Source organism: Butyricimonas synergistica DSM 23225 (assembly GCF_000379665.1).
Lineage (GTDB): Bacteria > Bacteroidota > Bacteroidia > Bacteroidales > Marinifilaceae > Butyricimonas > Butyricimonas synergistica.
Window position 1 is genome coordinate 865,071 of the sequence record NZ_KB903359.1, and the last position, 57,671, is coordinate 922,741.

Annotated in this window: 42 protein-coding genes (2 of these 42 cut by a window edge); 14 read left to right on the forward strand and 28 right to left on the reverse strand. The window is 44.9% G+C overall.

Translation table 11 applies throughout. From position 1 onward, the window contains the following. The 8 genes from A3CY_RS21850 to A3CY_RS0103900 form a co-directional block, all read right to left on the reverse strand. Window positions 1-312: the beginning of a thioredoxin family protein gene (locus A3CY_RS21850; RefSeq protein ID WP_081619423.1), read on the reverse strand. It extends 1,059 nt beyond the left edge of the window; 312 of the gene's 1,371 nt are visible here — the first part of the coding sequence; it begins with the start codon at window positions 310-312; its stop codon lies beyond the left edge, outside the window. A gap of 166 nt (window positions 313-478) precedes the next feature. Continuing rightward, a complete protein-coding gene (locus A3CY_RS0103870) occupies window positions 479-1,210 on the reverse strand; it encodes a hypothetical protein (RefSeq protein WP_026207274.1) in 732 nt (243 codons plus the stop codon). A gap of 111 nt (window positions 1,211-1,321) precedes the next feature. Then, the gene (locus tag A3CY_RS0103875; protein ID WP_026207275.1) at window positions 1,322-2,836 is read right to left on the reverse strand and encodes a PKD-like family lipoprotein; all 1,515 of its coding nucleotides are present in this window, start codon (window positions 2,834-2,836) and stop codon (window positions 1,322-1,324) included. Window positions 2,837-2,844: 8 nt separating this feature from the next. Then, window positions 2,845-3,675: a DUF4843 domain-containing protein gene (locus A3CY_RS0103880; protein ID WP_018336590.1), complete on the reverse strand. Its 831-nt coding sequence runs from the start codon at window positions 3,673-3,675 to the stop codon at window positions 2,845-2,847. Between the two features lie 11 nt (window positions 3,676-3,686). Next, complete coding sequence (locus tag A3CY_RS0103885) at window positions 3,687-5,114, reverse strand: RagB/SusD family nutrient uptake outer membrane protein (protein WP_018336591.1); 1,428 nt, start codon at window positions 5,112-5,114, stop codon at window positions 3,687-3,689. Between the two features lie 11 nt (window positions 5,115-5,125). After that, window positions 5,126-8,461: a SusC/RagA family TonB-linked outer membrane protein gene (locus A3CY_RS0103890; RefSeq protein WP_240388117.1), complete on the reverse strand. Its 3,336-nt coding sequence runs from the start codon at window positions 8,459-8,461 to the stop codon at window positions 5,126-5,128. 171 nt (window positions 8,462-8,632) lie between these two features. Continuing rightward, window positions 8,633-9,790 carry a FecR family protein gene (locus tag A3CY_RS0103895; protein WP_018336593.1) on the reverse strand — a complete coding sequence of 386 codons (1,158 nt, stop codon included), beginning with the start codon at window positions 9,788-9,790 and terminating at the stop codon, window positions 8,633-8,635. A gap of 84 nt (window positions 9,791-9,874) precedes the next feature. Beyond that, complete coding sequence (locus A3CY_RS0103900; RefSeq protein WP_018336594.1) at window positions 9,875-10,438, reverse strand: RNA polymerase sigma-70 factor; 564 nt, start codon at window positions 10,436-10,438, stop codon at window positions 9,875-9,877. A 319-nt stretch (window positions 10,439-10,757) separates the two neighbouring features. On the opposite strand from A3CY_RS0103900, the gene queC reads away from it, so the two are divergent. The 3 genes from queC to A3CY_RS0103915 are packed head-to-tail and all read left to right on the forward strand — an operon-like array spanning window position 10,758 to window position 12,822. Further along, window positions 10,758-11,435: a 7-cyano-7-deazaguanine synthase QueC gene (gene queC, locus A3CY_RS0103905; protein WP_018336595.1), complete on the forward strand. Its 678-nt coding sequence runs from the start codon at window positions 10,758-10,760 to the stop codon at window positions 11,433-11,435. A gap of 32 nt (window positions 11,436-11,467) precedes the next feature. Further along, window positions 11,468-12,007, forward strand: coding sequence for a 6-pyruvoyl trahydropterin synthase family protein (locus A3CY_RS0103910; RefSeq protein ID WP_018336596.1), 540 nt, complete (start codon window positions 11,468-11,470; stop codon window positions 12,005-12,007). Then, window positions 11,968-12,822 (forward strand): 7-carboxy-7-deazaguanine synthase QueE, encoded by an 855-nt coding sequence (locus A3CY_RS0103915; protein ID WP_240388118.1) that lies wholly within the window; start codon window positions 11,968-11,970, stop codon window positions 12,820-12,822. The genes A3CY_RS0103910 and A3CY_RS0103915 overlap by 40 nt, the downstream gene beginning before the upstream one ends. Window positions 12,823-13,094: 272 nt before the next feature. Here A3CY_RS0103915 and A3CY_RS21855 read toward each other — a convergent pair whose 3' ends face one another. The 13 genes from A3CY_RS21855 to A3CY_RS20180 form a co-directional block, all read right to left on the reverse strand. After that, a complete protein-coding gene (locus tag A3CY_RS21855; RefSeq protein ID WP_018336598.1) occupies window positions 13,095-13,598 on the reverse strand; it encodes a glycine cleavage system protein H in 504 nt (167 codons plus the stop codon). A 104-nt stretch (window positions 13,599-13,702) separates the two neighbouring features. Then, window positions 13,703-15,115, reverse strand: coding sequence for a hypothetical protein (locus A3CY_RS0103925; protein WP_018336599.1), 1,413 nt, complete (start codon window positions 15,113-15,115; stop codon window positions 13,703-13,705). Between the two features lie 28 nt (window positions 15,116-15,143). Beyond that, window positions 15,144-15,932 carry a DUF4843 domain-containing protein gene (locus A3CY_RS0103930; protein WP_018336600.1) on the reverse strand — a complete coding sequence of 263 codons (789 nt, stop codon included), beginning with the start codon at window positions 15,930-15,932 and terminating at the stop codon, window positions 15,144-15,146. A 12-nt stretch (window positions 15,933-15,944) separates the two neighbouring features. Then, a complete protein-coding gene (locus tag A3CY_RS0103935; RefSeq protein ID WP_018336601.1) occupies window positions 15,945-17,384 on the reverse strand; it encodes a RagB/SusD family nutrient uptake outer membrane protein in 1,440 nt (479 codons plus the stop codon). Between the two features lie 11 nt (window positions 17,385-17,395). Next, on the reverse strand, window positions 17,396-20,452 hold the full coding sequence (locus A3CY_RS0103940) for a SusC/RagA family TonB-linked outer membrane protein (RefSeq protein ID WP_018336602.1): 3,057 nt from the start codon (window positions 20,450-20,452) through the stop codon (window positions 17,396-17,398). A gap of 485 nt (window positions 20,453-20,937) precedes the next feature. Beyond that, the gene (locus A3CY_RS0103945; protein ID WP_018336603.1) at window positions 20,938-21,477 is read right to left on the reverse strand and encodes an RNA polymerase sigma factor; all 540 of its coding nucleotides are present in this window, start codon (window positions 21,475-21,477) and stop codon (window positions 20,938-20,940) included. Between the two features lie 348 nt (window positions 21,478-21,825). Next, window positions 21,826-23,250: a hypothetical protein gene (locus A3CY_RS0103950; RefSeq protein ID WP_018336604.1), complete on the reverse strand. Its 1,425-nt coding sequence runs from the start codon at window positions 23,248-23,250 to the stop codon at window positions 21,826-21,828. A gap of 25 nt (window positions 23,251-23,275) precedes the next feature. Further along, window positions 23,276-24,058: a DUF4843 domain-containing protein gene (locus A3CY_RS0103955; RefSeq protein WP_018336605.1), complete on the reverse strand. Its 783-nt coding sequence runs from the start codon at window positions 24,056-24,058 to the stop codon at window positions 23,276-23,278. An 18-nt stretch (window positions 24,059-24,076) separates the two neighbouring features. Further along, a complete protein-coding gene (locus A3CY_RS0103960) occupies window positions 24,077-25,531 on the reverse strand; it encodes a RagB/SusD family nutrient uptake outer membrane protein (RefSeq protein ID WP_018336606.1) in 1,455 nt (484 codons plus the stop codon). A gap of 22 nt (window positions 25,532-25,553) precedes the next feature. After that, entirely contained in the window at window positions 25,554-28,883 is a 3,330-nt protein-coding gene (locus tag A3CY_RS0103965; RefSeq protein ID WP_148375470.1) for a SusC/RagA family TonB-linked outer membrane protein, read from the reverse strand. A 51-nt stretch (window positions 28,884-28,934) separates the two neighbouring features. Beyond that, window positions 28,935-31,601, reverse strand: a complete 2,667-nt coding sequence (locus A3CY_RS0103970; protein ID WP_040371256.1) for a zinc-dependent metalloprotease — start codon at window positions 31,599-31,601, stop codon at window positions 28,935-28,937. A 41-nt stretch (window positions 31,602-31,642) separates the two neighbouring features. Continuing rightward, window positions 31,643-32,812, reverse strand: coding sequence for a FecR family protein (locus A3CY_RS0103975; protein WP_155828173.1), 1,170 nt, complete (start codon window positions 32,810-32,812; stop codon window positions 31,643-31,645). A 56-nt stretch (window positions 32,813-32,868) separates the two neighbouring features. Further along, window positions 32,869-34,773 carry a RecQ family ATP-dependent DNA helicase gene (locus tag A3CY_RS20180; protein ID WP_040371447.1) on the reverse strand — a complete coding sequence of 635 codons (1,905 nt, stop codon included), beginning with the start codon at window positions 34,771-34,773 and terminating at the stop codon, window positions 32,869-32,871. Between the two features lie 104 nt (window positions 34,774-34,877). Here A3CY_RS20180 and A3CY_RS0103985 point away from each other — a divergent pair, with 104 nt between their 5' ends. The 5 genes from A3CY_RS0103985 to lepB all read left to right on the forward strand — a co-directional run bounded on the left by A3CY_RS0103985 (window position 34,878) and on the right by lepB (window position 41,540). Beyond that, window positions 34,878-35,720: a peptidylprolyl isomerase gene (locus A3CY_RS0103985; RefSeq protein WP_231932395.1), complete on the forward strand. Its 843-nt coding sequence runs from the start codon at window positions 34,878-34,880 to the stop codon at window positions 35,718-35,720. Between the two features lie 112 nt (window positions 35,721-35,832). Further along, window positions 35,833-37,170 carry a peptidylprolyl isomerase gene (locus tag A3CY_RS0103990; protein WP_018336612.1) on the forward strand — a complete coding sequence of 446 codons (1,338 nt, stop codon included), beginning with the start codon at window positions 35,833-35,835 and terminating at the stop codon, window positions 37,168-37,170. A gap of 27 nt (window positions 37,171-37,197) precedes the next feature. Further along, a complete protein-coding gene (locus A3CY_RS0103995) occupies window positions 37,198-38,778 on the forward strand; it encodes an OstA-like protein (RefSeq protein ID WP_018336613.1) in 1,581 nt (526 codons plus the stop codon). A 124-nt stretch (window positions 38,779-38,902) separates the two neighbouring features. After that, window positions 38,903-40,669, forward strand: a complete 1,767-nt coding sequence (locus A3CY_RS0104000; RefSeq protein ID WP_051082674.1) for an O-antigen ligase family protein — start codon at window positions 38,903-38,905, stop codon at window positions 40,667-40,669. A 13-nt stretch (window positions 40,670-40,682) separates the two neighbouring features. Beyond that, the gene (gene lepB / locus A3CY_RS0104005; protein ID WP_018336615.1) at window positions 40,683-41,540 is read left to right on the forward strand and encodes a signal peptidase I; all 858 of its coding nucleotides are present in this window, start codon (window positions 40,683-40,685) and stop codon (window positions 41,538-41,540) included. A 32-nt stretch (window positions 41,541-41,572) separates the two neighbouring features. Here lepB and uvrA read toward each other — a convergent pair whose 3' ends face one another. The 5 genes from uvrA to A3CY_RS20185 form a co-directional block, all read right to left on the reverse strand. Continuing rightward, window positions 41,573-44,419: an excinuclease ABC subunit UvrA gene (gene uvrA, locus A3CY_RS0104010; RefSeq protein ID WP_018336616.1), complete on the reverse strand. Its 2,847-nt coding sequence runs from the start codon at window positions 44,417-44,419 to the stop codon at window positions 41,573-41,575. 653 nt (window positions 44,420-45,072) lie between these two features. Further along, entirely contained in the window at window positions 45,073-45,225 is a 153-nt protein-coding gene (locus tag A3CY_RS22400; protein ID WP_018336619.1) for a DUF4295 domain-containing protein, read from the reverse strand. Between the two features lie 7 nt (window positions 45,226-45,232). Beyond that, complete coding sequence (rpmG, locus tag A3CY_RS0104025; protein ID WP_018336620.1) at window positions 45,233-45,421, reverse strand: 50S ribosomal protein L33; 189 nt, start codon at window positions 45,419-45,421, stop codon at window positions 45,233-45,235. Between the two features lie 11 nt (window positions 45,422-45,432). Next, window positions 45,433-45,675, reverse strand: coding sequence for a 50S ribosomal protein L28 (gene rpmB / locus A3CY_RS0104030; RefSeq protein WP_018336621.1), 243 nt, complete (start codon window positions 45,673-45,675; stop codon window positions 45,433-45,435). Between the two features lie 99 nt (window positions 45,676-45,774). Continuing rightward, window positions 45,775-47,031, reverse strand: a complete 1,257-nt coding sequence (locus A3CY_RS20185) for an FMN-binding protein (protein ID WP_018336622.1) — start codon at window positions 47,029-47,031, stop codon at window positions 45,775-45,777. A gap of 150 nt (window positions 47,032-47,181) precedes the next feature. Between A3CY_RS20185 and A3CY_RS0104040 the strand changes: the two genes are divergently transcribed. Then, the gene (locus A3CY_RS0104040) at window positions 47,182-49,290 is read left to right on the forward strand and encodes a M3 family metallopeptidase (RefSeq protein ID WP_018336623.1); all 2,109 of its coding nucleotides are present in this window, start codon (window positions 47,182-47,184) and stop codon (window positions 49,288-49,290) included. A gap of 104 nt (window positions 49,291-49,394) precedes the next feature. Here A3CY_RS0104040 and A3CY_RS0104045 read toward each other — a convergent pair whose 3' ends face one another. Continuing rightward, window positions 49,395-50,684 (reverse strand): DUF2851 family protein, encoded by a 1,290-nt coding sequence (locus tag A3CY_RS0104045; RefSeq protein WP_018336624.1) that lies wholly within the window; start codon window positions 50,682-50,684, stop codon window positions 49,395-49,397. 209 nt (window positions 50,685-50,893) lie between these two features. Between A3CY_RS0104045 and A3CY_RS0104050 the strand changes: the two genes are divergently transcribed. The 5 genes from A3CY_RS0104050 to A3CY_RS0104070 all read left to right on the forward strand — a co-directional run bounded on the left by A3CY_RS0104050 (window position 50,894) and on the right by A3CY_RS0104070 (window position 55,868). Then, window positions 50,894-51,781: a coiled-coil domain-containing protein gene (locus tag A3CY_RS0104050; RefSeq protein ID WP_018336625.1), complete on the forward strand. Its 888-nt coding sequence runs from the start codon at window positions 50,894-50,896 to the stop codon at window positions 51,779-51,781. 17 nt (window positions 51,782-51,798) lie between these two features. Beyond that, the gene (locus A3CY_RS0104055; protein WP_018336626.1) at window positions 51,799-53,469 is read left to right on the forward strand and encodes a formate--tetrahydrofolate ligase; all 1,671 of its coding nucleotides are present in this window, start codon (window positions 51,799-51,801) and stop codon (window positions 53,467-53,469) included. A gap of 16 nt (window positions 53,470-53,485) precedes the next feature. Beyond that, window positions 53,486-54,187, forward strand: a complete 702-nt coding sequence (locus A3CY_RS0104060) for a carbohydrate-binding family 9-like protein (RefSeq protein ID WP_148375465.1) — start codon at window positions 53,486-53,488, stop codon at window positions 54,185-54,187. A gap of 6 nt (window positions 54,188-54,193) precedes the next feature. Beyond that, entirely contained in the window at window positions 54,194-55,384 is a 1,191-nt protein-coding gene (locus tag A3CY_RS0104065; protein WP_018336628.1) for a metallophosphoesterase, read from the forward strand. A 103-nt stretch (window positions 55,385-55,487) separates the two neighbouring features. After that, window positions 55,488-55,868: a fibronectin type III domain-containing protein gene (locus tag A3CY_RS0104070; protein WP_018336629.1), complete on the forward strand. Its 381-nt coding sequence runs from the start codon at window positions 55,488-55,490 to the stop codon at window positions 55,866-55,868. An 80-nt stretch (window positions 55,869-55,948) separates the two neighbouring features. Here the strand turns inward: A3CY_RS0104070 and A3CY_RS0104075 are convergent, their stop codons facing one another. Next, window positions 55,949-57,671 carry the 3' portion of a golvesin C-terminal-like domain-containing protein gene (locus A3CY_RS0104075; RefSeq protein ID WP_018336630.1) on the reverse strand. It continues 1,526 nt past the right edge of the window, so the window shows 1,723 of its 3,249 coding nt (coding positions 1,527-3,249); its start codon lies off the right edge, out of view; it ends in the stop codon at window positions 55,949-55,951.

A 57,671-nucleotide genomic window follows, 5' to 3' on the forward strand; every position in this document is an offset into this window, starting at 1 on the left:
GAAGGTCGGGAAAGCTTTCAGGGGAAATCGTTTCGCCAATTCTTTCCCCTCTCCCTTTTCCATGTCAAACTTCACGGAAATAAACCTCGGGTTAAAGAAATCGCCGGCTTCTTTCCGGGGGAAAACATTATCGGTCATGTATTTGCAGGGACCACACCAACTCGTGTAGCAATCCATGAATACAAGTTTATTTTCAGCCTTGGCTTTAGCTAAAGCTTCTTCAAAGGTGAGGTGCTCGAAATTCACGCCTCCTTGACAAAATGCCGCGAAGCTCGAAAAAAGCAGTGCTATCATTAAAAATATACGTCTCATATCTATATAATTTACAAGCCAAAATAAAAGATACCCGGATCTCTCCAAGTACCTTTCATTTTCAATTAAAACAATTAAAACACAACATAAAATACAAAATTCAAAGAACTCCCAACAAAAACATTTATACAAGTTACACTTTCATTTTCGCTAAAAGAGTTCACTTTTAAGGGAGTGCTACAAGTATTATTCCTGGCGTATAAGCATCACCCGAGAGATAAACAGGTGAAGAACTTCTATTGCCAAGAACATCAATAGCTTCTATCTTAAAGTTTATATTTGGAGGAACATTAAAATAAAGATCAGTAGAATATGGCTTAGAATATATCACATTTCCATTTTCCAAACACAACAGAACTTGTGCAATCGGATTTGTTGCATACACTCTAACTGCATAAGTTACACCATCAGGGTCTGTTGGGTCTGTTGGGTCCGTTGGATCTGTTGGGTTTGTTGGGTTTGTTGGGTTTGTTGAATCTGCTCCTTCCCCAACTTTTACCCTCCAAATTTGTAAATTTGAAGTAACTGTTATTGGATTACTAAAATAAGTCATTCCTCTCACATCAAGTACTCTTACATAAAACGTACCAATCTCCAATGGCAAATTGAAGTATACTTTACTTACTATAACAGAATCATTTAAAACTGTACATTCTTCAAAAAAAGGCGCCATCGTAGGATCTTGTCCCGGATGAATAGACACTAGAGCTGGTGTAGGATTTCCTGCAGTATCTGTAACATGAACACAGAAATTATGGGTCGCTTCTGGAGGAAGTTCCAGTGATAAACTCTTCGTCGTTAACAATATATTTTCTTCATCAAAAAGGGAATCGTTAGCTTTTTCGCAACTCAAAAAGCTAAACAATACCATAAAATAAATTATCTGTTTAATTTTCATAATTCGGTATTTAGTTTATCATTAGGTATTATGAAATATTTGCATTCTTAGATAATATTATCTAAGAAAAGGAACTCAGGTAAGAAATACTCTGAGTTCCTTATAATCTCCTTAAAATACAAAATTCGAAGAACTACTTTCCACGTAGTTGATGCAAGCCACGCGCCCGTTCCCCTCGAAAGTAGGTTCAGTTAACGGTTTCAAGTTGTCAGCATCAAATTCGTGCAGCCATACTTTGTACTTCCCGTTCGCGTAAGTGGCAATGGCGAAGCAGTCTATCTTAGAACCATAAGTTTCACTCATCGGATTGGGGTACATAATATGTTGCATACAAGTAACCTTTTCCCCGGCAGGTAAATCCAGAATGGCTTCCTCGTGCTGGTTGTCTATAACATATTTATACAACTTTTGGTCTTTCACGAAATAAATTACTCCATAATTTGCGTTTGCTGCTATGATTTCAGCCGAGGGTAGTCCGGATGTTGACGGAAGTATATTCACACTTTTGATGGGATTGTTATGCATAAAATCATTTAGAGAAAGTCTTAAGATCATGTAACTATCCGGTTCAGAATTCTTTTTCAGTAAAGCGTAAGATAACCAGCTCCAGTCTCTAAATTTCACTTTAAAGTTTACAGTGCTTGACCAAATTAAGTCAGCGCCCATATTGTTGCAACTTATTGGAGCATCAGAAGATTCCAAGAAGCGCGTGAGGTTTCCGTAAATGACATACACAAATGATTTGCTCAAGTCATCGAAATAGGTCACATCGAATAACCCTCTAAGCCCTTTGGAAAGGCGACAATTCCCGTATGCTGGATAAAATGCTGTTGCATTTGTTGTAACGAAGCAATAAGCCGCATCGTCATTTACCAAGTTCACGTTAACTCCATCATTTAAGATATCAATGTTCTGAAAATTCTTGACCTTCAAAGATTCAAAGAATAATGATTCCAAAGGTTTTTGAACATTGCCACTACTAACTTCCATGACAGCAAGCTCTTCTTTAGCAACCGGTATCAACACATCAATATTGCTGTAGCCACCGCCTGTAGTCGCATCTGAATATTTGGCCGAGAAGATGCTTTTCACGGCTTCGCCTTTCAATTTCTTCCCGTCGTTGTAGAATGCAATCCAGTTGTCGATGCGACCGCCGTCGTAAATAAAGTCGTAATCCGTATATTTTTCGGTAGTACCTTCATCCTTCAGCAAGTACCATCCCTTGGAATTGATGGTGCTCACTTCCAAGGTGCTTCGGTACGTGGTGGTTACTTTTGTCGCCTTGTCTGTCACGTTAAATACCAGATAATAAGTTCCCGGATTTTCATTGACTTCATAGCTCAAGTCCTTTGCCCGCCCGATCGTGTCCGGGGTGTAGATAATCCCGTCTTTGCGGACAGAGGTCCAAAGCTCCCAAACGTATTCCACCTCGGATTCGGTTGTCACGGTCGGGGAGATGGACAATATATCTTGGTGCGAAATCTTCGAGTATTTCTCCTCGATGCCCTCGATGGTGACGCTGTTCAACTCGGCGTAATCATACTTGTTGTCATCCTCGAAACACGCCACGAAAAACAGGCTCATGAAGAATGACCACCGGATTATATTATGTATATTTTTCATCATGTCGTTCTTTATTTAAAGGTGATTAATTTGCTGGAGAGATCTCCCTCTACTTCTCTCATGGGCGCCGCTCCACTTGCTATATTCACAGGATCATTATTATATCGGTCCAATGCGGTTTTGAATTTTACCTGGTAGTGATTTTGCGCTCCGCTAATCCCATACACTTTCGTGTTCCACCATTCATCATTAATCTTTTCGCCTGTCACCTCAATCATGAACTCGTGTTTTCTTGTGCTGTATTCTCCAAATGCCCCGTAACCACCTGAGTATGGATAATTCCCCCAGAAGTTGGGTTTGACCAATTTATCAGCGCAAATCAGCGTGTACTCCACGTCGTTCTTTACCCCTCCGATTTTAAACTCGTCGTTATCGCCCAATTGAATCTTCAGGGTATAAACGTTTTCTTTCAGAGAAGGATCCCGCAGGAAAATGACGGGAATGAAGGCTTTCACTTCGTTTGCCGGGATGACCATCAGCTGTTTTGCCTCTTCGCTGTCAAAAGAGACGAAATGCTTGCCGGCCACGGCGTTATAAGGATTTTCCGTGACCGTGGAATCCACTTTTACACCATTTTCAATGGTGTACTCCACGTCGTACACGGTCACTTGCCGGATGGCGACCGCCCGGTCGTAATCCCTCGGGCCTCCCATGGTTTCCACGGGAATGTAAAGCGTATCACGAACCACATCGGCCTCGTCATAATAGAATGTGGTTGAGGCTTCTCTCGTGTAGCCTCCCAAGTAGACCCTGGGCTCGTCGCTATAAAGCTTCAAATCTGCTTCGCTGCAACCCTGCATGACCAGCATCAACACCACGAATAAAATATATATACTTTTCATATTCGTCAAAATTATTTGTTGTTATAGATTATTTCTCTCTCGGGCAAAGGCACCACGTACGATTCAGGTTTCAACTGACTGTAATCGAGCGCAGAAGTTGCCCCTGTTCTTTTGTAGAAGAAAAACATTTGCCCCTCGGCATAGAATTCTTTGTTGAACTCTTTCTTCAGCACGTTCTCCCGGTTGGTTGTCAAGTCAACATTGCTACTCACTCCCCTCGCGGAGGCATATTCCCGATATAATTGGTTTGCTTCTGTTGCGGAAGTGGTCGCTTCCATCACGATGAAATACATCTCGGTCAAACGAATCAATGGAATCTCGTTTTTTGCATCTCTTTCTGTTTGGTAGAATTTCTTGCAAACATAAATATCTTGACCGTTTTTCTTTAAGTCTACCCATTGTTTGCTGCGCCGAACGTCTGCCACGCTCTCGTTGGTCGGGAACACGTAGTAAATGAAATTCCATCCCGCGTATTTCCCGTTCCCGGTCAAATCAAAAGTGCCGGTCGCTTTCGTGTCCAAGTTATACACGCTCAAACCGAAGATGCTCTCCGAGGCACAAGCCAAGTCGCCCGTTTCCATCGTACTTCCATCAGCCAAGGTCCACATCTTTTGACCGTCGGCATCTTTCGCATCAATCACCTTCTTCGCGTAGAGAGCCGCGTTGGCTTTGTCTTGTGTCCACAGGTACAATCTCGCTTTCAATGCCAATACCGCATAATAATTCATGCGTACTTGTCGGCTAGTCCAATAATCATCCTCCACGTCACACGTCGTCTCATCCTTCAATTCATCGATCGAATAGCTCAATATCGGATCCACCTTGCCTAATAGCTCCTCTGCCTCATTCAAATCCTCAAACAAGAGTTGTACGAATTGCTCGTAAGTGGAGTGATCATGGATTTCATTAGTGACGGTCTTCACGTAAGGCAATATTTTGTCTTCCTTAATTTCACCTGTCGGCATGGGACCGAAAAGACGCAACACGTCCAAGTGGCAAAACGCACGAATCGCTAAAGCTTCACCTTTGATGAGCTCGTAGTTTCCTGTCGTGAAAATGTCTTTTTTGTCGTCGATCACTTCCAAGATACTGTTCACGTCGGCGATTGCCTGGTAGTAGGTTTTGAAAATATTTGCGAATCTGTCTTTGACCGAACTGTTCGTATAATTATATTGCTGTATATACTGATCCGTCTGCCCGGCAGTAGGTTCCCAGTGTTTACCCAAGTATTCGATGGCGCCCCATGTCATTTCGCCACCATACAAACCGTCACTCTTTAAGCGGATATAAGCCCCGGTGAGCACATCCCGGAATCCTTTCTGCGTTTCCAGCAAGACATCTTTTCTGATCTGCGTACGGGGATTCACGTCCAACCAATCATTGCAACTGGGAAAAAGAATTCCCGATAATATTACTGCTATTAAAAATATCTTTTTCATAATCTTCTTTTTTAAAACATAACAGACAATGACATGCTATACTGCCGGGAAAATGGATAAGCGAGTCCTCTTTCCTGTTTGATTGTCGATAAATAGAACAATTCGCCGGTTCCTACCGTCACGTTGATGACAGATATACCGCATTGACGCATCCAAGCCCAATCCCTGAGTTCGTACGTTAAATTCATGTTCTGGCACCAGAATGAAGTTTCGTCTTGCACGAAACGGGAGGAATAGTTCGATGTCGTTGTCACGTTCACCCCTTTGAAGAAGGTTTTGTCTCCTGGCTTTTGCCAACGGTCCTTGAACACGCGGTCGTCCACGTTGTAGCGTTTATCGGCATTCTCCACGCGGTCGATCAAGGTCTGGTTGTAGAGTTGACCGCCCCACCGGTAACCGAATGACATGTTCAGCGAAAGGTCTTTGTAACGCACCATGGTGCTCAAGTTTCCCCTGTATTTGGGTTGGGAAATACCACATTTCACTCGGTCGTCCGGATTCCATAGTTTCGTGACCTCTCCATTCTTTTTCAAGTAAATTTCTTCTCCCGAACTGGGGTCTATACCCAAAGAGGGAACAGCGTAAATGGCGTCTTGAGAATCCCCTTCTCGCAATATTCGGTTGGGATTGGAGCCGCTTACTTTAGCCAATTTCTCGTTGGCAGCCTTCATCGCCTCGGACAATTTTGTGATTTTGTTTTTATTGTGAGCGATATTACCTGTGACGGACCACATCAATTTCCGCTCCGTGTCCCGCAACAACCATACGCTGGCTTTCATCTCAAAACCGGAGTTCTCGACCGACCCGATGTTCTCGGTGTAGCTGTCGAAACCATTGGAATAGGGCAACTCCAAGGAAGACAACAAACTCGCCGTTTTTTCCAAGTAAACGTCCAAATCCAAGCTTACACGGCTGTTGAGGAATTCACCTTCAAACCCGGCATTATACTTGTCCACGGTTTGCCATTTCAAATTTTTGTTTCCTAATGCCATCTGGTAAGCTCCCATCCAAATGTTGTAGCGGTCGCCCACGTAGTAAGAGTACGTTTCCATGGCCTGGTAAGAACTGAATTGCTGGCTACCGGACACTCCGTATGAAGCTCTCAATTTCAATCGATTGATGTATTGATTGTTATTGAAGAAAGGTTCGTTGTGGATGTTCCATCCCAATCCGATGGAATAGAACGGTGCGAAACGTTTGGATGAACCGAATTGCGAGGAACCGTCCGTGCGGATATTGAAGTCCATGAAATAACGGTTGTCATACGAGTAGTTCACGTTCCCGACTAAACCTACCCGCCTGGATTTGGATTCGGAGCCGGAAGGTTTGCCGTCTTTTTCGTATTGAAGTCCCATGGAGATGAAGTCGATAGATTCGTCCGCAAAACCTTCTACCTTGAACGTGTACGAGCGTCCGATGGTTTCGCTCATCTCCGCATTAAGACCCGCGTATACCAAGTGTTTTCCCCCGAACAATTCCCTGTAATTCGCCGTGAAGCTCGCCTCGTACCGATAGTCCTTGCCTGTGCCATATTGGTAACTTCCTTTCCGGGCGATGTCTTTTCCCGTGTAAGAAACGAAACTAGAGTGCGTGGACGGTTTAAAATTATCCGATTCGTTCATCTGTCCGGAAATACCGACACGTCCCCGGAAGGTTAAAGACGGAACGGGTGTCCATTCGATAGAGAAGTTATTCGTGATGTTCGTGTAATTACTTTTATTGTATGTCTTCAATGTCGCATCATACAGCGGGTTGGCTACTCCTTTTTCGCTGTCTACGCCGGATGAGTTTGCCCAATATCCCCAGTTATACGGCGTGAAATAGCGACGCACATGGCCTTGCTCGTCATAAGGTTCCCAGTACGGGTTCAATTTCACGTAAGTGGAGAAATCACCATAAGGTGAACTTGCGGCTTTATTCAAACCGATGGACAGGCGGTTGCTGAATATCAAGTTTTGATGTTTGTAGGACAGATTGACCTCTCCGTTAAAATTCTCCCGCTTGGAATCTTTCATAACCCCTTCGGTCAAATTGTATTGTAAAGAGAGCGAATACCGGAAACTCATGTCTCCACCTTCTATTCTTAAATTATGGCGCTGTCCCACACCAGTGCGCAAGGGAATGGACAACCAATCGGTATCTACTCCTTTGGCCACTTGCTTGTACACGGCATTACGGTATTCTTGAAACTGAATCTCATAATCCGGTCCCAACGTCGTGGTATGATAATAACCAGACAGCTCTTCTATACGTAGTTTATCCCGGGAATTCAATACATGATAGTCACTTAAATCGGGGGTCTCGATATTCATTTCCCCTTTGTAGTAGAATTTCAATTTCCCAGCCTCGGGTTCTTTGGTCGTGATCACGATGACCCCGTTGGCACCCCGTGAACCATAAAGAGCTGTTGCTGAACCATCTTTCAAAATCGTGATGGAGGCCACTTCATTGTCGTCCAAGTCCATCATGCGTTGCAACGTGGTTTCAAATCCATCCAATATGATTAACGGAGTGTTCAAATCCACGCTAGTATTGTCCTGCAATTCACTGATATTCGGCAAACTGGCCGCACCACGGATTTGTACTTCCGGCAAGCGGTTCGGGTCGGAACCGAATTCGTTGTTGGCGATCAAATTAAATGCCGGATCGATGTTGGCCAGTGATGCGATCAGGTTACGTCCTTTGAAGTTTTTCAACTCTTGAGCTGTCACCACCCGTACGGCACCCGTGTAACTCTCCTTATTTTTCTTGAAAATACCCGTGACCACCACATCCTGCAAAGTTTCTGACTGCTCCTGCAAAGTCACATTAATCGTATCTCGTCCCGTGTACTTCACCTCTTGAGTTTCCATCCCGATAAACGAAAATACCAGAACAATATCTTTCATGTCGGGAATCGTTAACTTGTAATTACCATCCACGTTTGTAGCTGTACCCAAAGAAGTACCCTTCAAAAGCACAGTCACCCCCGGCATCGGTTCTTTTTTCGTATCCACGACTTTTCCCACGATTGTGACCTCTTTCTTTTCATCTTTGACCAAGACTGCTGTCTGCTCGCAAATCACGATTATATCCCCCTCAAAACGATACGTCAATCCAGAATTTACAAGTACTCGTTGTAACACACATTCCACGGTTTCGTTCTCCGCTTTTATGGAAACACGCCCCATATTTCTTACCAACTCCGTGTTAAAAACGAAAGACAAAGCTGTCTGTTTCCGAATCTCCCCAAATAAATTTTTAATTGATACATTTTTTAAATCCAAATTCACTCTCTCTTGTTGGGCGTGCGTGTTGGCTACCATAGTAAAAGAAAAAGCGAACATCAATAGCACACATAGTTTCATAATTAACCATTTTTTTTGCCAACCATGTCGTAAACGACAAGTAAATAACCATTTTTTTTGCATAACTTTGTATTTGAAATTTATATTACGATAAAAGACGCTCGAAAATCTTTTATCGATTCATTTATGTGAAACCGGAAGTTGCTCGAATACCTTCCGGTTTTTCTTTAATTATTTTGAAATCCAAATGCTTCGTTCTTTTATGGAGAACGTTACACCAACAGCACCTCCTATCGCTTTTAAAATGTTATCAACCTGTTCATATCTTCTCATATGCCCGGTAAAATGCAACTTTTTCAATTCGGCATTCACATAGAACACCTCCACATCATACCACAACGATAATGTATTCATAATTTCCTCTAGACTTTGTTCTTCGAAAACAAAATACCCGTCTTTCCACGCCACGTAAGGAGTCGTGTCCACATTCTTCAATTCCACTTTCGCGCTCTCTTTATTATATATCGCTATCTGCGAAGGAGACATCTTGTATTCCTTTCCGCCATCGTTAATTGTAATCCCCACACTTCCTTCCACCAATACAGCCTGCACCTCTCCGACATGTTGCGTGTTCACGTTAAAAGATGTCCCGTACACTCGAATTCTCACGTCGTCCACGATCACGTAAAAAGGACGGGCAATCTCCTTTTTCACTTCAAAATACGCCTCACCCGACACATACACCTCTCGTTTTTCCTTATCAAAACGTACCGGATACTTCAAAGTCGTGGCAGAATTCAAATGTACAACCGAGCCATCCGACAAAGTAACATTAAACTCTCCCCCGCGAGGAGTCTTTAAAGTATTATACCGCATCGTTTCCCTTCCGTCATCTATTTTTGAATAATCTATTCCTTTGGGCGTCGTTTTGACATTCATACCCTGATCTACCACAATATCTAAAACAGAATCTTTTTGCAAGAAAACAGACTTTCCATCTGACAAAATCAATGTCGCCTTTGTTTTCCCGGGAACAACATTTGCCTCCACCGAAACAATCTCTTTCTCATATTGCTTGTTCATGAATATAGCCAAAGCAATACCCAAAGGCAACACAAACATCGCCACATATTTCAACCACACGTACCTTCCACGGGATCTTATTCCAACACGCTTCCCAAAACGTTTGAAGGCAACATCACTATTTACACTCTTACAAGCCTTGTACTTATTACCAAGGTTCTGTCGTTCATTCACTCTATCAAATAAAGCTTTATGTCTCGATGATACATCAATCCATTCCCGCAACTCCAATCTCTCCTCCTCGGTTATCATTCCCGACAAATAAAGATACATCAAACGAACAATTTTAAACTTACGATCATCCATATCTTATCATTTTATACTTAAAACAACAAGATATGAAAAAAGAGGTACAAAATATTTTATTTTTTACAGGGGAAAATAATAAATTCAAATTATTCCCATGGAAAGCAACAAAAAATACACGTCACCCAAATGTTTCCGTATAAACTGCATTGCCCGCTTCTTCTGGGTTTTAACGGTCAATATCGATAATTTCAAAAGAGTAGCAATCTCTTCGTTCCCTTTACCCTCCAAATGCAACAAAAATATATTCCGACACTTCTCCGGCAACTTATCTATCGTATCGAATAATAAACGATACAATTCCTCTTCCATGATTTTCAAATCTACATCATCTTCTGTTTCCTTTTCATTTCCTAAAGATGCAAGATATATCTCCTCCACATTCTTATGTTTCAAGTAATTCAAACTTGCATTCCGCACCGAGTTATAAAGGAAACTTCGAAAAGCGTTATAAGTCAGAAAACGCATACTTTTTTCCCACAGGGAAACAAATACATCCTCCACGATATCTTCCGCCACATCTTGCTGCCCCACGTAATTCACAGAAAATTGTACCAATACTCCATAAAACTCTCGGAACAATTCCTTGAAAGCCTCCACCTCCTTAGCATTCAGTTGTAGCAAAAATCTATCTTTTTTATCTTGCATGCATATAAATATTTACAATCATACACTTACACTACTTCCTTTCATAATATCCTTCACAAAATTAGACTTTTTTGTCAACAATTCAAATAAAAAAAACACACAACTTCCCGATTCTTAATCGCATACATACAATCCCAACATATTTACCAGCAGCCGATCGCATGTGGATCAGAAACTCATGGAGCGAAACAAGAAGGTGCCTTGCTAAACAAGGGACAGATAGAATTTCTTTTGAAGAATTTCTCTCTTCCGCCCCATCTGAATTGTTCAATGTCTGAAATATATTTACCTTTGCCGTATAAATTGACAGGAGAAAACCATGAAAAAAGCACTTGTTTTACTATCCGGGGGATTGGACTCATCGACAGCGTTGTACGTTGCCAAAGAGCAGGGATTTGATGAATTGTACGCCATTACTTTCGAGTACGGGCAAAAACACGATAAGGAGATAGAGGCATCTAAAGCTGTGGCAAAAGCAGCCGGGGTTAAGGAACACAAATTCGTGCAACTGATGTTAAACCAATGGGACGGCTGTTCCCTCACCGACGAGAATATGGATATTGACGACGGGGACATCAACCGCACCACCATCCCGGCGACCTACGTCCCGGCACGCAACATGGTATTTCTCTCCGTGGCAGCATCCTACGCCGACGCCCTGGATATAGCGGATATTTTTATTGGGGTCAGCGAAGTGGATTACTCCGGGTACGTCGATTGCCGGGAAGAATTTATTCGTTCCATGGAACAGACCATCAACCTGGGAACCGTCCTCGGTGCCGAGAAAAAACAAAAGATCACCCTCCACGCCCCATTCATGCATATGACCAAAGCCGACGAAGTTCGCTGGGGCACGCGCCTCGGGGTTGATTACAGTCTCACGTGGACTTGTTACCGGGGAGGCGAAAAACCGTGCGGCAAATGTGACAGCTGCCTTCTCCGAGCCAAAGCATTCGAGGAAGCCGGACTACAAGACCCGCTTACAATTGAAAATTGAAAATGCAAAATTAAAAAATCTAAAATTAACACATGCTTATCAGGAAGTTATTCAAATTCGAGGGGGCGCATATCGTACGTAACTGCTCATCACATCGTTGCCGGGAGAATATACACGGGCATTCGTATATCGTGGAAGTATTTATCACCTCCGATAAGTTAGACAAGGGCTATATGGTAATGGACTTTGTGCTGCTCGATAAAGTGAAAGAACTCGTGGACAGTTTCGACCACACTTACTCGCTGTGGCGGGAAGAACCGGAAGAACTGAAATCCTTCGTGTACAAATACAACCGCCGGGTGGCTGAGATTCCCGTTTCCCCTTCTGCCGAGGGATACGCCCTGCTCCTGCTCTACCTGATCGACAAGATTCTCCACGACACGGAACACAAGAACGGGGAAGGCAACGTGCAACTCGCTTCCGTGCGGGTACACGAAACAGCTACCGGGTACGCCGAGGCATTCCGGGAAGATTTACGACTGGTTGATTTCGACACTCACGACATCCGTTTTTCCGAGGCAATCCAAGAAGAATGGAAAAGCGACGAATGGTGGAAACAGTTGACAAGATGAAACTACATCTGGCTAAAGACGGCATTTTCCCCATCACGAAAGATAAGGAGGGCAAACTGTTGAAAGAATTGCCAGCCTCGGGTTTACACGTCCCCGGCACCATTCAAGGCGAGGGAAAATTAAACGGCATCCCGTCCCTATTTGTCCGGTTGGCTGGCTGCAATCTCCATTGCACGTGGAGGACGTTATCCGGAGGCATATGCGAATGTGACACGGCTTATGCAGCCTATCACGTAAAAGACGGATTCACGCTCGACACGGAAGAAATCGTGCAAATTATCCGCCATAACCGGGGAAATATCAATCATATCGTGGTTACAGGAGGCGAGCCCTTCCTGCAAGCGGAAATCGTAGCAGAATTATGCCGTCAGCTAAAATCCGTGGCACCGTTCCACATCACCGTGGAAACCAACGCCACGATTTACGACGAGGCGTGCGCCCGGGAACTCGATTTTTTCAGTATGTCGCCCAAGCTGTCGGGTTCCGTTCCTTCCCCTCCCCACGCCGAACAACACGACCGCATCCGCCTGAACCGAGAAGCCATTCAATCGTTTATCACCCATGCACGGGAACACGGGAAGGACTTTCAACTCAAATTCGTTTACTCCGGCGAATCCGACATTACGGAAATCAAACAACTACTCTCCCGTTTACAGGATTGGAAACAGGAAGACATTCTACTTATGCCCATGGGAGCCACTCCAAAAGAATTACAACTCACCATCCCGAAAACCTTGGAACATTGCATTCAGAACGGTTGGCGCTACTGCGATCGTCTGCACATCGCCCTTTTTGGAAATAAACAAGGAGTATGAACAAGTTTCCATTGAGTATACGCTAACCCAAAGTAATCCCACCCTAATACAACCTCTCGGCACTTACAAACCAGATATAACACGCTTACACCACCAGTAGCGAACGGAGGTGTAAGCGTGTTATATCTGGTTTGTAAGTAGGTTAAAGTTGTATTACACTGAATTTACCCTGTGATATCCCCGAGAACACCCGATGAAACTATACACCACTCCCCTGAAAAAGCTGTTGTATGATGCTTTTTCAAGGGTGTAGTTATGTCGGAAATAATATTTTACTCTATAAAACGGGCGTATTCCTGGTCATCCATCAATGTACCTATCTGATCTCTTTTCAACTCACATTTATACACCCAAACTTGTTTCGGGGTCATTTGCGAAGGATTCTCGATCATAAGATTAATACCAACCACTTTACCCTGACAGGGAGCACGAAGTTCAGAAACTCCATCTAACCCTTCAATTTCAGCTAATAACTCTCCTTTCATAAAAGTTTCTCCTACAGCTTTTACCGGAGAAATAAAAGTAATACCATTACCTAATGCAGCCACTGCACTATAAGAAATACCAACTTGTATAAACCCACTTCCATTTTTTAACCAATGGTGGTCTTTCGTGTAACAATTACCACTTTGAGCAAGTTGAGTATAATAAGGTAAATCCTTAGCCTGGGCTGGAAGTGAAGGGACCTCTCTCCTATTGGTGTCGATCTCGTTTGTTCCGGTGGAAACAATGATAGTCAGAAGCAATATCTGAACAAGTAATAAAATTCTTTTCATGCACCCTTGATTTTAATTCATAATTAAGTAAACCGCATTTACACATGCGTAGCAAAGTTAAGAATTGTATTTAATTTTCAACCTTTATCACCAAAATATTTTCTTTATACTCTCTTTTTATAAATTACACGTACCAGTTTATCCGCCACGTGACGATAAGTGGAAATCAAATCCCGATTTTGGGCATCATAAACATAAAGACTTCCTTTCAAGGTATTTGCTGAATTCTTCTCGTACAAACCGACATACAATAACTTTTCTTCCGGATCCATCGATAAAGTGGTGATCTCCATCCCTTCCGGTACAGTAATATAAGGTTCAGTCGGCAGTTGCTGATCTACTTTCCAACAATATATGTCATTGTCATAAGTATAAAATATACATTTCGGATCGCTGCATCCCACGCAAATCGATTCCCCGTCTATTCGAATCGCTTCTGTTGATGTATAAAACTGCAAAACAGTCGGGTTGGGGAATGTAACTGGCGTCGATGCTAAATACACCTGTAAAGGCGAGTTCTTCATGGTACTCACGACATACAAATTAGTACCGATAAAACAAACGGCATGAATATCAAAAGGAGCAAATTTCCCTGCCGACTCATAAAGCCCTCCGCTTGCGGGAGAATACAGGACAGAATTCCTATAATTCACGAAGACAGGTTTATACCCGATACAAGAGGAATTCACTTCTACATCTTCAAAATAACTGGTCAACACCAATTCGTCCTGCACGCAATCATACACGTAAGCCCTTTTGTCATCTGACAGTATATACATATTGTTATGGGCGGATATTCCGGCAAACTTTCGAAAAGAAGAAGTCGGGTAAGTTCCTTGAAAAGAAGTCATACCCTCCACGTCAAACGTGCGGGCATCCATGTTGTATATCCTGCCCGTGCTACCGGAAGCGACCAACAATCTGCTTTCCACTTGTACCATATCGGTCACGTCCTCCATTTCTATCCCGGGATTAATCACCCCCATTATATCAGTGCGAAACGAAGGCTCCACTCCAGCACTCTGGTCCTCTTTCGTGAGTGTCTTCATAAAAGACAGCCTTCCTTTCCCTGCTTCATCACGGCTCAAAATCGTTATCCCCTCGGAAAACTCAGTATCGATTTGCAGGACGAAATACTTGAAACGTATCGACTCCCCGTTCTCCACTTTCAAACTTAAACCGTATTTCCCTAATTCCCGAAACGTGTACCGGAGTCGAGGGTCATGAGAAATAACACGCAAGGAATCCCTTATCGGATAACCAGCAATTTCATCTCCGTTCATATTCAGGCTACCATACCCCCACTCGTAAGTCAAGGGTAGCTCTTCGCCGGACTGCTCCACCTGCAAATGATCGATCACGAACTCTTCCCCGAAATAAGCCGTCAACGTGTCATACGCTGCCGTGATCGTGATTTCCGACAACTCTTTATCGCCGACAGAAGTATGGTCGTCCAAACAGGCATTCAACCCGAATAACAATAAAAATAAAGCTCCTACACAATTTCCTATTTTCATACTTGTTTATCTACTCATAAAATTCATTCTAACGAATAAAACGATCAGGATCAACCATGGCAAAACCCTCATACGTGTTTGCCGGATCGCTATAGAATTCGTACGCGGGCTTCAACACGTATTTTATCCATATGATATTACCCGGTTGTTGGAAAAATCCGGCAGGTGCTTTCTCTAGATATTTCCCGTATTCCTTCACGGCTTCAGCATAAAACACGGGTTTCAATTCTTCCAATTCCCAATAATATTCCAAAATTTTCCGGTATAGTTTATGATTATTATTGGCATACACTCCAAAATAATTTGCAGGCCACCATGTTGGGGCTACCAAAATTCCATCAACCACCGACAAACGATAATGTTCATTCTCCATCGCCGTAAAACCATCATTTTCTTTGAATCTTAAATAAATCATCACAGGACGACTCATGATGTCCCCTGTCCGTTTCAAATGAAGAACGAAGGTTCCTTCCACTTTTCCCTTCGGAAATACAAGTTTTTCTATTTCAAAATGCATTCCCTGTACCGCAGTTGTCGAATCGGCAACAACCTCAATTTCACATTCCAAATTCTCCTCAGCTGGCATTCCAATAAACTTTACCGGAATATCGTATTGGTACTCTGCTTCCTCCAATGCAGCAAAACTAAATTCTATCGTATCTGGAACTATACCTGAATTGTATTTACTCACATCCTTAAAGAAATAGATACTTCTCTTCTGATCCGGATTGTAGACTATCGCATTGTTATTACAAGCCCATATCCAAAACAGAACCAATAAATTCAATAAAATGATATATTTGTTTCTCATCATCATTTACGTTAAAAATTAATCATCACGAGATTCAAACTCATCTGCCGGAATCGGTAATGTATAAATCTTATCACTTCCCGCAACGATAGTATTCCGTTCATGTACAAAGATATCCTTGTTATTTCGTTTTAAGCAATACCACCATATACCCTCTCCGTAAAACTCTTTATGCCATTCGTTCATTATATCGTCTATTGTAATCTCCCGTTCAAATTCTCTATCAGCGAATTTTACCAATCCCCGGGCAGCTACCACAGAATCAAGATAAACTCTTGCTTTACCAGCATTACCTTCTTCCAATAAAGCCTCTGCCATAATATAATACATTTCCGGAAGACGAATCATGCTAAGTCCAAAATATCCGCCACCCGTATAAGGAGAAACGTCATTATTTTCATCCATGATCTTTATACAAACATCTTTTAGGCTGCCTTCAAAATCTTTTCTCATAAACCATTTCTTTTCTCGTTCATCTTTTTCTCCTGCATTTTCTCCCGAAATTTTATAAACATTCGCATATGTTGATGGTAATTTTAGTACATTACTTTTCAATTGTTTATCAAATAAATAAACACTGATATTTGTCGTGTAAAGTCCCCATATTGTTTCCGACAAAGAAACCCGTCTTTTCATAAAAGTTCCTAATGCATTCTTATCAACAAAGGTAAACTTACCGGAACGAATCACTTTATCAGCATATAACTTAGCATTTTTCAAATCACCTTTCATCCAATATACCCGAGCCAACATAGCTTGGGCTGCATAGTAATTAAAATGCAATTCCCTCTCACCCGTAAAACCTTTCTCATTTCCTTTCCTAACGGCAGGCATTAAAGATTCATCTTCAATTAAACAAGCTTCCGCTTCTTTTAAATCTGCAATAATCTTATCATAAACTTCTTCAACAGAAAAAAAAGGAGTAACTTTAAAAGTATATTTCGTCACATAAGGAATTGCCTTTTTCTTCGCATTCTCGTCTGTCGAACCTATATGCACCGCAAACAAACGAAGAATATCAAAATGAACCGCAGCCCTTAATCCTAATGCCTCTCCCCTGTACAATTTATAATAGGGAAAATCTTTTTCACTTTTGTGTTCCAAGTTATCAATAATATTATTCAAATAACTAATTACCGAATAACTTGATTGCCAAAGAGGTTTTACGGAACTTCGAGCAAATGTTCCACTGAGATCAAGTCTTGATAAATAACTCAAATAATATTCAATCGTAGTAAAATTCTGCGCCAGAATCTCCGGTATCAGCACCGACATCTTCCCTCCATACATATCCTCTTTCACCATAGACATATACACGCCGTACAGAGCATCTTCCACACCTTCTGCCGTGTTGAACATATCATCATTCACTACCTCCGAATCGGGATTTATATCCAGAAAGTTCTCGCAACCGGAGAACAGAATTGACACGCACAATAGTAACAATATTTTTCTCATATCCACCTCATTTAAAAGGTTGTTTTCAAAGTCAAATTAAATCCGCGTTGGAACGGGTATTCCGTTCCGCGTTCCAGCTTTACCGATGAAATCCGGGCTATGTCCGACATCCCGAATCCAACGTTCAATCTTTGCAATCCCAACTTCTTCAACCACTTTGCCCGCCACTCGTAACTCAACATGATACTCGTGATTTCCAACAAATTATCTCGTTCCACGAAACGTTCGGAATACCGGTTATCATCCGTCACTTCTTCCGGAATTCCGAGGAAACGTACCAAATCGCCCGGTTCCTTCCACCGTTCCGTGAAAGCCCGGCGATCCACGTTATTGTGAGGATCGATATACTCCACCTTATTCGCCAACGTCGTGTTGTAAATATCCCCGCCAAAACGGTATGCCGCCGACACGTTCAGAGAGAATCCCTTGTATTCCAAACTTGTAAAAATACTCCCCTCCAATTTTGGATTCGTATTCCCGACCTCCACCCGTTCGTCCGCATTGTAATCAAAGGTGTAATGCCCGTTTTTCTTGATATACACCTCTTGCCCGGTAGCAGGATCGATTCCCGCCGAACGCATAGCATATATCCCGAACTGAGAACCGCCCTCCACGAACATCGGCTGAGGTTTCACTCCATAATAAGCAGCCAGATTCTGTGCCCGCAAGGCATCCGAGATTTTTGTCAACTTATCAATCACGTGCGAACCGTTCACCATAACCATCCACAACAAATTATTCTTTTTCAACACCTCGACCAACACCGAAAACTCGTAACCGGAATTTTGCAATCTTCCCATATTCACCTGCACGTCGGACACGCCCACGGACGAGGGCAACGAAAGCGGCATCAAAGCATCCTCCGTCTTCTCGACGTAATAACTTGCCGACACATTCACCCGCTCATTCCATAACACCGCCGTCAATCCCCAGTTATACTTGTTGGTAATCTGCCACTTCATGTCCGGGTTACCCATCGTGATCGGCACAGCCCCGATACCGCCGTAATGGAGCAAATCGTTATCGTACAGGTATGTCGTCATAGCTTGATAAGGCGAAAAGGTCACGTTTGCCGTGGAACCCACACTAAACCGCAAACGTAGCACGTTCAACCAATCAAAATTCATAAAACTTTCCTCGTGCAGATTCCATCCGATACCCGCCGACCATACCGGGGCAAAGCGATGCTTGCTCCCGAACTTGGAAGAACCGGACGATTTGTACGAACCGTTTACAAAATAGCGTCCCAGCAGGTCGAAACTACCGTTCACGAAGAATCCCACCTCCGCCGATTCCTTCTCTCCACCCAACGGACGGGTCGTGGCGTACTGCGCGGCGAACTTCAGATCGCTCATCTTATCCTTCATAAATCCTTCCGCCTTCAATTGCGAAGTGGACGATTTATCCTTCCCGATATCCGTTCCCGCACTCAGGGAGAATACCGTCGTCCCCGCCTCGCTCAAAACCACACGGTAATTCAACGCCAGCTTGGCACTCCAATCCGTGCTCTCGCCGTTCGTTTCCGTGTAAGTACCTTTCTTGTTATCAAGTACTTCATCCTCAAAACGAGAATTCTCCGGCGAAACGTACACTTTATTCCGGCTATCCCGTTGGCTCACGCTAAGATCGCCCGAAACGAACAAAGATTTGAAAACATCCCACCGCACGGACAAATAATTCGTGATATTCTTGCCCCGTTTTTTCGAGAAACTGGAAAGCGAAGCATTATACAACGGGTTCTGTTGTTTATTTCCCTTGCCCCCGACAGCGTAAAACTCGTAGTTTCGGATGTATTTGCCGTTCTCGTCATACACCGGGTTGTAGGGATTCATCAAAGCATATTGCACAAAACTCCCGTAAGGGCTATTCTTGCTGTCGGTCATCGAATAGGTAAAACGATAGGTGATCAACAACTTCTGTTGCAAGCGATAGCCCAACGAGAAGCTGATCCCGTAATTCTTCCGGTAGTCGCCTTTCATCACCCCATAGACATCCGTGAAACGCCCGGAAGCCCTGTACTCGATGTTGCCGCCCCGCCCGGTCAGCGAAACGGCATGCCCGTGAGTGAAAGCGTTACGCAACGGCTTGGACGCCCAATCCGTATCTATTCCCCGCCGAACATTTTCCAACTTGTAAGCATAAGAGGGATAAAGACTTCCGTCTGCCTTGTCATACAGTCCCGCCAGACGTTCCAGCTCCAATTTCTGCTCCGCATTGCAGAGGTGCAAGGAGTTCAAATCGGGAAAATTAAAGATCGGGGTAAAACTGTAATTGAATCTCGTCTTGCTTCCCTTCACCCGGGTACGCTCGATCAGGATCACCCCGTTTGCAGCCTTCTCCCCGTAAAGCACGGCAGCGGAGGCATCTTTCAGCACATCCACCCGTTCCACGTCGTGAATATCCAAATCGTACAATTCCTCTATCGTGATTTTCACACCATCCAGCATGACCAAAGGAGCGTTCACTCCCGACTGGTCGTTTAGCATCAACGAACTGGCACCCCGTATCAGAATCTCGGGTACGGCGTTCGGGTTGGACCCCTGCTCGTTATTCTCGACAATCCGCAAGCCCGGAACCAGGGTCGCCAAGGCTTGTATAATATTATTGGGGGACACCTTCAGCAAGTCCTCCCCTCGCAAAGTGGTGATCTCTCCGGTAAAAGCATTCTTCGGCAGAGTGTAATATGCGGTCACGATCACATCATCCAATTCCTTTGTATCTTCGGTCATCACGACCGTAAGCAACCGGTTCGCAGGAACCCGCAGTTCCCGTGTTTTCATTCCCACGTGCTTGAACACGAGCACGACAGCTTCTTTATCCGGTATTTCCAATTTGAATTTTCCCTCCTTATCGGTGACGCATCCCCACGAAGTCCCTTTCACGACTACCGACACACCCGGCAACGGTTCGCCATCCTCTCCCTTCACCTCACCCAAAACTATAATCTTATCCGGGCGTGTACTCCCGAAGCCCGGCAAGTGGAAAAGGCACACGCAACAAGTGATTAAAAGTACCGGATAAAAAGTCCGAAATAACTTCTCAAACTTTATCACAAAGTTTACTATCATTTGTTATTTTATTAATTCTTACCTGCGATACCATGATTTCACTATCATCCATATCTTCCGACACGACATTTAAGGCATGACACATACCTATAAAATCATCTTACATGCGTACAAATAATAATGACAATCACCATATCTTCCAATCTATCAACATCAAAAGACACACGCTATCATGTAACTAAATAATACCATCACTCTTTGATATTCCTGTTTTACTCCATTTAATCCAATTTTAGATTAAATGTCTTTTTTGCTTAATATTTCTATCCAGCAAATATATTTTAAAACAAGGAAAACAAAAGTAATAGAATAATTAAAAACCATCAATTCTCTACTGAAAATATTTTGGTCACTTGCTAGATCAGGAAATGAGGAAGCTGGAAGTTGCAATTTTTCAAACAACAGGCAGGTAAAAATACTTTATCAGGGGAAAAATCAGGAGAATAGACATTTATCGTAATTTGTCATCCTGACGTGACAAAATACTAAAAGAAACATCGCAGGCACCACTGATAAGGTCCCATGTTCTTGCGAAGCTGTTTCAAAGCCTCGCCTTTCTTATTTTTGATCGTTTGCTCGGAAAGTTCCAGTTCCTCGGAGATCTCCTTGGTAGAGTATCCTTCCAGGCTCATAGCCATGATATTACGATAGTCCCCGGATAACTTGGCAATCTCCGCCCAAATGATCCGCTTGACCTCGTTTTCAATGATTTCATTCTCGATGTTGCAAATCGACGTTTGTTGCAACAACGCTTTATTCTTTATATTCAAGTGCCGTAACTCGTTCAGACAAGCATTCCGGACGCAAGTGTACAAGAACCCGACAATCGTCTGCAAGGAAGTAAATTGCTTCCGCTTCTCCCACGTCTTAATAAAACTCTCGTGTACGACATCCACGCAGGAGTCCTCTTCATGCAAGAAACGGCTTGCATAAACTCCTAATGTAGCAAAATATTGATCGTACAAGATCTCCAATGCCCTCTCGTCACCTTTCACAAAACCATCATACAACTCTTTCTGTTCCATCAATCACCATATTTACAACACGTTAAAATTCTCTAAGGCACGAATTATTTCTCTATCGTAGTATTGCTTTTTATATCAATAAACGTTCGTATATTGATATTCAAATATAATAAAATTCTCGCTCTTTTTCAAATACAGCGAGAGATATTTAATAGTTCACTATCAACATTTTAACGTTTTTTATTGGCTTTCATTATTTTCTTTTTAATGCACGCTTTTAACGAAGGTTTATTGATTTAGATTCCAGCCGCCTATCCCTCTCGTCTTCTCCCTTAAATAAAGGGAAAAATCTTATATTCACGTCAGCCTCGTGCGGCTGGAATCCAAAATAATCAATTCAAAACTACTTTACACACGTTCTTTATAAATCACCTGTACCGGTTCATCTGCCACGTATTCATGCGACTCAACCAATCGGCTATTTTGCGTATCATAAATATAAAGACTCCCTTTCAACTCTTTCGGGCTACCTTGCTCGTACACACCCACGTAAAGATTAGCGTGCGTCGGATCCAAAGAGATTGATGCAATCTTGACTCCTGCCGGGAAAGTGATCACGGGAGTTGTCGGTAACTCGTCATAAGGTTTGTACCTGTAAATAGCATTATTGTAAGTATAATAAATATAATCATGCGTTTTCACCCCGACCAACATGGAATTTCTATCCATACATATCGTTCCCGTTGCCGTATATTCTTTCTTGTTTGCTGCAGTCGGCTTTGCAAAACTACTTGAAGTCGTGCGACCGATATACACTTTCGTCGGGTCATCTTTTTGTGTTGCAAAGATATACAGATACGTACCGATAAAACAAGATTGAATAACGTTCAGATCCGTGTAATTACTTCCGCTCGAAACGATGTATTTCGAAGTACTGGATATATAAAACTCTGATTTGTCATAATTCACGAACACGGGTTTATTATAAGGAACTCCCGCATCCACATGCAAATCTGCAAAAGCATCCAGAATCAACAATTCATCCAGAATCGTTTCATAAACGTAAGCCCTTCCATCGGCAGAATACAGTTGCATATTATCCTGGCTTGATATAGCGATGAATTGTTGCAGGCTGGCATTCGGGAATCTTGAAGCAAACGAACTTGCCATCTCAATGCTGAAACTCCGGGAATCCATGTTATAAATCCTCGCATCACTACCGGAAGTCACCATCAAACGCCCGTCATGCTGTATCATGTCGGTCACATCCTTCAACTCCATATCCGGATTACAAACTTCCATGATATTGGTTTGGAAGAACGGTTCTTTCCCGGCACTGATTTCCTCTCTCGTCAGCGTCTTCATGAAAGACAAACGTCCTTGCCCATTATTATCTTTACTCAATATGGTTATTCCTTCCGAGAACTCGGTATCGATTTGTAACACGAAATATTTGAATTGAGTTGTTTCACCGTTATCGACTTTCAACCTCAACCCGAAAGTACCCAGTTTCCGGAAAGCATATTTCAACTCGGGATCAGTAGACACCACGTGAAGCGTATCCTTGATCGGGTAAGGCTTTAAAGCACCTCCTGATATATCCAATTCCCCGTAAGCCCATTCGTAAGTCAATGGTAATTCCTCTCCCGACTGTTCCACTTTCAAATGATTCACAACCAACTCATCCCCGAAAGAAGTGGTAAGTGTATCATGAGCCGCCGAGATAAAAATCTGAGATATATCCTTTCTCCCCGCAGTAGTATCATCGTCATAACAGGAATATATTCCCGTAATGAAGCAGAATAATAAGATGATATATGATTTTGTTTTCATAACTTATTCATTATTAATTTCTTTATTACCGAATAAACCTATCCGGATTCACCATGGCAAATCCCTCGTAAGTATTCGCGGGATCGCTATAGAAATCGTAAGCAGGTTTGAACACGTAATTGATCCATATAATATTTCCCGCTCTTTGATAGAAACCAGCAGGTGCATTCTCCAGATATAGCCCGTATTCTTCAACTGCATCCGCGTAAAAAATAGGCTTCAGTTCCTCCAATTGCCAGAAATATTCCAACATCTTCCGGTACAACCTGTCATTATTCTGAGCATAGACACCCAGGTAATTGGTAGCCCACCATTGTGGTGCCGGCAAAGCCCCATCCACGATAGACATACGGAAATAGTTATTGGCAATCGGTTTAAAATCATCGTTCTCTTTAAACTTCAGATAAAGATACACGGGATTATCCATGATATCATCGGTACGTTCCAGCACAAGGGACAATTCTCCCTCTACCTCGTTCTTGGGTATTACCAATTTTCCGAATTTAAAGTGCTTGTCCAATACAGCTGTTGATGAATCGGCAACCGCTTCCACTTCATAAGTACAATCTACCCCCATGGGCATCCCAATCACTTTCACTGGGATTTTGTACTCGATTTCCGTTTCATTATACAGGGCAAAACTGAAAAATACCGTGTCACTCGCCGTTTTTTCAACCGCATTCAACTTATCCCATGTGAAGTAAATAGACCTTTTCTGTCCCGCATCATAGTACACGGCATCGTTACTACACGCCCACATTCCCGTGACTAAGAATATTCCGATATATATTAAATATTTGTTTTTCATAACGATTCACTTTTATGGTTATTCATTGGGTCGATAATCCTCTTCCTCCGTGGGTAAAGGCAACGCGTATATCTTATCGCTGCCGGGTATCGACGCCGAAGAGTTCGCTATTTTTACCGAGCTATTCAACCGCTTCAGGCAGAACCACCATTGCCCTTCCCCGAACAATTCTTTCCTTCTTTCCGCCATAATATCGTCCAACGTGATTTCCACGGCTGGTATCCGATCGGCGAATTTTACCATTCCCCGGGCACTCACCACGGTATCCAAATACCACCTTGCTCCGGAAGCATCTCCCTCATCCAACAAAGCCTCTGCCATGATATAGTACATTTCAGGGATTCTTATCATACTGGTTCCCAAGTAAGCACCGCCGCTATAACTTGTTGTCAGGGAAGTCGTGTCGGTCACGCGTCCCATCATCTTCACGCATATATCCCGGGAAACACCATTCTTTTCATGAGTCCCGAACCAACCCGTTCTACGATAATCGCTTCCCGGAGCAGGACCCGCATCTTTGTAAATATCCGCAAAATCACCACGTATATCTCCTAATCCCGACCGATTGATATGCTGCGTGTACCAATCGGAATACACTTCCGCATTATACAATCCCCATATCGTTTCGTCCAAAGAAATGGTTTTCTGCATAAAAGAACCTATCGTCGTGAGGTTAGTAAACCGGAATTTGTTGGAACGGATCACCTTGTCAGCATACGTTTTGGCTTTTGCCAAATCGCCTTTCATCCAGTACACTCGTGCCAACATTGCCTGCGCGGCGTAGAGGTTAAAATGCAATACCCGAGCCCCGGTAAATCCTTTCTCGTTCCCCACCCGGTGAGCCGGCATATAGGTATCGTCTTCTGCCAAATAGGTTTCAGCCCTTTCCAGTTCGGCAATAATCTTCGTGTAAGCATCCGCCACGGAAGACCAGGGGGTCACTTTGAAATCATATTCGGTCACGTAGGGAATAGCCTTTGCTTTCGCCGCCTCGTTGGTAGAGGTGATATGCACGGCAAAGAAGCGTAAAAGGTCGAAATGGATGGCAGCCCTCAACCCGAGTGCCTCGCCCATATACAGGTTGTAATTGCGGAAATCCTTCTCGCTTTTTCCTTCCAGATTCTCGATGATATTATTCAAGTAACTGATCGCCAGATACCCGGTCTTCCACATATTCTTGTACATATTGCGGGTTTCGCTCCGGTCATATTCCAGACGCCCGAGATAAGGCAAATACGAGTAAGTGGACACGAAATTCTGTCCCAGAATCTCCGGTATCATGTTCGACATCAACCGCCCGTACATATCCTTCGTTACCATGGTCATGTACACGCCATAGAGAGCATCTTCAACCCCGTCAGCCGAGTTGAACATATCGTCATTCACCACTTCCGAATCCGGGTTCACATCCAGGAAACTGTCGCAGCTGAAGAAGGAAAACGATATACACAGTAGAATTATTATCTTTTTCATACTCTTTTCAATTTACAGTTTACTAAAAAGTCGGTCTGAACGTGATATTGAAACTCCTCTCGAAAGGATAGGAAGTTCCCCGTTCCAGTTTCATGGAAGAGAAACGAGCGATGTCGCTCATCCCAAAACCTACATTCAAACGCTTGACACCAAGCTTCTTCAACCATTCCGGCTTAAACTCGTAAGTGATTGAAATATTCTTAATCTCGAACACATTGTCACGTTCCACGAAACGCTCCGAGTAACGTTGCGCATCACTCCTGCTTTCCGGGATTCCCAGGAAACGTTTCAAATCGCCCGGTTCTTTCCAACGATCGGTAAAAGCCCGCCGATCCACGTTCTCCCACGGGTTGATATTTTCCACCTTGTCGGCAAGCGTGCTATTGTAAGCATCTCCCCCGAACTTGTACGACGTCGAGATATTCAGAGTGAACCCCTTGTAAGTCAAACTAGAGAAAAGACTACCTTCAAGAATAGGATTCGAGTTTCCCACTTCCACCCGCTCGTCCGTGTCGTAGTCCAACGTGTACTGACCGTCCTTCTTTATAAAAACTTCCTTTCCCGAAGCCGGGTCGATACCGGCGGTACGCATGGCGTAAATACCAAACTGCGATCCGCCCTCCACGAATCGTAACGACGGGCGGGCTCCCAGCGACTGGGTCACCTCGTAAGCCTTCAGAGCCGTCGACACGTTCGTCAATTTATCCATCGTGTGGGAACCGTTCACGGTAACCATCCAGTACAAATCCTTTTGCCTGATAATCTGTCCCGACACGGAAAATTCGTACCCCGAGTTTTCCAGTTTACCCATGTTCACCTGTACTTGCGACACCCCCACCGACCAAGGCAAAGAGATCGGCATCAAGGCATCTTTCGTCTTATTCTTGTAGTAACTGGCGTCAACATTTACCCGCTCGTTAAATAAAGTGGCACTCAACCCCCAGTTATATTTCATCGTGATCTGCCAATTCAATTTCGGGTTTCCCATCGTGATAGGCACGGCACCGATACCCGCATAATGAATCAAATCAGTCTTATACTCGTAAGTCGTCATTGCCTGATAAGGCGAGAAAGTCACGTTCGCCGTGGAGCCCACGCTGAAACGTAAACGTAGCATATTCAACCAACTGATATTACTCATAAAATCCTCCTTATCCACGTTCCAACCGATACCAGTAGACCATACCGGGGCGAAACGATGGTCGCTACCGAATTTGGAGGAACCTGCCGATTTGTAAGAACCATTCAGAAAATAACGTCCCAACAGCTCGAAACTACCATTCACGAAGAAACCGACTTCCGTGGACTTCTTGTCACCCCCCGACGGGCGGGTCGTGGCATACTGGGAAGCAAACTTAATATCCGTCATTCCGTCTTTCAGGAATCCTTCCGCTTTCGTCGTGATTGATGAGGAATTATTGATACCGATGTCTGCTCCGGCGTTCAGGGAGAGCACCGTATTTTTGTCTTTATTCAAGGGCAAACGGTAGTTCAACACGAACTTTCCATTCCATGTCGTACCCTCGTTATTCGTGAAAGAATAGCTTCCCTTCTTGTTCAGGGTGGAACTCTCGAACGAAGAATGATCCGGTGACACGTACGCCTTACTCCAGGATTCCGACATCTTCACGTTCATATCGCCCGTGATGAAAAAAGACTTCATGATGTCCCAGCGCATACTCAGGTAATTGGAAAACGATTTGCTCCGTCCCTTGTTAAAACTGGACAAAGTTGCGTTGTACAGGGGGTTTCCCTGATTCTTGGAATCCGATGAACCACCGGACAGGGGATCAAAATAATACACTTTAATATATTCCCCGTCCTCGTCATATATCGGGTTGTAAGGATTTAACTTCGTGTAGGTCGAGAAATCCCCGTAAGGACTCGCTTTGCTATCCGTCATCGAGAAAGCAAAACGATACGTGAAAGTCAACTTATCGCTCAAATGGTAAGCGAAGGAAAAATTCAAACCATACCGTCTACGGTTATCCCCTTTCATCACACCGTAAGAATCACCGAAACTCCCGTTCGCCTTGTACTCGATCCCGTTACCCCTTCCGGACAAGTTCACCGAATGGTTGTGGGAAAAAGCCCAACGCAGCGGTTTAGAAGGCCAATCCGTGAAAACGCCTTTGCGCACGTTGTCCAATTTACTATAATAAGCCGGATCGAGGCTGCCATCCACCTTATCGTACAAACCGGCAAGGCGTTCCAGTTCCAACTTTTGTTCCGCATTACACAGCCGCAAGGAAGTCAAGTCGGGATAACTGAAATTAGGCGTGAAATTGTAACTGAACCGGGGTTTCGTTCCGGTCACCCGGGTACGCTCCACGAGAATCACGCCGTTGGAGGCTTTCTCCCCGTACAGTACAGCCGCAGAAGCGTCTTTCAACACGTCGATCCGCTCGATATCGTGAATATCCAAGTCATACAATTCCTCTATCGTGATCTCCACTCCGTCGAGCATAATCAAAGGGGTATTCACGTCCGCCTGATTTTCCGTCATGATAGAATTGGCTCCCCGGATCAGAATCTCGGGAATGGCATTCGGGTTCGACCCTTGCTCGTTATTCTCCACGATTCTCAACCCCGGCGTCAATGCCGCCAAAGCCTGAATCACGTTCGTCGAGGACACTTTCAACAAATCCTCGCCTTTCACCGTCGTGATTTCACCGGTGTACGCGTTCTTCGACTGCGTGTAATACCCCGTGACGATCACGTCTTCCAGCACTTTGGTATCCTCCTTCATCACCACTTTCAACTCCTGCGACTTGGTAATCGTGAAATTCTGGCTCAACATACCGATAAAATTCACGATCAACACCATATCTTTCTGCACGGGAATCTCCAACTTGAATTTACCGTCCATATCGGTAGCCACTCCCACGCTTGTCCCCTTCAACAAAACAGTGGCTCCTGCCAGCGGAGTCCCTTCCTCGTCCGTCACCACACCCGTGATCGTGATCTTTTCCACCGCCTTGGTTTCCTGGCGTTTCTTGATCACCACCACGTCATTGACAAACGAGTATGTGTAAGGAGTATCCTTCAAGCAATAATCAAGGATATCCCGAACGGTAGCGTTCTTGAACTCTCTCGTGATTAAAGGAATATCCTTAATTTCCTCGTGATTATAGACAAAATCCAACGAGGTTTCCTTCTTCAACGTATTCAGCACCTGCAACATCGTGGCTTTCTCGAATTTCAGGTTCAAAGGTGTCTTCTCATCGTATCTCTGTGCTAGCGAATCAGAGAAACCGGATAAACTGAATAGAAGAATGCAACAGAGCGACAAGCAAATCTTAGGCATTCGCCGAAGCCCGTTACTAGATTTCAAAGACAGATTCATTTTCATATTCAACTTGTTTAGGTTGTTTATTTTTCGCCGGCAATGCCGGCGAAAAATCTATTTATCATTCAAGGCTTTCAACGCTTCGTCCAAAGTATAAAGCATAGCCTGATAGTGTGCTCTCGTCTCCGCATCTGACGAAGACAATTTACTGTTCAACAAATTCTTCACCCGGATAGCGTAAGCGTGGAAACGGGTTTTGGAATCATCAATCGTGCGGGTGTTCACACGGTATTGCCACCCGTAACCGTATTTGAAAGAAGTCAACGCCATGTGTTTTGCCACGTAGCCGTGTCCCTTCGCTCTCTCGATTTCCCGCAATTCATCCCGGAATGCACTCACCAAACCCAATTCGTCCAAGCCGTAAGTGACAATCTCGTCCACGGAAGGCAGGTATGCCTCATTTCCCACGGAAGGCACATCCTCGTCAGTCAACACTTTCACTAACTTCGACTTTTTAGTAATCATATCGGCAGACTGGTCAATAGACAAACGTTGCAACACTTTCTCCCCCTCAGTAGGTTTGCGATTCTTGATAGCGCTCTCCCAGATTTGGGCGTACATATCGTCGAAATAATCTTTCATCGTGTACGGGTCTTTGGACACGTGAGCCGAAAGCATCACCTTCGTGTAGCATCCCAACAACTCGGTTCCGGTGTAATAACGCACGATAGGAGGCAACGCTACCCGTAAGCCAAACTGGTCGACCAACGATTCATTATGCAGCCAATCACTATTCTTCAATTGTTTCAATACCCACAAGAACGATTTCCGTTGAATATCCTTCGGCACGGACTGGAACGTCTTGCCCGGCGTCCCCGCCTTTACCTCCGACAGGTAAATACCACCGACATTATACATCACATTCCGCAAGTAACGATAATATTGGTTTCCCAACTCGTTGTACATCTGTTCCTTGTAAGCACCGTCCACGTCATCCTTAATCCATTCGTTCAAGTGTGACAGGATATACTGCAAATTCTTGATACCGTATTCCCCGGCTTTTATCGGGTCATTTCCCAAATCTTCCTCGATAGCACTCGGATCATAACGCTCGATCACCTGTTGTTTCCCGTAACGATACAACGGATCGCCCGCCTTCTCGTCAATCCAACTTTCCAACACGGCGACTTCTTCTTTCGGGCTAAGTCCGGGTAGCGGCGTGTACAACCATTTAATCACGTACTCGTCATACACTCCCAGATCCGGCGGGGTCAGCTTCACCCCTTTGTCACCGGGTTGTGCCACGTAATTGAAACGAGCATAATCCATGATGGAGGGTGTAGTCCCGTATTTTTGAGTGAAAGAAGCGGAACGCAACGAATCCACGGGAAAAGCATTCGATGCCGCCATATTATGCATCAATCCCAGTGTATGCCCGATTTCATGAGCGATAATATATTCCAAAGACTCTGCCATCACATCGTCAGGCAATTTCTTTCCCCTCACGGATTCGTCCACCTGTGACGTTTGCAGGAAACGCCATTGGTTCACAAGTTTTGCCACGTCGTTGAAAATAATCACGGACGCATTGATAATCTCTCCGGTTCTCGGGTCTGTCCACGAGGGTCCCATGGCGTTGGTTATCGCGGCAGGCACGTAGCGAATACAGGAATATTTCAAATTATCGGGATCGAAATTCGGGTCGTCCTTCGGGAAATCCAACACTTGCACCGCATTCTTGAACCCGATTTTCTCGAAAGCCTTGTTCCATCTCAAAGTACCCCGGCGCATCGGCTCTTTCCACGCTTCCGGAAAAGCGTCATCCAGGTAATACACGATCGGCTTCACCGGTTCCACCAGTTCGCCCCGCTTGTAGGCTTCCATATCCTTCGGCTCCAATTTCCAGCGGGTAGCCAACGTGTAGGATTGTATCTTGTCCTGATCGGTCGAGATATGCTGTTTCGCGTTAGTCAGGAACACTCCCAGGCGGGAATCGCTGATACGGGGATGCATCTTCTCCTCCGGCAACAGCAACAACGTGCGGGTAGCCTTCACGGTCAACGGCTCGTTTCTCTTCAACAACAGAATCCCCAACATCTTCGCCGTCACGGAATAAGAAAGATAAGACTTCACGGTCACGTTATCGTCAAACGCCTTAATATCATCGAGGATCGACCCGGAACTATTAAACGTCGCCGTGATCTCCACCGTACCCCCCGAATTGGACACGGGTGCCAACTTCTCCACGTTCCCCGTGAACATAGAGGTCACGTCAATCAGGAAAGCCAAACTATCATTCGTGTAACAATAAATCTTGAACGAATTGATGATCGGATCCATAAAGCTCCGCTCGATCACGGTCTTCATGTGACTTTCGTTCTCGTTGTACGTGGCAGACACGTTCACCTCCCGCATGAATATCGTGCTGTCCGTCTTCGTAAACTTGATGTGCATAGGCGGCTTCGGCTTGTACCCGATGGCACAGAGGTTATTGTCACTCGCCTCCGAGATCGTGGATGCCAACAACATTTCCCGGTTCAAGTATTTCACCGGCATTTCAAAATAGAGTTTCCCGTCCACCTTATGCAGGGTAACGAAATTCCCCCGTGCCGTCTCGCATAATTTATTCTTAACCAGTTTATCATATTTACTCTGTCGCTTCACCGGCTCCTTTTTGGTCTCCGTGACAATTGTTTTTTTCTTTCTCGCCGAAGCATAAGTCAACTCCGAGTATGGCAATACTAGGAGTATCACCATACTTAAGGTAATCCATTTTTTCATGTTAAAAACTTAAATAAAACTTGTTATATCATCTCATCCTGTTAGTGAGCCCTTTCATGGCTGTCGTAAACCTTAATCTTCTTGTTATCACCTGTTTTAAACGTTACATTGGCAGCTTGTTCCATAATCTGCAAAACAGCTGTAATATTCTCGTACCGGGGAATAAAACCCGAGAATTTATATTCCTCGATCCCCGGGTCGTCAAACACGAAGTCCACGTCGTACCAGCGGGAAATCTTCTTCAACAAATCCACCAGCCGCTCCTCACTGAAACTGAACTGATCCTTTGTCCACGAGATATACGAATCGACCTCCACCTCCCGGGTTGAAATCCCCGAACGGGTCACCGAAGCCATCACCCCGGGCGTCAATAGCACCCTCGTGTCCCCCCGTTCCACGTTCACGCGTCCCTCGACCAGCGTGGTCATCGACACGTCATCACCCGGGTAAGCGGAAATATTGAATGTAGTCCCCAACACTCTCACCTTATAATCCGAGCAATGCACGATAAAAGGTTTTGCTACATTCTTTGCGACTTGGAAGTACCCTTCCCCATCCAAAAACACTTCCCGGGTATCCCCGGTAAACGCTTGAGGAAATCTCAACCGTGATTCCGAGTTCAACATCACCTTCGTCCCGTCTGCCAATTGTAGTGAATAAGCCCCGCCACGAGGGATTTCCAACGTGTTGTACACCAACGTATCCGTGGTCGGGATATCATGATATACCAATGCTTCCCCGTTATTGCTCACGAAAGGCAATTGTTTCATGATCGTATCCATCGTCACGGGAGTGATCTGCAAGGTATCGCCATCAGGCAAAATCAAAGAAGCCTTCCTGCTGAAAGAATACTCGGCAGGCGTTACCGTGGCAAGCCGTTGAGGTACTTTCTGTCCCGAGGGAACTAATAAATAAGAAGCAACTCCCAAAATCAAGAGGGAAGCCGCCACCGCCACCCGATAGAAACGACGCGTGGAACGCCTCCCTCGGATTCCCTTCGCCACGGTACTCCACTCCCGACGAGCATCAAATTGTTGAAACAGCGAATACTCGGTATGTTCCTTGTACTCTCGCTCCAAACACTCGTACATCTCTTCATTCGCCTTAGAACGGGATTTCCACGATAAAAAAAGTATTTCTTCCTCAGGGGTCAACTCTCCCCGAAGACTCTTTACAATCAAACGGATAATATCATCATTCTCTTTTCTCATCTCATCGTCATTTCCCTTATAACACTTCACGAGAAAAAAGGTACCGATGATTTTGATTATTTTTTTATTCCAAGCACCAAAGGCGTCATGTATTGAATCACTTCTTCGTCCAGTAGTATTTGTATCTGTTTTATAGCGGACTCCTGCGGCACATCGAGTCTGTCAATCAATTCATTCACTGGGATATCCCGTTCGGAAAGCAAGCGCACGATCTTTTCGTTCAACTCGTTCTGCCCTATTACCTTTGACTGTTTCTTTTTCCCGAGACACACGTCACAAATGCCGCAAGCCTTACTTTCCTTCTGTCCGAAATATTCCATCAGTAACAATTGCCGACACGTCTCGTTATCCTCACAGTAACGTACCATTGCCTTCACTTTACTTGCGAACGACAACTTGCGATCCTCGTAAGCCTCCCGTCCGATGGATATATACGACAAAGGCAGGCGAGGCTGGCGGAAAATAATATAAGGTTTCGTGTCCCCTGGCACGTAACGGATGATCTTGCGCTTTGCCAAGGCAATAAAGGCATCATACAACTCTCTGCGTTTTACTCCCAACTGGTCGGCAAGAAACTCCTCGTCGATATAAGCATCCTGCACGAAAATCCCCGCGTAATTTCTCATCAACAACACCATTAATTTCTCCAGGAGCGGGTTGCCCGTGTCGAAGTCGTACAGACGGTCGCGCGTAACGGTAAACATCACCCGGGAACGCATATTCACGTCGGTCGTGTAAGTCCAATACCCTGCAACATCAAGAATCTCAATGGAAGACATGGCTTTCGCTTGATTCAATTTAAAATTTGCCACAAACTCATCCGCGTTGAACTCGAATACACGTCCCTCCCCCTCGCCTTCACCCAATTGGTAATAATTGCACAATGCCTCGTACACCCGTTTGATATACTCCTTCGACGGGAATGTTTCATCAACCCGCCTTTTCAAGGCACCCACGGCAACGGGAGAAGACAACAACACGGCATACGCCCGCTTTCCATCCCGTCCGGCACGTCCTGCCTCTTGAAAATAAGCCTCGGGACTATCCGGAATATCATAATGTATGACGACCCGCACATCCGGTTTATCTATCCCCATCCCGAAAGCATTCGTCGCCACGATGACGGGTATCTTCCCTGTTTTCCACGCTTCCTGGCGCCAAGAACGCTGCAAAGAAGATAAACCCGCGTGATAGAAATCGGACACGATACCCTCTTTATTTAAAAATGCTGCAACCGACGAGGCTTTCAAGCGGGAACGCACGTAAACGATGGCACTTCCCCGTACCTTGGATAGTATATTGTGTACTGCCAAGGGTTTCGCCTCCGTTTCCCGGATCACGTAGGAAATATTATCCCGCCGGAAACTTTTTGACAAGACATGAGGAACCTCAAAACGCAATTGTTGTTGAATGTCTTTCACCACAGCCGGGGTTGCCGTTGCGGTTAAGGCTAAGACAACCACCCCGGGAAAGTACTCGCGCACCTCGGCTATTCGCAGGTACGCGGGACGGAAATCATATCCCCATTGCGAGATACAGTGAGCCTCGTCCACCGTGATCATGCACACATCCATCATCCTCAATTTTTCCCGAAAACGTTCCGAGTATAAACGCTCGGGAGAAACGTAAAGGAACTTCACCGTATCGTAAATACACTTATTCATAATGGATGCCACCCGCTCTGACCTCATCCCCGTGTAGATCGCCTCTGCCGAAATACCCCGCTCCTTCAAATCCTCCACTTGATCCTTCATCAACGCGATCAAAGGAGTTACCACCAAACAGATTCCTTCCATGGCTAACCCGGACACTTGGTACGTGAGAGACTTTCCCCCGCCCGTCGGCATAAGCGCAAGTGTATCTTTTCCGTCTATTACCGAACGGATAATATCCTCCTGCAAAGGGCGAAACTCATTGTACCCCCAGTAAGTCTTCAATATATTATTTATATCACGGGTCATAACTCGAATTATCCTACAAAAATACAAAATACACGAAAAAACTGCCATGAACCGATAGAATTAAATCGCTTTTTATTATTTTCGCCCAATATAATTCCAACGAAATGATGAAACTACGATATATAGGACTGATTATCCCATTCCTGACCGCATGCAACGAGAATTTCGACGAGCAGGAAAGCCCCGTGGCAAAAGTACTTGACAAATACTTGTTGCACTCGGAAGTTAAAAGCATTATTCCCGCCGGGACTCCCTCGGCAGACAGCGCCATACTAGCACAAAGCTACGTGAGAAACTGGATCACCAAAGAACTTTTGCTCCATAAGGCAAACCAGAACTTAAGCGACGAGGAAAAGAACATCCGTAAACAAGTGGAAGATTATTCCTCTTCTATCCTGATCCATAAATACAAGGAAAAACTCGTGTCGCAAAAATTGGATCGTAAAGTAAGCGAAGACGAAATCGCCCGGTATTACGACAACAATAAATTCAACTTCATCCTCAACACCCCTGTCGTGCGGGCATTATTTATCGTGTTGCCGAAATCGGCTATCAATATAGACAACGTGCGAAAATGGTTTCGCTCGAAAGATGCCAAAGACCTATCGGCTTTAGAAGAATATTGTATCACTTCGGCAAAAAAATACGATGATTTCAACGACCAATGGATTCCCTTGCGTGATATCCTAAACTTGTTGCCGATCACAAGCGCGGATTGGACATCCAAATATAAAAATAAAGAGCTGATCGAAACGGAAGACGAGGAGAATTACTATTTCCTGAAAATATATGAAACTCGTCAGGAGCATGAAACCGCTCCACTCGGTTACGTGAAAAAGGAAATCGAAATACTACTGTTGAACAAACGTAAAATAGCTTTTGAAGAAAGCTTGGAGAAGGATATAAACTCCGAGGGAGTACGGAAAGATTACGTCAAAATATATTAACGGAATTTGAAAATTGAAAATAAAAAAGCGAAAACGATCGGATTATTCTTAGATTTAAAGAAAAAGTATTAGTTTAGAGCGTTTTTATTGAATACAAATTTATTAATGGATTATGAGATATTTATCACTGCTTATACTTTTATTTTTAGCTAGTTATGCTTCAGCACAAAAGAACGTGATTGACAAGATTATTGCCGTAGTCGGAGAAGAAATCGTGTTAAAATCGGACATCGAGAACGATCTTTTGCACGCGCAAACCCAAAGCGCTATCGCCAACACGGCTGACGCTAAGGCTCAAATATTCGAGAACAGGCTGGTTTCAAAGCTATTGATGGCACAAGCCAAAATAGACAGTATCACGGTCTCCGACTCGGAAGTGGAAGCGCAACTGAATTCACAACTAGAACTATACATACAAAATATCGGTTCCCGTGAAAAACTAGAAGGTTACTTCGGTAAATCATACGAGGAAATCAAAAACGAGATGCGTACCCCGCTCCGGGAACAAATGATTACGGGACGTATGCAACAAAAAATAGTGGAAAATGTCCGGGTTACTCCCTCCGAAGTACGTTACTTCTATCGGAAATTCAATAAAGACAGCTTACCTGAAGTTGGGGATAAATACGAGATTCAACAAATCGTGATAAAACCGAGAATCTCCGACACGGAAAAAGAACGTATCCGGAATCGCCTGAGACAATTCCGCGATGACATCCTTGAAGGAAAACAATCGTTCAATACGCTTGCCGTACTTTACTCGGAAGATCCCGGAACTGCAGCCAAAGGTGGCGAACTGGGATATATGTCCAAAAGTCAATTGACCCCGGAATTTGCAGAGGCAGCGTTCAGCTTGAAGCCCGGAAGAATATCCAAAATCGTGGAGTCGGAATACGGGTTCCATATTATCCAATACATCGACCGTCAAGGAGATAAAGTGAACGTTCGCCACATCTTGTTGCGCCCGAGAATTGAAGAAAGTGACCGGGAAGCAGCCCTACAGCGATTGGATAGCGTGGTTAATTTTATCAAAAATGGAGAATTAACCTTTGAACAAGCCGCATATTTGGCTTCCTCGGATAAAAAAACGAGGAACAACGGCGGTCTGATTTTCAACCCGTATGATGCAGACTCCAAATTGCCGAAAGAACTGATCAAGGGCGATATGGCTAGGCAAGTAAGCAGCCTGCAAGTAGGTGAAATATCCGAACCCTTCCTTGACAGAACCGAAACGGGCGACGAGTACAAAATCATCAAAATAAAAGCGTACTACCCGGCTCACACGGCAAACTTGGACGACGACTGGCTCAGCTTCGAGAATGGACTGAAAAGAAAAAAAGAGCAGGAAATATTCGAGAAATGGATCAAGGAAAGACAAGAAAATACTTATATCCATATCGATGATGAATATAAAAACATCAAGTTCCACTACGACGGATGGATTAAATAATTGATGATTTAAGATCGACTACTTTTCATGACAAAAGCAGGTATTTGGGTTGGAATGTTATGCATATTATGGGGATTATTCCCCATAAATGGGACAGCACAGGAAAAAAAATCAAAAGTCAAAATCCTGAATGCCGATAATTTCAGCATGGAAACCCAGCACAATCTGAATAAATTCATCGGGAACGTCCACATGAAACACGACGACGTGCTTCTGTGGTGCGACAGCCTTTACCAGGTAGAACGGACAGATACCAATTACTTGGAAGCTTTCGGGCACGTGCGGGTAGTCAAAAACGATAGTATCCACATGACGGGTGACTATATGTTTTATGACGCGAACAAAAAACAAATACAGGTTCGCCGAAATGTAACCTTGAAAGACCCGCAAATTACCCTAACAACCAATTACCTGGATTACGACGGAATTTTCGATATCGGATACTATTTCAACTGGGGTAACTTGAAAGACGAAGTCAACACGCTAGATAGTAAACAAGGCACTTACTTCACACAAAGTAAACTAGCCTTCTTCAAAGACAGCGTAAAGGTTGTTTCCCCCGAATATGACATTTACTCCGATACCTTAAAGTATAACACTGAAAGCAAACTGGTGTACATTCTAGGTCCCTCTAATATCTACGGCAAAGGAGAGGACAACAACACGCTATATTCCGAAGACGGATGGTACGACACCAACTTGGGACACGCCGAATTGTACAAAAACAACCGAATCACCCATCTTACTTACACGGGATTCGGGGATACTATGATTATCGACAGTATCAGCGGAATAGCTAACCTGTATCAAAACATTACATTGATAGACTCGATCAACGACGTGATCGTGAAAGGACACTACGCCCAAATGAATCAGACCACCAACCAGGCTTTCGTCACGGACAGTGCATTGCTTATCATGGTGGGCAAACAAGACTCTTTATTCCTGCACGGCGACACGCTGTATATGGATCAGGATTCCGCCAAAAATCAAATACTGCGGGCATACCACAAGGTTAGGTTTTACAGCCGGGATCTGCAAGGCGTGTGCGACTCGATGGTTTACCTGAGTGCCGATTCTACCATCTCCCTCTACAAGGAACCGATCACATGGGCAAGTGGCTACCAAATGACTGCCGAGAAAATATCCTTGCTCACGGGTAACGGGCAAGTCAAACAATTTTTCATGACAACCAAAGCCTTTATGGTCGGACGACGATGGGACACCCAAATGTTCGATCAGATTAAAGGAAGAAACATGACCGGATACTTCAGGGATAACGAACTGTACATGGTGTACGTGGATGGTAGCGGGGAAACCATTTACTACCCCGACGACCAGGGTGCCATCATCGGAGTCAACCGTGCCACTAGCTCCAATATCCGCATCATGATCGATAAACGCCGAGTCACGGACATCATCTTCATGAACAAACCGGATGGCGACCTGACACCCCTCCTTCTCGTCAACCCGGAAGAAGAACGCCTGAAAGATTTCCGCTGGCTGCAATACCTCCAACCCAAAGACAGGTACGACATTTTCAATACTCCCCTGCCACCTAAAGAAGAAAAAGAGGAAGAAGAAACATCGGAAATCTCAAATCACTAAATTCTTAAATCGGCTCTCACACGGATTTATTCTAAACAGTAATGTTGAAAATTATCAGAATATTATCAACTTCCCATTGTACATATTGTTGCATATTTTCCTATTTTTGCAAAAAACAATAAAAATGCCATCCAAGGAAAATATAAAGACGTACACGCTAGGAACAATTGTTTTCATCTTATCCCTGTTATTACTCTCGTCAACATTCATTGTCGGGGATGATCTTGGGAACCGGGCAGCAAAAGTCTTTTGGTTTTATTCTATACTTCCGGGTGTGGCTATTGCTTGTACCCCGCTGGCATGGATTCGTCCTTTCCGCTTCACGCTCACGGACCTGTTCGTGGTTCTCTACATTGTATATAGCCTCTTGAATTTACCTTACTCCGGCATGGAAATATCCGCCCGTGCTGGCATTCTCGTGCTGGTTGGTGTTACCTATTTTCTATTCAGGGTACTTACAACCTTCTCCTCGGGGAACTTCGTTAATGCTGCACTTTTGTTTACGGGATTTATCGAGGCAGCGTGGGGAGTGGGACAATTGTATGGTTTCACGCCTTCCCTTCACGAGCAGTTCGACCTGACAGGTTCATTCTTTAACCCCGGACCCTATTCCGGCTTCCTGGTTGCCATCTTCCCGTTGACCTTGCATTACGCCCTCACGACACAAAAGTTGCCTCAAATCCTCTCGATCATCGTACTCGTGGCACTCCTTCTCGTGCTGCCCGCCACCATGAGCCGAAGTGCATGGGTAGCGGCTATCGTCGGCTGCACTATCGTGATAGGATACCACTACCACCTGCGCCGGCAATGTATTGCGTTTTACCGGGCACACCCGATCGTCACTCCCGTAGCGGTTGTTTCTATTCTCTTAATCATCGGTACTTTAATGATCGGCACCTACATGATGAAAAAAGCCTCCGCCGACGGACGGCTTCTGATCTGGAAAGTATCCTCCACCATGATAGCCTCCCACCCGGTAACGGGAATCGGCTTCGGCAACTTCGCCGGACCTTACGGGAAAGCCCAAGAAGCCTATTTTACCCGAGGGGATTACACGCCGCGGGAAGAACTCGTTGCCGATGCCCCCGAGTTTGCTTTCAATGAATTGATCCAAATCACCGTGGAAAACGGGCTAATCGGGCTATTACTCTTCCTCGGTATCGTTATCTCGGCTATCCGATACGCCTACCGGGCTCAAATATACAAGCAAGCGGGACACGTGGGAGCATTGTCAGCCTTTCTGATCTTTGCCTCCTTCTCCTACCCGTTCAGCGTGTTACCGTTAACCCTCCTTTTCGCGCTACTTGTGGCACAATGTACCGCGACTGACACCCCTTCCTCCTCCCGATGGGTCACGGGCATCTTTTGCTTGCTCCTGCTCGCCCCGGCTTTTCGTTACACTTCTCATAAAACAGAACGCAAAGAAGCTTTCAAACGCTGGAAAAACGAGCAAATCTATTTCAATATGCAGGTATTCAAGCGCACGGTAGATAATTACAGGGCATTATATCCCATCATGAAAGACACCCCCACCTTCCTGTTTGAATACGGGCAATGCCTTTCCCGCACGAATAGTCCCGGCTTAAGCAACCGGGTACTCCGTGAAGCCGCCGAAATCTCCTCCGACCCGATGATCCACAACATCATCGGCAAAAACTATCAGGCGATGCAACAATACGACCTAGCGGAAGCCTCTTTCCTCAAGGCATCCCGCACCGTCCCCAACCGCATCTACCCGCTCTATTTATTAGCCAAAATGTACGCTGAAAGCGGTCAAACCGAAAAAGCCATCGCCACCGCCAAAATCGTACTTGAAAAAGAACCCAAAGTATTCTCCTCCGCTGTCGAGGAAATGAAAAGAGATATGCGCCTACTTCTCCGTAACTACTAGCTGCCCGAAAGAAATGAAAAAAATCATCAAGAACATATTACAATATGCGGGAGCCCTCCTGTTAGCCATAGTGATAGCCGCTTTGCTGAGGTTTTTTATCGTGGATTTTTATAGTATTCCTTCCGATTCGATGTACCCGGCAATAGAACCCGGTGACTTTATCGTCGTGAACCAACTGTACATGGGGGCACGTTTCTACAAAAACCTCGATTTCCTCGAAGGAGCCAGACCGGAAACAGTCCGGGTGCCAGGATACAGCTCGCTGAAACGAAACGACGTGATCGTTTTCAATTTCCCCAAGTACAACCAGGACGGGATATGGGAATTAGACCCGCAGACATTCTACGTGAAACGATGCGTCGCCCTTCCCGGGGACACGCTTTCCATCGTGGACGGTATCAACATAGTGAACGGCAAAAGCGGCTATGGCAACCTGCAAGACCAACAACGCCTGCACCAATACCGGGGAGATTATGCCCCGGGGATCTTCCATGCCTTCCCTTTCGACACCCGGCACGGTTGGAATATCCGGGATTTCGGTCCCCTGTATATTCCTGCCGCCGGGAATACGATCACGATAGACTCGTCCAACTACCCTTTGTACCACACGATCATCTCGCACGAAACTCAAACACCTATCCGCATCAGCAGGGGAAAAATCTATCTTGGCGATTCCCTCATCCGACAATATACTTTCCGTAAAAACTGGTATTTCATTTGCGGAGACAAAGTATTCGACTCCCGGGATTCCCGTTACCTCGGTCCTATCCCCGAGGACTTTATCGTGGGGAAAGCCTCCCTCGTACTCACCTCGAAAGACCCGTACACGAAAAATTACGTGTGGCGACGTTTTTTCAAAAAAATCATTTAATCGACAATCCCTAAATCACAGAATCCGAAGGCTTATGATTTTGCATGGCGGCTAAGCTCTTCTCGCAAGAATGGAGCCGTTTCCGACTTTTTATTCTTGGCTACTTCTTCGGGAGTCCCGGTACAAACAACGACGCCTCCCGCCTTACCTCCGCCGGGTCCCATATCGATGATATAATCCGCCACTTTTATCACGTCCAGGTTATGCTCTATCACGATAACGGAATTTCCTTTATCGACCAGCTTTTGCAAAACACCTAAAAGGATATCAATATCCTCGAAATGCAACCCCGTTGTCGGTTCATCCAATATATACAAGGTACTCCCCGTGTCCTTTTTGGACAACTCGGTAGCCAATTTTATACGTTGTGATTCTCCCCCGCTCAAGGTGGTACAAGGTTGTCCGATCTTGATATAGCCTAAGCCGACATCCTGCAATATTTTCAATTTAGACTGCAAATGAGGAAGATTTTCAAAAAACTCCACCGCCTGGTTAATCGTTAGGTTCAGCACATCACCGATAGACTTTCCCTTGTAACGCACTTCCAGAGTTTCTTTATTGTAACGTTTACCGTCGCAGGCTTCACAATGCACGTACACGTCCGGCAGGAAATTCATCTCGATAGTCTTCACTCCCGCTCCCTTGCATTCCTCACACCGACCACCACTCACGTTAAACGAGAACCGACCGGCAGAATATCCACGTATTTGCGATTCCGGTAACTTCTCGAATATTTTACGAATATCGGTAAATAACCCCGTGTAAGTAGCAGGGTTCGAGCGGGGACTTTTCCCTAGCGGGCTCTGGTCAACGACCACCACTTTATCAATATTGTCAATACCCTCGATCGACTCGTAAGGCAAAGATGTCGTCAACGAATGATAGAAATACGCGCTCAATATCGGGTGCAACGTACCATTCACCAACGACGATTTACCACTACCACTCACTCCCGTGATGCAAATAAACTTCCCTAACGGAAAATCGACACTCACGTTTTTCAGGTTATTTCCAGTACAACCTTTCAACGTGATCATTTTCCCGTTCCCTTCACGGCGTTGTGCGGGTACGGCTATCTCTTTTTTCCCGTTCAGGTACTGCGCCGTCAGGCTATCGCTCTTCAACACATCCGCATACGTCCCGATAGCCGTGATTTCCCCGCCTTTTCGTCCAGCCTTGGGACCCAAATCCACAATGTAATCGGCATTCTCCATCATTTCCTTATCGTGTTCCACGACAATCACGGAATTACCGTTATCCCGCAATTCCTGCAAAGAATGAATCAACTTCCGGTTATCCTTCTGGTGCAACCCGATACTCGGTTCATCCAGTATGTACAGCACGTTCACCAACTGCGAACCGATCTGCGTCGCCAAACGGATACGTTGCGATTCTCCCCCCGAAAGCGTCACCGACTGCCGGTTTAGGGATAAATATTCCAATCCCACGTCCAGCATGAACTTCAAACGGGTACGAATCTCTTTCAATATCTCTCCCGCGATCTGTTTCTGCTTCTCTTCCAGGTGAGATTCCACGTCGCAAATCCACTCGTACAAGTCAAACAATTCCATGTTTGCCAACTCCGCAATATTCTTCCCGTTAATACGGAAATGCAAGGCTTCCTGGTTCAGACGTTGCCCGTTACAAACATCGCAAGTAGCCACGGAAATAAACTGCTCCGCCCACTTGTTGGCTTTCTTGGAGGTTGAGTTCTCCTCCTGCATGGTCACGTACTTCAGAATACCCTCGTACGTCGTCTGGAAATTGGAAGATACCCCAATCTCCGCGTTCTCCAACCGGAACTGTCCCGGGTAGCCGTACAAGATATCCGACAACGCCTCTTCCGGCAAATCCCGTATCGGCTGTTTTATATCCGTGCCATGCTTCCGCAATATCGTTTCAATCTGGTAAAAAATAAGCGAACCTTTATATTTTCCCAGGGGTAAGATTCCCCCGGCATAAATAGACAGCGAATCATCCGGAATGATTTTATCCATTGCCACTTGATTGACAAACCCCAGCCCCTTGCACTTTTTGCAAGCCCCGTGAGGAGAATTAAAAGAAAAAGTATGGGGTGCCGGGTCTTTATAGGAAATACCCGTGTCCGGGCACATCAAATGGCGGCTATAATATTTTACTTCGTCGCTCTCGTAATCTTTTATCGTCATCACGCCCTTACCGTGCTTCATTGCCGTCGCCACTGAGTTTTTTAAACGCTTCAAGTCGACCTGGTCCATCACGATCTTATCTACCACGATCTCGATGTCGTGCATCTTGTAGCGGTCGACGCTCATCCCGATCGTGATCTCCCGGATCTCCCCGTCTACCCGGGCAGAAATAAAACCATTCTTCCGCAGGTTCTCGAACAATTCCCGGTAATGTCCCTTACGTCCCTTCACCACGGGCGCCAGCAGAAGAATACGTTTTCCGGCAAAATCCTTCTGCAACAATTCCAGTATCTGCTCGTCGGTATATTTCACCATCCGGCTTCCCGTTTCGTAGGAATAAGCCACCCCCGCGCGGGCATACAGCAAACGCAAAAAGTCATAAATTTCCGTGGTCGTCCCTACTGTGGAACGGGGATTTTTGTTTGTCGTCTTCTGCTCGATAGAAATCACCGGACTTAATCCCGTGATCTTATCCACGTCCGGGCGTTCCATCCCTCCCAGGAAACGGCGGGCATAAGCCGAAAAAGTTTCCAAATACCGTCGTTGTCCCTCGGCATAGATCGTGTCAAACGCCAACGACGATTTACCACTACCGCTCAACCCGGTAATGACCGTCAGCTTATCGCGGGGAATGGTTAAATCTATATTTTTCAAATTGTGCTCTCGGGCACCATATATGGCTATATTATTATCTTCTTCTCTGTAATCCATGTATCTTTCTTGACCTTAAAAACTAACTTGCAAAGTTACAGAAAAAAAGGCAATATGGAAATGAAACACAAGCGGGAAAAGGTTAAAAATTCTAGGAATCAAATCAAAATAAATAGGGTTATGTACACTCGAAAATTACTAAATGATATAAATAAAAAAGGAGGGATTCTCTGCAAGTCTTAAATGGAATATATTGGGACTGACGAAAAGATGTTGTATGTGTGTGTGTGCGTGCGTCTGTGTGTGTGGTGTGTGTGTGCGTGGTGTCCCGTAGAACATATTCCAGTACCATTAAGAACTCTCTCAGAAAATCAGCTTAAACCATGGTCAAAGCTATCCCCTCTCTTTTATGCTAGATGATTCAATCTAATAACAGCTAAAAATAAATCATAAGTTCATCATCTAATATACTCTCTTTAACGTCACCGAAAAAGAAAGGTTTCATTATTTCCCGAAAAAAATCAAGGAAATTTATTTTTTTCAATCTTTCAAACTAACTCTTTCTGTTTTAGCAATCATTTCTCGTGTCTTGATCGCTAATCTGTGTTCTTTTACGGAAAGTTTTCTGATAGGTTACACTTTTTCTGAAAAAAAATTGCAAATAAAAAAGGAGCGTTTCACAACGCTCCTTTTTTATATAAAGATTTAAAACCTTACTTCTTCAAGGCATCTTTCACCTGTTCGTTAGGAACCATTTGTTCCTTAAAAGTGTAGGCACCGGTTTTCGGGGATTTAACCATCTTGATGATTTTTGCAAATCCTCTACCATCTGCTGTTTTTAATGTCGCAACAACTTTCTTTGCCATAGCTTAATTATTTAATTTCTCTGTGTAAAGTTACTCTTCTCAGAATCGGGTTGTATTTACGCAACTCCATTCTCTCGGGGGTGTTCTTTCTGTTTTTGGTAGTGATATAACGAGACGTCCCCGGCATACCGGATTCCTTATGCTCCGTGCACTCCAAAATCACCTGTACTCTGTTTCCTTTGCTCTTCTTTGCCATCTCTTCTTACTTTATACGTTCTTAATTAAACCATTGGCAGTAGCTTCTTTCAAGCAAGCATTAATACCTTTCTTATTGATAAGGCGCAATCCGGCTGCTGATACGTTCAAACGTACCCATCTATCTTCTTCCGGCCAATAAAAATTTCTCTTAAACAAGTTGATCTCGAATGTTCTCTTTACTCTTCTCTTAGAGTGGGAAACATGGTTACCAACCATTGCTTTTTTTCCTGTTATTTGACAAATTCTTGACATCTCTCTCAATATTTTATAAACGCTTTCCAAACAGGATGCAAATTACGCACTTTTAATTCAAACAATCAAGTGTTTTGATAAAAAAGTTTCAATATTTTTTTATTGCAGAATAAAATACAGTACTCCCAGGAATATCACCAGCGCCACGCCCTCCCCGACTACCTTCTTCCATCTCTCCGGGCTTGCCTTCCCATCGCCTTTTCTCAAAATATCCAGCAGCTCTCCCGTGAGGCAAAAATAATTACACCAGGGGCGAGAAAAAAATATTGACAACACTAAAAATATCACGGCAAGTGCGATCACCCAACCCGATGCCGCAGCCAACAAAAATGCGGGAAAAGGTTCCAAAGAAGCCAGTTCCAAGGGGATTCCCCACAACAACAAGGCAAGAATCATCATAAAATAGGTAACACGGGTATATTTGAAAATATTCCGCCATATTCCCTTTGGGACAATCTTTTTCTTGCGAATTTTCCCCATGAGTTCCTGGGCTGCCCCGAACGGACACAGGTAAGCGCAATAATACGCCTTGTTCAGGAACAAGGGACAGGCAATCGCCAACAAAGCTACCACAGGCAGCAAAACACGGGCTCCCCACGGTATCCCGTTCAACAACCAGTTGAACAACAACTCGAACGAAACAAAATACCCGCTCCAGAACCCGAGAATTAAGATAGAAGCCACCTGCAAAGGCAAACGCCATCTTTTCATCCGGCTACCCCAGAACACACTAGCGAGAGCCAATAGCACCACCAGACCTCCCAAGGCATGCCGAATCGTCTTCAACCAATCGGTATGCTGTCCTCCACCGTCCCGCTCCAGGTAAAAATTCAACGCTTTCTTCACGCTTCCCCGAACGGCATCGGAAGTCATGGTTGCCCCGCTAACCGCCTCCACGTTCAACTCTGCCGCTTCTTCCAGCGTCTTTCCGTTCCAGGACGTGAAAAAGTCGCTTTTCTCTACTCTCCGGACAAAAGCCGGAGATTCACTATGAGCCAATAAAGTAAGCCCCAGAATCACATCCTCCCCGGACACCGCCAGGAACAAAGGCACATTCCCCGCGTAACCGATCAGGTCATCGGCAACAGGCGTGGTGACGATCAGCTTGCCGATCACTTTCCCGTCGCCCTTCACGTCATAACGAACGTCACTGACTTTCTCGACACTCGTGCAAGTGGGAAAATACTTCTTCACCTCGTCCAGGGGAACAATATCCGATTGTTCCGTTTCCACCGTTCCTCCCTTATCCTCTTCAACCGTCTTGAAATTCAACGAAATCAAGTAAACGATCACGCACAATAAAATGATTTTTGGCAGCTTCGTGACAAACGTTGCCACATTCTCTTTTACACTCATAACACAATTTCCATTAAATACGCAAAAATAAGGAGAAAATCATTTACTTGTATATTCAATCGGACTTAATTATATTTGTCACACGTAAACGTGTGACCTTGCAAGTGATAATTTGCAAACTTAATTATGAAACCATTTAAAATTTCACGAATGAAGAAAATCACTTACTTAGTTTGTTTCGTAGGACTGGCTATGCAATCCTGCCAATCAGGGCAAGTGAAGAATGAAAATCCATTTTTCAACGCGTACGAAACCCCTCACGAGGTTCCGCCCTTCCATTTAATTAAGAACAAGCATTATATTCCGGCTTACGAGGAAGGGATGAAACAGCAACAAGCTGAAATCAACGCGATCATCAACAATCCGGAAGCACCCACCTTCAAGAACACCATCGACGCGCTGGAGACCTCCGGGGAATTGCTCAACAAAGTAGCTTCCGTGTTCGGCAACCAACAAGGAGCCAATACCAACGATTCGATCAAGGCGATCGCCAAAGAGATCACCCCGAAGCTAACCGCACACAGGGATGCCATTAACTTGAACGAGAAACTATTCGCCCGTATCAAGACCGTGCACGAGAACCGGGAAAAAGAAAACCTCACCCTGGAGCAATTAACCGTGCTGGATAAATATTACAAGGACTTTGTCCGAGGCGGAGCCAACCTTTCCCCAGAAGATAAAGAAACCTTCAAGCGCCTGAACAGTGAATTATCCGTGTTAAGCCTGCAATTCGGAGAGAACCTGTTGAACGAAACTAACGCCTTCAAATTAGTCATCGATAACGAGAAAGACCTTTCCGGTCTGCCCGCTAACGTTATTGCCACTGCCGCCTCCGCCGCGAAAAACGCCGGATTGGAAGGCAAATGGGTATTTACGCTCCACAACCCGAGCATGATTCCCTTCCTGCAATACGCCGACAACCGGGATTTAAGAGAAAAAATATACAAGGCATACATCAACCGTTGCAACAACGACAATGAGTACGACAACAAAGAAATACTCTCCAGAATGACCTCCTTGCGGGTACAGAAAGCCCAATTGCTGGGGTATGACAACCATGCGTCCTTCATTCTGGACAATAACATGGCAAAAACGCCCGAAAACGTGTACAATTTATGCCATCAGATCTGGAAAGCAGCCCTGCCGATAGCCAAAAAAGAAGCAGCCGAGCTTCAGGCAATGATCCGGAAAGAAGGCAAAAACTTCCAACTCCAACCGTGGGACTGGCGCTATTACGCGGAGAAAATAAAGAAAAACAAATACGGGTTGGACGAGAACGAACTCCGCCAGTACTTCCCGCTGGAAAGCGTGAGAGATGGCGCGTTCTACACCGCCAATAAACTATACAGTATAACCTTCACGCAGCGTGCAGACATTCCCGTACCCCATCCCGACGCCACGGCTTTCGAGGTAAAAGAAGCCAACGGCGACCATATCGGCATCCTGTACATGGACTTCCACCCGAGAGAAAGCAAACGTTCCGGGGCATGGATGAATTCCTACCGGAAACAATCGGCTTTAGACAAAAAAATCTCCCCCGTGATCACGAACGTGTGCAACTTCACCAAACCTGCCGGGGAAGGAGTTCCCGCCCTACTCAGCTTCGACGAGGTACAAACCCTTTTCCACGAGTTCGGGCACGCCCTCCACGGGTTGTTATCCCAATGTACCTATAATAAGGTATCCGGCACATCCGTTCCCCGCGATTTCGTGGAACTTCCCTCGCAGATCATGGAAAACTGGGCTGCCGATCCCGAAGTGATGAAAGTATACGCCCGCCATTACCAAACGGGAGAAGTCATTCCACAATCCTTAATCGACAAACTGGAAAAGAGCGGACATTTCAACCAAGGGTTCGTCACCACCGAATTTATGGCAGCCGCCCTCTTGGACATGGCTTACCACACCCGTACCACGACCGACCTCGTGAACCCGAACGAATTCGAGAAAGCCACGTTGGACAAAATCGGCTTGATTCCCGAAATCACGGTGCGTTACCGCAGCCCCTACTTCCAGCATATATTCGCGGGAGGCTATTCCTCCGGGTATTACGCCTACACGTGGGCTGAAGTATTGGATGCCGACGCTTTCGAGGCTTTCAAGGAAACCGGGGACATCTTCAATCCCGAGAAAGCAAAAGCATTCCGGGAATACGTCTTGTCAAAAGGCGGGTCACAAGATGCCATGACTTTATACAAGCAATTCCGGGGACAAGAACCCTCGATCGATCCTTTGCTGAAAAGAAAAGGACTAAAATAAATACACCTTTCTATACAAAGTATAAAGGGAATGACCTCACGATAAACTGGTCATTCCCTTTTTATATCTCCGTCAATACATCCATTCTTTTTTATAATCCCCCTCTACACATCCGATTCCTTAGCCACACTCCGGAACACCTCGCTTCCCACCCTGCAATGCAGGCATTGGTGAGCGTCGCAATATTCCCGTTTAATTTGAAGCAAAGCCTGGGACTGCAAGGCGGATTTCAGTTTCACCCCTTGTTTCGTCCAAGTCTCTGTCACGTGATTGCGTTCCGCCTCCAACTCTTCCAACCATTGTACAGCCTTATCACAATAGCGCTCTTCTTTCCTCTCCTTGCCATACACGAAAAGAAAAGGAACGATCGCATTAATCACTATCACGGTCTTCATACTATTTCCCAATCGCTTCACTTGTTGCGTGGCAAGTACTCCCGGTTTGTAGTGTGTACTCCAATACTTGGAAGCCTGCACATCCAGCAACTTGTAAATATCCTCCAAACGTTCCGTTTCCAAAACCGTGGAAAGAATGAAATTAAACCGCATCATCAAAGCAGCCAAGAGAGCTAACCGCACTGTCGGAAAAGACGTCGGGCGAATCCGCATATACTTCCATTGTGACCGCTGCATCGCCGTCAAATGGAATTTTGCCGCCTGAAACTCGTATTCTTCCCGTAAAGCGATCGTGTAATCGTCCTCTTCCTCCAAATCGGACAACAACCCGGAATATCCCAGCAACAAGGCTTCCACCCGGAACAAACTATCGCTGCAACGGATCACCTTCTTGTATGAAAGATTTTGCGCCAATTGAGCAAAAGCATCGGCATTCACGTTTCCCGACCAGTAACGCACCAGCATCCGGTAGAAACAAGCCTCCCAATCATACATCGTTTCCTCCAGCATCATTTTAATATCCCCGCATTTCCTCTCCAGACGCTCGATGCCATACCCCGCTAGAAGCATATCCATACGCAACGAATCAATGCGTCGCAGATTACGATAGCAACGGGGTTCCACGGGAACACCTTGCATGAAAACATACTCATCCCATAACCGGGGATCGTATCGCAGGATAATCGCATCGATTTCCCGATCCCGAGAATTATAAACTTCCATGTCGGCATCCTCCACGACGGAAAGAATCACGTTATCATACGCCGCATCCTTCTCGTGCCCGTGCCGGAACCAATCGCTCGCCTTCTGGTGAATCTCCACGTTCCCCACGAGAACGGTATAGTCTATCCGCACTTTCGCGCTAAAAAAGTCGGGTCCCGCGTCCCGGTTCTGAAAACCGACATTCAGTATTTCCACCTCTTTTCCTTTAGTAGAAAAGCATCGCACACTCGTGAAAAGAGAATTTGCCCACACGTATTGCAAGAATTCTTCCGTCATATTACCTCCCTGTTTTAGATTATGATTTCATCAAGGGTTCTATATTTCATTTTTAAAACGCCTGTCACAATATTAGGAAAATTAAATCAAAAAAGCAAGTGCTAAATTTTTATAAAATCTAATCCTTTCTCCGTTCTATAACGTTTTATATCTATATTTGTTGAAATGAATAACCAAGCTTTTGTTATAACATAAAACCTAATATGCATATGGAAGAAAACCAACTTACTAAAAACAAGAAAGATAAGACGTTACTAATTGTTATCGGCGTTCTGTCCGCCATACTGATCGTTCTTTTTGTCTTTTTCCTGATCGAGAAAAAAGAGAACCGGGAAAATATGGCAGCCATCACGGCTGAAAAGGAAGAACTCCAACAAGAATTAACTGATCTAAGCCATCACTACGATAATCTCAAAACAGACAACGATACATTGAACGTGAAATTGGCACACGAGCAAGAGAAAATCGCCTCGCTCATGGAGAAAATGAAAGAATTCCGGAACAATTCCTTTGCCGAAATCAATCGCTACAAGAAAGAAATTGGCACGTTGAAAACGGTACTGAGAAGCTACGTGGTGCAAATCGACTCGCTGAACCAGCTGAACCAAAAACTAGTAGCCGAGAACACGGAAGTCAAGAAACAAATGAATTGGGTGCGCGAACGCAATAAAACACTGGAACAAAAAACCGAAAAAATGGCGGAAACCCTTGAAAAAGCGACCACCCTCTCGGTAGAAGATTTCCGGGTATATTGCGTGAACAAAAACGACAAAGAAACCAACCTCAGAAGATGTTTCCAGCTGAAAGCCGACTTTTCGCTCACCCGGAACGTCGCCGCCAAGCGGGGTCCCCGGATGATCTACTTGCGTATCACCCGCCCGGACGGACAAGTTCTGGCAGCCTCCAGCAAATCTTATTTCAAATACCAGAATGCCACACTGACTTATTCCGCCAGACGAGAGATCGAGTACGAGGGAGAAAAACTGGAAATCGCCATATTCTGGCCTAACGACGGTAGCCTGGAAAAAGGAGAATACATCGCCGACCTGTTCTCAGATAACCAACAAATCGGGACGACGAAATTCATTTTAAAATAACATCAACTATAATAGATATGAAAACAGATATTGAAATAGCCAATTCCATACAGATAAAACCTATCTACGAGATTGCCGACAAACTGGGAATCAACAGGGAATTACTGGAACCCTACGGGAAATATAAAGCAAAATTACCGTTAAGCCTGATTGATAAATCGAAAATCGACGGGAAGAAATTAGTACTGGTTTCAGCCATATCCCCCACCCCAGCCGGAGAAGGAAAAACAACCATCTCTATCGGTCTGACGGAAGGATTGAACCGCATCGGTAAACAAGCCACCGTGGTATTGCGCGAGCCCTCGTTGGGTCCAGTGTTCGGTATCAAGGGAGGTGCCACCGGGGGAGGATACTCGCAAGTAGTTCCCATGGAGGACATCAACCTGCATTTCACGGGAGATTTCGGGGCTATCGAGAAAGCACACAACTTGCTGTCCGCCTTGATAGACAATAACATCCAAAGTAAAACCCACTCGTTGAACATCGACCCCCGCACGGTAACCTGGAAGCGGGTAATGGATATGAACGACCGTTCCCTGCGCCACATCATCGTGGGACTGGGCGGAACCTCAGCCGGTATCCCACGTGAAACCGGATTCGACATCACGGCTGCTTCTGAGGTAATGGCAATCCTCTGTCTGTCGGATGATTTTGAAGACCTGAAAAACAGGTTAGGCAACATCTTCATCGGTTACACGTTTGACAAGCAACCCATCTACGCCCGAGACTTGAACGCGCACGGGGCAATGGCGGCTCTCTTGAAAGACGCCATCAAACCCAACCTCGTGCAGACGCTGGAAGGCAACCCGGCTATCATTCACGGCGGACCATTCGCTAACATAGCACAAGGAACGAACTCCATTATCGCTACCCGCATGGGATTGACACTTTCCGATTACGTGGTGACGGAAGCCGGATTCGGTTTCGACCTCGGTGCAGAGAAATTCTTCGACATCAAGTGCGTGAAAGCCGGTCTGGAGCCTAGTGCCGTGGTTATGGTAGCCACCGTGAGAGCGTTGAAATATCATGGCGGGGTAAAACTCGACCAATTAAAGGAACCGAACCTGGAAGCGTTGAAGAAAGGCGTTGCCAACCTCGAGAAACAGGTGGAGAATATGAAGAAATTCAATATCTGCCCCGTAGTCGCTATCAACAAGTTCGTGACAGACACCGACGAGGAAATCGCCTTCCTTGCCGAAACCTGCAAAGCGCTGGATGTACCCATGGAGGTTGCCGAAGTTTGGGCAAAAGGTGGTGAAGGAGCCGAAAACTTGGCACGCCTCGTGTCCAAAGTGGCAGAGCAATGCACTTGCAGCATGAAACCTCTCTACGACTGGAACTGGACCGTGGAGAAGAAAATCGAGACGATCGCCAAGGAACTATACGGTGCGGCTGCTATCGACTATACCTCGGAAGCCAAATCCGACTTGAAGAAAGTGATGGATCTAGGTCTGGATAAACTTCCGGTATGTATCGCCAAGACTCAGAAATCACTCTCGGACAACCCGAAACTGCTGGGACGCCCGAAAGATTTTGTGGTAACGGTACGCCAGATTGAAATAGCGGCAGGTGCGGGATTCATCATCCCGATCACGGGAAGTATCATGCGAATGCCCGGTTTACCGGATATTCCGGCAGCTGAAAAGATAGACATCGACAACGACGGTAAAATCACCGGACTATTCTAAAATAAATTATATTGACGTGTCAGGCAAATTTCACCTGACACGTCCCATTTTTTCTCTCGCCATGGATATCATTGAAATAAAAAAATTCCCGGAAGTAGCAAGCAGCGAAACCTTACAGGCTTTGAGTTATTATCTAGATCGGGAATGTACCCGAATAAACCTGCAAGAAATCAATTGGACTGACGATTATCCCAACAAACCCAAAGTCTACTTTCGGATTGCCTACAATGAACACCATCTTTTCCTGAAATTCGACGTGCAGGAATATGAATTCCGAGCCACGGAAATCACACCTTGCGCACCCGTGTGGGAAGATTCATGTGTCGAGTTTTTTATTCAACCCGAGAAATGCGTGGGATATTACAATATAGAAATCAACGCTATCGGCACGGTATTAGGCGCATTCGGCACTAGCCGGGAGAACCGCAGACCCGTTCCCCGCAGGTTGGACAGTACTATTCTCCGGGACTCCACGATAAAATTCAACAACGAAGATCCGGACGAAGCCTTCTACCAATGGTCGCTCACGGTAAAAATCCCTTATACCGTCTTTTTCAGACACAAATTTCAACCCAAGCCGGGAACCACGGTTAGAGGTAATTTCCATAAATGCGGGAATAAACTACCCCACCCCCATTTCGTGACCTGGCATCCCGTGAAAACCCCAAAACCGGATTTTCACCAACCGGAACACTTCGGGACCCTTATATTCAAATAAATAAACATGAAAACAGGATTACTCATACTTATAGCCGGACTACTCTGCGTGTTGCTGAACGACTCGCTACTCTATTGGCAAATCAAACGTTACTTGAAAAAACGAATTTACAATTGTTTGTTCTGGCTACACTCCCTGTTTTTCATGGCTTGTATCGTTGTCTATCATTTCTTTATCCCTACGCTAAAAGGACCGGAAGCCTATTTCTGGGTAGGCAAAGGTGTTTCCGTGATTCTACTTTTCTATACCCCAAAGACTCTATACATCATTATTAACATCTTCGCCATCCTATTGCGGAAACTGAAATGTATCCCGGCATCCCGCATCATACACCGGACAGCCCTCGGGCTTGCCGCATTCTCTTTCCTACTGATTTTCTATGGCATCACCTGGGGACGATATAATTTCAAAGTAGAACACCAACAAGTATGTATCAAGGAACTCCCTGACAATTTCAACGGTTTCCGCATCGTGCAACTCACCGACCTACACCTAGGTAGTTATGGCGAGCATTATCCCGGGGTCAAAAAACTCGTGAACGAAGTCAACGCCTTGAACCCCGATCTGATCGTGTTTACCGGAGACATGGTAAACAGCTTTGCCTCGGAAATGGATCCCTGGATCGAACAGTTGAAAAAACTAAAAGCGAAACACGGCGTGTATTCCTCCACGGGAAACCATGATTACGGTACATACGTGAGATGGGCAACCCCGGAAGAACAAAAGAACAACCTGAAACAATTCTTTATCAACATGGAAACGGCAGGTTTCCAAATGTTGAATAATACCAACGTACCCCTCGTGATCGGCACGGACACGATCTACCTCGCCGGTGTCGAGAATTGCGGACGCCCACCTTTCCCCTGTTTCGGTAACCTTCCGCAAGCCCTGCAAGGCACGGAAGGACACCCGGTGATTCTCCTCTCCCACGACCCGTCACACTGGCGGGACGAGGTCATCCGTTTCCCCGTGGCTCTCATGCTTGCAGGACATACCCACGCCATGCAAATCGGGATACAAATAGGCAGCTTCCGATGGAGTCCGTCAATATACGTCTACCCGGAATACAACGGCTTGTACGAAACGAACGGACGGCAATTATACGTTTCCCGCGGGAGTGGCTACCTCGGGTTCGCCGGACGCATCGGTCAACGACCGGAAATCACACTGATAGAATTGACGAACAAGAGGAAATAAAGTTTTGAGATATTATTGAAATACTCTAATTATAATGTTTGCGAATTTACAAAAAATTTTATAACTTCATAGCGATAGATATTAATTTCTAAATTGTAACGCTATGAAGAAAATTAATCGAAACTTTTTTAAGCCCTTCATGTTTATTTGCGTGGGCTTAATGGCAGTAATGCTTATGAGTGCGACGTATAAGCCCCCTGGAGCACCTGGAAAACCCGAAATGGTTGATACCGGGAATGATTGGTGCACAATTAAATTTACTCCACCTACAGATGATGGGGGTGCTCCCATAACCGCTTATCTCGTTGATTATAGAGATATAAAAGGAGGACGTTGGGTACGGGGGGCAGAAACAGATAAATGCAAAGTGACGGTTCGTAATCTTAAAGAAGGTATTGAACTTGAATTTCGTGTTAGTGCTGTAAACGAAGGAGGAGAAGGTCCTCATTCTGTAGTCAGTGAAGTTATCTTAATCAAGGAATAGTATAATTTTTCGAGATTATAATATAAAGAGGCTGTCTAACCACGGCACAGCCTCTTTATATTACAATCTTCTGCTTAAACTTACTTATTTACTTTCACCCATTTCACTGCATCAGCCACCACTACTTGGGTGTACTTGTCGTTTCCCCATTTTTCTGTCACCTCAAACGGGGGAATCCCCCTATCATCCAAAACGATACGGGATTTTCCTGCCGGTAATTCAAATTTCCCTAATAAAATCCATTCATCGGTATCGTCCCCAGTCCTTTCGATCACGACTTCTTCGCTTCCCTCCGGGGTATAGACTGTATAGTAATTCTTCATTCCCGGATAATTTGATTCATAATTAGTTTCCCAAACTCCCATTGAAACATGTGATTGATAAACAAAAATCTCGTACACGCCAGCTTCCGGTAGGTCCGCTACCCATTCCGCCTTGCAACTTCCATTTCCGGCAATCTTGATAAAGGCACTCTCGATCTCTTCTCCGTAAACCTCACCTTGATGAATAAATGGTCTTCCCCACGTATTTTTCTTGAAATCCGATGCGCTCATTTTGTACCCATCCTCTTCCTCTTTTGACAAGCAATCAGCCAACCGCTTCAGCCTATTACCAGTGGAATCAATCAAATGAAAACCCTCGTCCTCGTTATCAACGATAATCTCCCCGGGAGGATAAAATTGATCCCGCTCGAGGGACACGACACTCTCTGCCGGAATATCTCCCTTCCATAACGGGGTATTATGACCATTTAACATTTTTCGTTCCGGTACATTTCTCGAGAAATTCGTGGACAAAAAGAAGTGCAATCTATCAGCCTCGTTAGCAACTATCCGCTTGTATTCTCCAGGCTTGATCAAGTAGCTCCGCCAGTTGTCTATAACCCATATTCCATAATCATCAGAATAAGCCCTAATTACCGACACCCAACCATCCACCTCTCCGATATTGCCCACCTTGAAATCAACAGACTGCGTATCCTTCGTCTGCCGAAATTCCAAATCCTTAATCACCAGGCGCGGCACCTCGTGTGTCGAGTACCAGTCATCCACGAATGGCTTGATGTCCTGCCCGAAACGCTCGCGAAATCCTTTCATGAACAGGTCAAAATCCACTTCACAGAAATGGGCATTCTCGTAGAACTCCCGCATGTAAGCGCACACCAAACGCCAATCGGCAATCGAGGTCAGGTAAGCGAGCAAGTGTGAAACTTTCATACTGGTTAACTTATTATATTCCTGCGAATACTCTCCCCGAATTATCCCTTCCAATCCCTTTACTGCGATATTATCCAGCATCGACGGGAACAAATTGAACTTATCCAGCGTCGGGTTTGCCATCTTACCGAACAACACATCTACCCCCACATACCTGTCGGAAGCAACACTCCAGTGGAAATCAGAGAAAAGCCGTTCCACGTGTACGATTTTTAGAAAATAAAGGAAATCATTAAATAATATTTGTTCCTGTACGTTTTTTTCTCTGAGTTTATCAAGAGAAATGTCTCCTGGCTTACGGTTGTTTTCTACCATTCGTTCCCTAAAAAACACCATTTCCGGCTGGATACTATTATGGAAAGAATACTGATTAAGGAAAGCAGCAGGTGCTTCAACGATTTTAAAGAATTTAAACGGATAAGAGTTAGGCATAGTGCCCTCTATCAGGTTGCGGCACTTGCCCACCACCTCCTCCCAGTACTCCTTCGCATTCGGGTATCCCGCTATTTCGTCCATCCAACCGTCAAACGGCTTCAAGTAAAAATCATTCCCTGGGTAGGTGTAGAATTCCAGCGTGATAGAATCC

Excerpts from the sequence above, each read along its gene's own strand:
- A3CY_RS0103870 (WP_026207274.1), bottom strand. The coding sequence starts at position 1,210 with ATGAAAATTAAACAGATAATTTATTTTATGGTATTGTTTAGCTTTTTG.
- A3CY_RS0103875 (WP_026207275.1), bottom strand. The coding sequence starts at position 2,836 with ATGATGAAAAATATACATAATATAATCCGGTGGTCATTCTTCATGAGC.
- A3CY_RS0103880 (WP_018336590.1), bottom strand. The coding sequence starts at position 3,675 with ATGAAAAGTATATATATTTTATTCGTGGTGTTGATGCTGGTCATGCAG.
- A3CY_RS0103885 (WP_018336591.1), bottom strand. The coding sequence starts at position 5,114 with ATGAAAAAGATATTTTTAATAGCAGTAATATTATCGGGAATTCTTTTT.
- A3CY_RS0103890 (WP_240388117.1), bottom strand. The coding sequence starts at position 8,461 with ATGAAACTATGTGTGCTATTGATGTTCGCTTTTTCTTTTACTATGGTA.
- A3CY_RS0103895 (WP_018336593.1), bottom strand. The coding sequence starts at position 9,790 with ATGGATGATCGTAAGTTTAAAATTGTTCGTTTGATGTATCTTTATTTG.
- A3CY_RS0103900 (WP_018336594.1), bottom strand. The coding sequence starts at position 10,438 with ATGCAAGATAAAAAAGATAGATTTTTGCTACAACTGAATGCTAAGGAG.
- queC (WP_018336595.1), top strand. The coding sequence starts at position 10,758 with ATGAAAAAAGCACTTGTTTTACTATCCGGGGGATTGGACTCATCGACA.
- A3CY_RS0103910 (WP_018336596.1), top strand. The coding sequence starts at position 11,468 with ATGCTTATCAGGAAGTTATTCAAATTCGAGGGGGCGCATATCGTACGT.
- A3CY_RS0103915 (WP_240388118.1), top strand. The coding sequence starts at position 11,968 with ATGGAAAAGCGACGAATGGTGGAAACAGTTGACAAGATGAAACTACAT.
- A3CY_RS21855 (WP_018336598.1), bottom strand. The coding sequence starts at position 13,598 with ATGAAAAGAATTTTATTACTTGTTCAGATATTGCTTCTGACTATCATT.
- A3CY_RS0103925 (WP_018336599.1), bottom strand. The coding sequence starts at position 15,115 with ATGAAAATAGGAAATTGTGTAGGAGCTTTATTTTTATTGTTATTCGGG.
- A3CY_RS0103930 (WP_018336600.1), bottom strand. The coding sequence starts at position 15,932 with ATGATGATGAGAAACAAATATATCATTTTATTGAATTTATTGGTTCTG.
- A3CY_RS0103935 (WP_018336601.1), bottom strand. The coding sequence starts at position 17,384 with ATGAGAAAAATATTGTTACTATTGTGCGTGTCAATTCTGTTCTCCGGT.
- A3CY_RS0103940 (WP_018336602.1), bottom strand. The coding sequence starts at position 20,452 with ATGATAGTAAACTTTGTGATAAAGTTTGAGAAGTTATTTCGGACTTTT.
- A3CY_RS0103945 (WP_018336603.1), bottom strand. The coding sequence starts at position 21,477 with ATGGAACAGAAAGAGTTGTATGATGGTTTTGTGAAAGGTGACGAGAGG.
- A3CY_RS0103950 (WP_018336604.1), bottom strand. The coding sequence starts at position 23,250 with ATGAAAACAAAATCATATATCATCTTATTATTCTGCTTCATTACGGGA.
- A3CY_RS0103955 (WP_018336605.1), bottom strand. The coding sequence starts at position 24,058 with ATGAAAAACAAATATTTAATATATATCGGAATATTCTTAGTCACGGGA.
- A3CY_RS0103960 (WP_018336606.1), bottom strand. The coding sequence starts at position 25,531 with ATGAAAAAGATAATAATTCTACTGTGTATATCGTTTTCCTTCTTCAGC.
- A3CY_RS0103965 (WP_148375470.1), bottom strand. The coding sequence starts at position 28,883 with ATGAAAATGAATCTGTCTTTGAAATCTAGTAACGGGCTTCGGCGAATG.
- A3CY_RS0103970 (WP_040371256.1), bottom strand. The coding sequence starts at position 31,601 with ATGAAAAAATGGATTACCTTAAGTATGGTGATACTCCTAGTATTGCCA.
- A3CY_RS0103975 (WP_155828173.1), bottom strand. The coding sequence starts at position 32,812 with ATGAGAAAAGAGAATGATGATATTATCCGTTTGATTGTAAAGAGTCTT.
- A3CY_RS20180 (WP_040371447.1), bottom strand. The coding sequence starts at position 34,773 with ATGACCCGTGATATAAATAATATATTGAAGACTTACTGGGGGTACAAT.
- A3CY_RS0103985 (WP_231932395.1), top strand. The coding sequence starts at position 34,878 with ATGATGAAACTACGATATATAGGACTGATTATCCCATTCCTGACCGCA.
- A3CY_RS0103990 (WP_018336612.1), top strand. The coding sequence starts at position 35,833 with ATGAGATATTTATCACTGCTTATACTTTTATTTTTAGCTAGTTATGCT.
- A3CY_RS0103995 (WP_018336613.1), top strand. The coding sequence starts at position 37,198 with ATGACAAAAGCAGGTATTTGGGTTGGAATGTTATGCATATTATGGGGA.
- A3CY_RS0104000 (WP_051082674.1), top strand. The coding sequence starts at position 38,903 with ATGCCATCCAAGGAAAATATAAAGACGTACACGCTAGGAACAATTGTT.
- lepB (WP_018336615.1), top strand. The coding sequence starts at position 40,683 with ATGAAAAAAATCATCAAGAACATATTACAATATGCGGGAGCCCTCCTG.
- uvrA (WP_018336616.1), bottom strand. The coding sequence starts at position 44,419 with ATGGATTACAGAGAAGAAGATAATAATATAGCCATATATGGTGCCCGA.
- A3CY_RS22400 (WP_018336619.1), bottom strand. The coding sequence starts at position 45,225 with ATGGCAAAGAAAGTTGTTGCGACATTAAAAACAGCAGATGGTAGAGGA.
- rpmG (WP_018336620.1), bottom strand. The coding sequence starts at position 45,421 with ATGGCAAAGAAGAGCAAAGGAAACAGAGTACAGGTGATTTTGGAGTGC.
- rpmB (WP_018336621.1), bottom strand. The coding sequence starts at position 45,675 with ATGTCAAGAATTTGTCAAATAACAGGAAAAAAAGCAATGGTTGGTAAC.
- A3CY_RS20185 (WP_018336622.1), bottom strand. The coding sequence starts at position 47,031 with ATGAGTGTAAAAGAGAATGTGGCAACGTTTGTCACGAAGCTGCCAAAA.
- A3CY_RS0104040 (WP_018336623.1), top strand. The coding sequence starts at position 47,182 with ATGAAGAAAATCACTTACTTAGTTTGTTTCGTAGGACTGGCTATGCAA.
- A3CY_RS0104045 (WP_018336624.1), bottom strand. The coding sequence starts at position 50,684 with ATGACGGAAGAATTCTTGCAATACGTGTGGGCAAATTCTCTTTTCACG.
- A3CY_RS0104050 (WP_018336625.1), top strand. The coding sequence starts at position 50,894 with ATGGAAGAAAACCAACTTACTAAAAACAAGAAAGATAAGACGTTACTA.
- A3CY_RS0104055 (WP_018336626.1), top strand. The coding sequence starts at position 51,799 with ATGAAAACAGATATTGAAATAGCCAATTCCATACAGATAAAACCTATC.
- A3CY_RS0104065 (WP_018336628.1), top strand. The coding sequence starts at position 54,194 with ATGAAAACAGGATTACTCATACTTATAGCCGGACTACTCTGCGTGTTG.
- A3CY_RS0104070 (WP_018336629.1), top strand. The coding sequence starts at position 55,488 with ATGAAGAAAATTAATCGAAACTTTTTTAAGCCCTTCATGTTTATTTGC.